Origin of the sequence: uncultured Sulfitobacter sp. (assembly GCF_947499945.1) — a bacterium.
In the GTDB taxonomy this organism is placed as follows: Bacteria; Pseudomonadota; Alphaproteobacteria; order Rhodobacterales; family Rhodobacteraceae; genus Sulfitobacter.
In genome coordinates, this window is the sequence record NZ_CANMQD010000003.1 from 56,741 (window position 1) to 114,411 (window position 57,671).

Annotated in this window: 46 protein-coding genes, 2 tRNA genes and 1 pseudogene (1 of these 49 cut by a window edge); 18 read left to right on the forward strand and 31 right to left on the reverse strand. The window is 54.6% G+C overall.

Features of this window, described 5'->3' with window-relative positions; genetic code table 11:
* Nucleotides 1-282: the 5' portion of a P-II family nitrogen regulator gene (locus Q0775_RS13850; RefSeq protein ID WP_259995692.1), read on the reverse strand. Its footprint begins 57 nt before the window's first position; only the first 282 of its 339 coding nucleotides appear in the window; it begins with the start codon at nucleotides 280-282; the stop codon falls past the left edge of the window.
* Between the two features lie 297 nt (nucleotides 283-579).
* Entirely contained in the window at nucleotides 580-1,101 is a 522-nt protein-coding gene (locus Q0775_RS13855) for a Hint domain-containing protein (protein ID WP_298861980.1), read from the reverse strand.
* A 153-nt stretch (nucleotides 1,102-1,254) separates the two neighbouring features.
* Here Q0775_RS13855 and Q0775_RS13860 point away from each other — a divergent pair.
* Nucleotides 1,255-1,338, forward strand: a tRNA-Leu gene (locus Q0775_RS13860).
* A gap of 272 nt (nucleotides 1,339-1,610) precedes the next feature.
* Here Q0775_RS13860 and Q0775_RS13865 read toward each other — a convergent pair.
* From Q0775_RS13865 to Q0775_RS13925, 13 genes are all read right to left on the reverse strand, one after another.
* Nucleotides 1,611-3,326: a BCCT family transporter gene (locus tag Q0775_RS13865; RefSeq protein WP_298861983.1), complete on the reverse strand. Its 1,716-nt coding sequence runs from the start codon at nucleotides 3,324-3,326 to the stop codon at nucleotides 1,611-1,613.
* A gap of 345 nt (nucleotides 3,327-3,671) precedes the next feature.
* A complete protein-coding gene (locus Q0775_RS13870; protein WP_298861986.1) occupies nucleotides 3,672-4,634 on the reverse strand; it encodes an oligopeptide/dipeptide ABC transporter ATP-binding protein in 963 nt (320 codons plus the stop codon).
* Nucleotides 4,634-5,608, reverse strand: a complete 975-nt coding sequence (locus Q0775_RS13875; protein ID WP_298861989.1) for an ABC transporter ATP-binding protein — start codon at nucleotides 5,606-5,608, stop codon at nucleotides 4,634-4,636. Before Q0775_RS13875 ends, Q0775_RS13870 begins: the two co-directional genes overlap by 1 nt.
* On the reverse strand, nucleotides 5,608-6,552 hold the full coding sequence (locus Q0775_RS13880) for an ABC transporter permease (protein WP_298861992.1): 945 nt from the start codon (nucleotides 6,550-6,552) through the stop codon (nucleotides 5,608-5,610). The genes Q0775_RS13875 and Q0775_RS13880 overlap by 1 nt, the downstream gene beginning before the upstream one ends.
* Nucleotides 6,552-7,532 (reverse strand): ABC transporter permease, encoded by a 981-nt coding sequence (locus tag Q0775_RS13885; protein WP_298861994.1) that lies wholly within the window; start codon nucleotides 7,530-7,532, stop codon nucleotides 6,552-6,554. Before Q0775_RS13885 ends, Q0775_RS13880 begins: the two co-directional genes overlap by 1 nt.
* Before the next feature lie 64 nt (nucleotides 7,533-7,596).
* The gene (locus tag Q0775_RS13890) at nucleotides 7,597-9,162 is read right to left on the reverse strand and encodes an ABC transporter substrate-binding protein (RefSeq protein ID WP_298861996.1); all 1,566 of its coding nucleotides are present in this window, start codon (nucleotides 9,160-9,162) and stop codon (nucleotides 7,597-7,599) included.
* A gap of 91 nt (nucleotides 9,163-9,253) precedes the next feature.
* On the reverse strand, nucleotides 9,254-10,834 hold the full coding sequence (locus Q0775_RS13895) for an ABC transporter substrate-binding protein (protein WP_298861998.1): 1,581 nt from the start codon (nucleotides 10,832-10,834) through the stop codon (nucleotides 9,254-9,256).
* Nucleotides 10,835-10,943: 109 nt separating this feature from the next.
* Nucleotides 10,944-12,314, reverse strand: coding sequence for an FAD-dependent oxidoreductase (locus Q0775_RS13900; RefSeq protein WP_298862000.1), 1,371 nt, complete (start codon nucleotides 12,312-12,314; stop codon nucleotides 10,944-10,946).
* The gene (locus Q0775_RS13905; protein ID WP_298862003.1) at nucleotides 12,298-13,158 is read right to left on the reverse strand and encodes an isocitrate lyase/phosphoenolpyruvate mutase family protein; all 861 of its coding nucleotides are present in this window, start codon (nucleotides 13,156-13,158) and stop codon (nucleotides 12,298-12,300) included. Before Q0775_RS13905 ends, Q0775_RS13900 begins: the two co-directional genes overlap by 17 nt.
* The gene (locus tag Q0775_RS13910; protein ID WP_298862006.1) at nucleotides 13,155-13,757 is read right to left on the reverse strand and encodes an isochorismatase family cysteine hydrolase; all 603 of its coding nucleotides are present in this window, start codon (nucleotides 13,755-13,757) and stop codon (nucleotides 13,155-13,157) included. The genes Q0775_RS13905 and Q0775_RS13910 overlap by 4 nt, the downstream gene beginning before the upstream one ends.
* Entirely contained in the window at nucleotides 13,754-15,826 is a 2,073-nt protein-coding gene (locus Q0775_RS13915; RefSeq protein ID WP_298862009.1) for a hydantoinase/oxoprolinase family protein, read from the reverse strand. Before Q0775_RS13915 ends, Q0775_RS13910 begins: the two co-directional genes overlap by 4 nt.
* Complete coding sequence (locus tag Q0775_RS13920) at nucleotides 15,823-17,520, reverse strand: hydantoinase B/oxoprolinase family protein (RefSeq protein WP_298862012.1); 1,698 nt, start codon at nucleotides 17,518-17,520, stop codon at nucleotides 15,823-15,825. The genes Q0775_RS13915 and Q0775_RS13920 overlap by 4 nt, the downstream gene beginning before the upstream one ends.
* Nucleotides 17,517-18,083: a tautomerase family protein gene (locus tag Q0775_RS13925; protein ID WP_298862015.1), complete on the reverse strand. Its 567-nt coding sequence runs from the start codon at nucleotides 18,081-18,083 to the stop codon at nucleotides 17,517-17,519. The genes Q0775_RS13920 and Q0775_RS13925 overlap by 4 nt, the downstream gene beginning before the upstream one ends.
* A 143-nt stretch (nucleotides 18,084-18,226) precedes the next feature.
* On the opposite strand from Q0775_RS13925, the gene Q0775_RS13930 reads away from it, so the two are divergent.
* Genes Q0775_RS13930 through Q0775_RS13955 form a run of 6 tightly spaced genes read left to right on the forward strand, consistent with a single transcriptional unit; the run spans nucleotide 18,227 to nucleotide 23,921 of the window.
* The gene (locus Q0775_RS13930) at nucleotides 18,227-19,042 is read left to right on the forward strand and encodes a GntR family transcriptional regulator (RefSeq protein ID WP_298862018.1); all 816 of its coding nucleotides are present in this window, start codon (nucleotides 18,227-18,229) and stop codon (nucleotides 19,040-19,042) included.
* Entirely contained in the window at nucleotides 19,039-20,421 is a 1,383-nt protein-coding gene (leuC, locus tag Q0775_RS13935) for a 3-isopropylmalate dehydratase large subunit (protein ID WP_298862021.1), read from the forward strand. The genes Q0775_RS13930 and leuC overlap by 4 nt, the downstream gene beginning before the upstream one ends.
* Entirely contained in the window at nucleotides 20,418-21,005 is a 588-nt protein-coding gene (leuD, locus tag Q0775_RS13940; RefSeq protein WP_298862024.1) for a 3-isopropylmalate dehydratase small subunit, read from the forward strand. The genes leuC and leuD overlap by 4 nt, the downstream gene beginning before the upstream one ends.
* 49 nt (nucleotides 21,006-21,054) lie before the next feature.
* Nucleotides 21,055-22,053, forward strand: coding sequence for a TRAP transporter substrate-binding protein DctP (gene dctP / locus Q0775_RS13945; RefSeq protein WP_298862026.1), 999 nt, complete (start codon nucleotides 21,055-21,057; stop codon nucleotides 22,051-22,053).
* 54 nt (nucleotides 22,054-22,107) lie between these two features.
* Nucleotides 22,108-22,614, forward strand: a complete 507-nt coding sequence (locus Q0775_RS13950; RefSeq protein ID WP_298862030.1) for a TRAP transporter small permease — start codon at nucleotides 22,108-22,110, stop codon at nucleotides 22,612-22,614.
* A complete protein-coding gene (locus Q0775_RS13955; RefSeq protein WP_298862034.1) occupies nucleotides 22,614-23,921 on the forward strand; it encodes a TRAP transporter large permease in 1,308 nt (435 codons plus the stop codon). Before Q0775_RS13950 ends, Q0775_RS13955 begins: the two co-directional genes overlap by 1 nt.
* An 11-nt stretch (nucleotides 23,922-23,932) precedes the next feature.
* On the opposite strand, the gene Q0775_RS13960 is transcribed toward Q0775_RS13955, so the two are convergent.
* The 7 genes from Q0775_RS13960 to Q0775_RS13990 all read right to left on the reverse strand — a co-directional run bounded on the left by Q0775_RS13960 (nucleotide 23,933) and on the right by Q0775_RS13990 (nucleotide 30,437).
* Nucleotides 23,933-24,862 (reverse strand): AEC family transporter, encoded by a 930-nt coding sequence (locus tag Q0775_RS13960; protein ID WP_298862037.1) that lies wholly within the window; start codon nucleotides 24,860-24,862, stop codon nucleotides 23,933-23,935.
* A 43-nt stretch (nucleotides 24,863-24,905) separates the two neighbouring features.
* A complete protein-coding gene (locus Q0775_RS13965) occupies nucleotides 24,906-25,709 on the reverse strand; it encodes an MBL fold metallo-hydrolase (protein WP_298862039.1) in 804 nt (267 codons plus the stop codon).
* Nucleotides 25,706-26,512, reverse strand: coding sequence for a TatD family hydrolase (locus Q0775_RS13970; protein WP_298862042.1), 807 nt, complete (start codon nucleotides 26,510-26,512; stop codon nucleotides 25,706-25,708). Before Q0775_RS13970 ends, Q0775_RS13965 begins: the two co-directional genes overlap by 4 nt.
* Nucleotides 26,513-26,539: 27 nt before the next feature.
* Nucleotides 26,540-27,655, reverse strand: a complete 1,116-nt coding sequence (locus Q0775_RS13975; protein WP_298862045.1) for a DNA polymerase III subunit delta' — start codon at nucleotides 27,653-27,655, stop codon at nucleotides 26,540-26,542.
* Nucleotides 27,656-27,740: 85 nt separating this feature from the next.
* Complete coding sequence (tmk, locus tag Q0775_RS13980) at nucleotides 27,741-28,388, reverse strand: dTMP kinase (protein WP_298862048.1); 648 nt, start codon at nucleotides 28,386-28,388, stop codon at nucleotides 27,741-27,743.
* Nucleotides 28,385-29,536: a D-alanyl-D-alanine carboxypeptidase family protein gene (locus tag Q0775_RS13985; RefSeq protein ID WP_298862848.1), complete on the reverse strand. Its 1,152-nt coding sequence runs from the start codon at nucleotides 29,534-29,536 to the stop codon at nucleotides 28,385-28,387. Before Q0775_RS13985 ends, tmk begins: the two co-directional genes overlap by 4 nt.
* A gap of 28 nt (nucleotides 29,537-29,564) precedes the next feature.
* Nucleotides 29,565-30,437 (reverse strand): SPOR domain-containing protein, encoded by an 873-nt coding sequence (locus tag Q0775_RS13990; protein WP_298862050.1) that lies wholly within the window; start codon nucleotides 30,435-30,437, stop codon nucleotides 29,565-29,567.
* A 201-nt stretch (nucleotides 30,438-30,638) separates the two neighbouring features.
* Between Q0775_RS13990 and Q0775_RS13995 the strand changes: the two genes are divergently transcribed.
* The 3 genes from Q0775_RS13995 to Q0775_RS14000 all read left to right on the forward strand — a co-directional run bounded on the left by Q0775_RS13995 (nucleotide 30,639) and on the right by Q0775_RS14000 (nucleotide 31,372).
* Nucleotides 30,639-30,728, forward strand: a tRNA-Ser gene (locus Q0775_RS13995).
* A gap of 223 nt (nucleotides 30,729-30,951) precedes the next feature.
* Nucleotides 30,952-31,026, forward strand: coding sequence for a hypothetical protein (locus tag Q0775_RS19995; protein WP_366863707.1), 75 nt, complete (start codon nucleotides 30,952-30,954; stop codon nucleotides 31,024-31,026).
* A complete protein-coding gene (locus Q0775_RS14000; protein WP_298862053.1) occupies nucleotides 30,998-31,372 on the forward strand; it encodes a hypothetical protein in 375 nt (124 codons plus the stop codon). Before Q0775_RS19995 ends, Q0775_RS14000 begins: the two co-directional genes overlap by 29 nt.
* Nucleotides 31,373-31,778: 406 nt before the next feature.
* On the opposite strand, the gene Q0775_RS14005 is transcribed toward Q0775_RS14000, so the two are convergent.
* Nucleotides 31,779-32,894, reverse strand: a complete 1,116-nt coding sequence (locus Q0775_RS14005) for a TIGR03032 family protein (protein WP_298862056.1) — start codon at nucleotides 32,892-32,894, stop codon at nucleotides 31,779-31,781.
* Nucleotides 32,895-33,113: 219 nt separating this feature from the next.
* On the opposite strand from Q0775_RS14005, the gene Q0775_RS14010 reads away from it, so the two are divergent.
* Nucleotides 33,114-42,149 (forward strand): calcium-binding protein, encoded by a 9,036-nt coding sequence (locus Q0775_RS14010; RefSeq protein WP_298862059.1) that lies wholly within the window; start codon nucleotides 33,114-33,116, stop codon nucleotides 42,147-42,149.
* A gap of 513 nt (nucleotides 42,150-42,662) precedes the next feature.
* On the opposite strand, the gene Q0775_RS14015 is transcribed toward Q0775_RS14010, so the two are convergent.
* A complete protein-coding gene (locus Q0775_RS14015) occupies nucleotides 42,663-42,809 on the reverse strand; it encodes a hypothetical protein (RefSeq protein WP_298862062.1) in 147 nt (48 codons plus the stop codon).
* 210 nt (nucleotides 42,810-43,019) lie between these two features.
* Here Q0775_RS14015 and Q0775_RS14020 point away from each other — a divergent pair, with 210 nt between their 5' ends.
* Nucleotides 43,020-43,172 (forward strand): hypothetical protein, encoded by a 153-nt coding sequence (locus Q0775_RS14020; RefSeq protein ID WP_298862065.1) that lies wholly within the window; start codon nucleotides 43,020-43,022, stop codon nucleotides 43,170-43,172.
* 150 nt (nucleotides 43,173-43,322) lie between these two features.
* On the opposite strand, the gene Q0775_RS14025 is transcribed toward Q0775_RS14020, so the two are convergent.
* Entirely contained in the window at nucleotides 43,323-43,607 is a 285-nt protein-coding gene (locus Q0775_RS14025; RefSeq protein WP_298862068.1) for a DUF6280 family protein, read from the reverse strand.
* A 1,012-nt stretch (nucleotides 43,608-44,619) separates the two neighbouring features.
* Here Q0775_RS14025 and Q0775_RS14030 point away from each other — a divergent pair.
* The 4 genes from Q0775_RS14030 (at nucleotide 44,620) to Q0775_RS14045 (ending at nucleotide 46,983) form a co-directional block, all read left to right on the forward strand.
* Nucleotides 44,620-44,826, forward strand: coding sequence for a hypothetical protein (locus Q0775_RS14030; protein WP_298862071.1), 207 nt, complete (start codon nucleotides 44,620-44,622; stop codon nucleotides 44,824-44,826).
* A gap of 422 nt (nucleotides 44,827-45,248) precedes the next feature.
* Entirely contained in the window at nucleotides 45,249-45,482 is a 234-nt protein-coding gene (locus Q0775_RS14035) for a hypothetical protein (protein WP_298862074.1), read from the forward strand.
* Nucleotides 45,467-45,922, forward strand: a complete 456-nt coding sequence (locus tag Q0775_RS14040; RefSeq protein WP_298862077.1) for a type IIL restriction-modification enzyme MmeI — start codon at nucleotides 45,467-45,469, stop codon at nucleotides 45,920-45,922. The genes Q0775_RS14035 and Q0775_RS14040 overlap by 16 nt, the downstream gene beginning before the upstream one ends.
* An 833-nt stretch (nucleotides 45,923-46,755) precedes the next feature.
* Nucleotides 46,756-46,983 (forward strand): hypothetical protein, encoded by a 228-nt coding sequence (locus Q0775_RS14045; protein ID WP_298862080.1) that lies wholly within the window; start codon nucleotides 46,756-46,758, stop codon nucleotides 46,981-46,983.
* Nucleotides 46,984-47,860: 877 nt separating this feature from the next.
* On the opposite strand, the gene Q0775_RS14050 is transcribed toward Q0775_RS14045, so the two are convergent.
* The 6 genes from Q0775_RS14050 to Q0775_RS14075 form a co-directional block, all read right to left on the reverse strand.
* Nucleotides 47,861-50,638: a hypothetical protein gene (locus Q0775_RS14050; RefSeq protein ID WP_298862083.1), complete on the reverse strand. Its 2,778-nt coding sequence runs from the start codon at nucleotides 50,636-50,638 to the stop codon at nucleotides 47,861-47,863.
* A 433-nt stretch (nucleotides 50,639-51,071) separates the two neighbouring features.
* A complete protein-coding gene (locus tag Q0775_RS14055) occupies nucleotides 51,072-52,148 on the reverse strand; it encodes a HAMP domain-containing sensor histidine kinase (protein WP_298862086.1) in 1,077 nt (358 codons plus the stop codon).
* 35 nt (nucleotides 52,149-52,183) lie between these two features.
* The gene (locus Q0775_RS14060) at nucleotides 52,184-52,972 is read right to left on the reverse strand and encodes an alpha/beta hydrolase (protein WP_298862089.1); all 789 of its coding nucleotides are present in this window, start codon (nucleotides 52,970-52,972) and stop codon (nucleotides 52,184-52,186) included.
* A gap of 352 nt (nucleotides 52,973-53,324) precedes the next feature.
* Entirely contained in the window at nucleotides 53,325-54,479 is a 1,155-nt protein-coding gene (locus Q0775_RS14065) for a C45 family peptidase (protein WP_298862092.1), read from the reverse strand.
* Between the two features lies 1 nt (nucleotide 54,480).
* A complete protein-coding gene (locus tag Q0775_RS14070; protein WP_298862094.1) occupies nucleotides 54,481-55,563 on the reverse strand; it encodes a PHB depolymerase family esterase in 1,083 nt (360 codons plus the stop codon).
* 29 nt (nucleotides 55,564-55,592) lie between these two features.
* A complete protein-coding gene (locus Q0775_RS14075) occupies nucleotides 55,593-56,009 on the reverse strand; it encodes a CopG family transcriptional regulator (protein ID WP_298862097.1) in 417 nt (138 codons plus the stop codon).
* A 458-nt stretch (nucleotides 56,010-56,467) separates the two neighbouring features.
* Between Q0775_RS14075 and Q0775_RS14080 the strand changes: the two genes are divergently transcribed.
* Together Q0775_RS14080 and Q0775_RS14085 are read left to right on the forward strand one after the other, a co-directional pair.
* Nucleotides 56,468-56,620, forward strand: a complete 153-nt coding sequence (locus tag Q0775_RS14080) for a hypothetical protein (protein ID WP_298862100.1) — start codon at nucleotides 56,468-56,470, stop codon at nucleotides 56,618-56,620.
* Between the two features lie 162 nt (nucleotides 56,621-56,782).
* Nucleotides 56,783-57,484 (forward strand): annotated as a pseudogene (locus Q0775_RS14085) (hypothetical protein); the annotation flags it as partial.
* Between the last annotated feature and the right edge of the window lie 187 nt (nucleotides 57,485-57,671).

The following is a 57,671-nucleotide window of genomic DNA, read 5'->3' on the forward strand; positions in this document are numbered from 1 at the left end:
TGAGACAAAGATTTTGCCATCTCCGATTTTCTCTGTTTTCGCGGCATTCACGATCGCTTCGATTGCCGCGTCTACCTGATCATCGTCCAGAACGATCTCGACTTTGACTTTGGGAAGAAAGTCGACGACGTATTCTGCGCCACGGTAAAGCTCGGTATGGCCTTTTTGACGGCCAAAGCCTTTGACCTCAATCACAGAGAGGCCTTGAACGCCGACGTCCTGAAGGGCTTCCTTCACCTCGTCGAGCTTGAATGGTTTGATGATCGCTTCGATCTTTTTCACCGGTGTGCCTCCCAACAGCTTTTTCTCACGATGTGATTTCACTCCACGTGACGGGAATCCATATGCTGGATAAAAAGGGGAGGCCGGCCGGCGTCGATTTCAGCGGATATGCACTAATTTTGATCGCTGTGGTGAATTTTTGGGCGAAATTGAATCTTTGAATTCCAGCGACCAGAAGCAAGACCTGAGTTAGATCGGGCCTCACGCTTCAGAGAGTTCGTCGGAGGTAAGCCGAGACACAAGCAGCTAAAGCCCCGAATTTCTCCGAGGCTTTGTTGTTAGACAAAAAGCTGTGACTTAAGCTGCGTGCAGAACCTGTCCGCGTGCGCGTGCGCCATCCGCCGTGCTGATCTCAAGGCCTTCTGCATAGAGGATGTGAGGGCCGTCACAGAAAATCTGGATCAATGTTTGTTCTTGCATACCAAGGTCGCGGATGAACTCTCCATCCACGAGGGTGCGTGCAGCAACAAGGGCGCGGTCTGCGCTGAACAATGCTTGAGCCCGCCAGTCGCGGATCAGGCACATCTGGTCCCCCGCAAGGATTGCGTCACGCTCGGGGCGTGTGTGTCCCAGCGAGCCAGCAGCAACAGCAATGGTGTGAACCATACGTGTCGTCCGCTGAATATGCTCAACGCGGGCAATGCCGCTGTCGCGTGTAATGATTTTGTCGCCGATATTAACGAACTCGACGGGCATTTCACCTTCAAGTGTCAGTATCGTGGTACCTTGCAGCAGCCCGGTGTCGCGGGATGCGTAAGGCGCGTAGCGTTGCGCTTGTGGATTCTCACCACCTATGCGCCCGACCGTTTTCGGTTTCATGGCGTTTCTCTCTTCTTGTCTAACCTACCTCAGGTTCTCGCAACAATATGACAAGAAAATGTTGATGTCGCGTGTTTTTTTAGGCTCGCCATGATGAAAATGGTTTGTTAGGGACGTGTCAGACTGCTTTCGTCTTTTCGAAAGGCAGTGTGTGCGGGTGTGGCGGAATTGGTAGACGCACCAGATTTAGGTTCTGGCGCCTATGGCGTGGGGGTTCGAGTCCCTTCACCCGCACCATAATAATCCAATAAAAACAAAGACTACGTTGCGCCTAGCGGTTGTTTGCGGTGCTTTAGTGCGTTTGAGTGAGCCTCTTGAGGGGCATGCTGGTTACCGTGTTTGCGCAAATCGTGGCCGTAGAAACAGCCGCTGGAACAGAGATGCTGCACCCCTCTCAACATTTTTTCAAATCCATAGATTCTTTTGGGGGCGAACTTCGTTGCGTTTAGCCGATTGCCAACAAAAAAGGGCGCCGAACCTGCGGCGCCCCTTTATATTTTAACGTAGGATTATTCCGCAGGAAGGCCTGATGGAATACCGTTGCCTGTTGCACCTTCGATGTTGTCGAAGGTCGTGGGCACGCCCGCCTTCTCGCGGCGGGTGTCGTTGTAAATCGCCTTGAGTAAGGCTACCGCCATAAGCGCCATCACAACAGAGAAGGGCAGCGCGCCGATCACCATCGCGGTCTGGATCGCAGATGTGCCGCCCGAGATCAGCAGACCAGCAACGACCAGTGCAAGCGCTGCACCCCAGAACAGGATGTGTGGACGTGCCTTTGGCCCTTCGTCACCCGCAGCATTGATTGTGTTCACAATCAGCACAGCAGAGTCAGCGGAGGTCACAAGGAAGGTCAGCAGCAACACAACAATCAACAAAGCAAAGCCGTAAGACAGGACCTCTGAGATCGGTGAGAGCATAAACTCGGTCATGGCAAAGATCTTGTCGCCGTTTGCAGCGTCATAGATAACGCCGTTTGCGCCGCCGTTCAGCTCCAAATCGATTGCCGTGCCTCCAGCCCAAGCGAACCAGACAAAGCACATCAAAGCAGGCACAATCAGCGCACCCAGCACGAATTCGCGGATCGTCCTACCACGCGAAATACGCGCAAGGAACAAGCCGACGAAGGGCGCGAATGCAATCCACCAAGCCCAATAGAACACAGGCCACCAACCCTGCCACTGTGCCAGAAGGAACGCTTCGGAACCCTCTACACCGTCTGATTTGAAGACGTTAACGCTCATACCTGGAAGGGCGATGATATAGTCCCACAAGCCGATAAACATCGCATTGAAACCGAACCATGTGGCACCAAAGATGATGAAAAAGCCGAGCAGGATGATCGACAGAACCATGTTGATGTTGGACAGCCATTTGATCCCTTTGCCAACGCCAGACAGCGCGGAAAGTGTCGAGAGGCCCATGATCACCAGCAATGCGATGACGATCCCGGCTGTGGACGCACCACCTTCCGCGTTCATCAGGCCGCCAATGCCGATACGGGTCAGACCCGCAACGAATTGGTCAACACCAAAGCCGAGGGTTTGCGCAACACCGAGGATCGTAGCCACAACGGCAACAACATCAATCACGTGACCAAGTGTCCCTGCAAGCGCCTTGCCAAACAGAGGGGTCAGGCCAGAGCGGATGGTCAGGGGAAGTCCTCGGCGGTAGCTGAAGAATGCCAGTGACAAGCCACAAATTGCGTAACAGGCCCATGCGCTGAAACCCCAATGCAAGAAGGACCATTGATAGGCGTTGCGGATGTTATCCTCGGTCTTGCCTGTGGCCAGCCCCATGATGGTCTGCGGGTTCGAGCCAAAGTGCGAGACAGGCTCGGCCACGGCCCAAGTCAGCATACCGACACCGATACCAGCGCCAAACATCATCGAGAACCATGAGAAATTGTTGAACTCGGGTTTTTCGCCTTCAAGCCCCAGGTTTAGACGTCCTGCAGCGGGCCAGAGCGCGAGAATGATACATACAACCACAAAGAATGCGACGACCCAGATGTACCAGGATGCGAAGACATCCAGAATGACCGCATTCATACTGTTTAGCACGATTCCGGATTGAACCGGCCAGAAAATCGCCCAAACGACGATGATTGAAATGATTATTTTAGCAGGCACGGCAACTGACGTAGCAAAGCCGTTGTAGAATCCTCCCGTGGTCGTATTGATGTCAAGTTCGGTCAGCGGGGGGCTGATCTTATTTTCGTCTGACATGTCCATCCTCCTTTGGTTGGTTGGTGAGTAGTCTGCCTTCAATCAGTGTCTAAAGGGAACCGTTTTATCCGCACATCAACACTGTCGCTAGGCAATTTCTTCTAAGTGTCTAAACTTCAAAGTCTTTTAGCTTATCGCGGTTTCCCCTTGGTGACCGCACGGGCGATAGAGAGACATAGCCGGATAGGTATGAGCCCTTTTACAGTTGCAGGTTTATCGACCCTATTTGACGCGTTTACTGTTGATTGCGCCGCTTTTGGTAGGGTATTCACTGGCCGCTAAGATGTGGCCTTCGCACTGTTGGCTAACCAGTAATTTTGATTCTTCACCCGTGATACCCGCCTGCTATTCTGCCAGATGACAGGCCACGCGGGTCTGACCCAAGTCCCTCATCACGGGCCGCTCTGCTTTGCAAATATCTGCCGCAATGGGGCAGCGCGGATGAAAGGCACAGCCTGCGGGCGGATTGATTGGATCGGGGATTTCGCCTTCGGGAAGGACCGCCTCGCGCCCGAAGCCGTCCATGCGCGGTGCCGCTTCGAGCAACATTTTGGTATAGGGGTGTTTGGTATTGGCAAACAGGTCTTCGGGGCTGGCTTCTTCGACCAAACGGCCGAGGTAGAGCACACCAATGCGGTCGGCCATATGCTGCACCACGGTCAAATCGTGACTGATGAGCACGTACGTCAGGCCGAAATTATCCTTGAGATCACTCATCAAATTGAGGACCTGCGCCTGTACGGATACATCAAGCGCTGATGTCGGCTCATCGCAGACGATCAGCTTTGGCTCTGACGACAGCGCACGCGCGATACAAATCCGCTGACGCTGGCCACCGGAAAACTCATGCGGAAACTTACCCGCGTCCAGCGCGGACAGGCCAACCTGTTCAAGCAGCTTTTCTGCCAATCCAGTCGCGTCACCGCCCCGTGCGACTACAGGCTCGACGATAATGTCGCGCACACGCCAGCGCGGGTTGAGCGAGGCAAAGGGGTCTTGGAAGATCATCTGGATGTCTGAGCGGATCAAATCGATTTTGGCTGCGTCCTTTTCGGAGGCGAGGTTGATGCCGTTGATCTCGACAGTGCCGGAAGTGGGCTTGAGCAATCCGACCAGCATTCGCCCGATCGTTGATTTGCCGGACCCGCTTTCGCCAACCAGCGCATAGGTGCTGCGCTCTGCAACTTCAAAATCAACTTCCGAGACCGCAGTCAGAAGGGATTTGCCACGCCGTTCCAGCACGCGGTTTAACCACGGCTTGGATACGTCAAAGACGCGGGTAAGGTTTTTTACGGAAATCAGCGACATCAGGAGACTTTCTCCGCAGTAATTGGAAACCAGCACGCGGCGGCGCCATCAACGATCTGCGGGCTGGGAGCTGCGCGGCATTTATCTTGAGCAAAGGTGCAGCGGGGGTGAAACGGGCAACCCTCAGGTACTTTGTTCAGCCGCGGCATGGCCCCTTCAATCTGATGCAACCGCGCCTTGCCTGCAGAGGCGAGGGGGGTCGAAGCCATCAGGCCAAATGTGTAAGGGTGGCGCGGGGCGGTGAGGACATCGCGCACAGAGCCCAACTCGGCCAGCCGACCTGCATACATAACGGCCACACGGTCCGCTGCTTCGGCAATCACGCCCATGTCATGGGTGATCAGCATAACTGCTGTGCCACGCTCACGGCAAAGACGTTTGAGCAATGCGATGATCTGCGCCTGAACAGAAACATCAAGCGCGGTTGTCGGCTCGTCTGCGATAATAAGCGAAGGCTCGGCGCACAGCGCAAGTGCGATCACAACCCGCTGGCGCATGCCGCCGCTGAATTCATGAGGATAGCTGTCAATGCGCTCAGCAGCACCGGGAATACCCACTTCTTCAAGCGCTTCAATTGACCGCTTACGCGCCTGCGCGCGGGTGATGTCGAGGTGCGTGAGCATCGTTTCGGTGATCTGATCGCCGATGCTCAAAAGCGGGTTGAGGGACGTGAGGGGGTCTTGAAATACCATTCCGATCTGCTTGCCGCGCAGGCGGCGCATTTCTTCACCCTTGAGTGCGTCGATACGTTTCCCGTTGAGCCAGATTTCACCAGCCGCGATGTGTGCAGGTGCCGTGAGCAGGCCAATTACGGCATTCCCCGCCATTGATTTACCCGCACCGCTCTCGCCCACAACGCCCAAAATTTCACCCGCGCGTATGTCATAACTGACGCCGTCCACAGGTTTCACAATGCCCGCACGCGTAGGGATTTCGACGGACAATCCCCTGATCGACAAAACAACATCGGACATCAGCGTAACCTCGGGTTCAGGGCATCGCGCAGCCAGTCGCCTAGCAAATTAACGCTGAGCGCGAGGGTGAGGAGCGTGACGGCAGGGAAGAGCAGGATCCACCATTCACCAGAGAAGAGGAACCCTTGCCCAATGCGGATCAGTGTGCCGAGCGACGGTTGCGTGGCGGGGGCGCCCACGCCCAGAAAGCTCAAAGTGGCCTCAGCGATGATCGCCAGCGCCAACGAGATCGTCGCGATGACAAGCACAGGAGAGAGCACGTTGGGCAGGATATGACGCAGCATGATCGAAAAAGGAGTGCGGCCAATCAGACGGGCCGCCTCGACATACTCCTTGCGCTTTTCCACCATCGTAGCCCCGCGCACCACACGCGCAAACTGCACCCAATCGCTCAGACCGATGGCGAGGATCAGGACCCAGATCGCCATCTGGTCGCGGTACTCAACAGGGGTAATCCCCTTTGCTACGCCGAAAATCAGCATCGCGATCAGGATGGAAGGGAATGTCAACTGGACGTCCGCTGTGCGCATGATGATGGTTTCGGTCCAACCGCCGACATAGCCAGAGACCAGACCCAAAGTAATGCCAATGACCATGGCAAGCAGCACAGCCGCCACACCGACAAAAAGCGAAACGCGCATGCCGTAAAGGATGGTCGAGAACAGATCGCGCCCTTGGTCATCTGTGCCAAGCAGGAAGCTCTCGCCAGTAAATGCGTTTGGCGTCATGGGCGCGGTAAACCCGTTCATAAGGTTCAGGGATGCTGGATCAAACGGGTTTGTCGGCGCGAGGAGAGGCGCAAAAACCGCTGAGAGCACCAGCGTCATAAAGACAATGGTTGATACAATCGCCACAGGCGACTTCTTGAACATGTAAAACACGTCACTGTCGAGAAATACGCGCAGGCGCGATTGCTCAACCACTTTTGGCGTTGCGTCAGTCATCAGTGTCCTCCCGCGCGGTCAGCCCGCAGCCGTGGATCAATAAAGAAGTAAAGGATGTCCACGATCAGGTTGATCGCCACAAACATCACGGAAATCAGCATCAAATAGGCCGCCATCACTGGGATATCGACGAACTGGACTGCGTTGATGAACAGCAGCCCGACACCGGGCCATTGGAATACAGTCTCGGTAATGATCGCAAAGGCGATGATCGAGCCGAGTTGCAGGCCGATGACGGTAATCACAGGCACCATCGTATTCTTGAGCGCGTGGCGAAAGTTGATTGCCCGTTCGCGCAGACCGCGGGCGCGGGCGAAGCGGATGTAATCCTGCCGCAACACCTCCAGCATCTCTGAGCGTACCAGCCGCATGATCAGCGTCATTTGGTAGAGGCCAAGAGTGATAGATGGCAGAATAAGCGCTTTAAGCCCCGAGGAAGTGAGCAACCCTGTTGACCAATTGCCGATTTGCACGGTCTCCCCCCTCCCGAAACTGGGCAGCCACCCCAGCTCTACCGAGAAGACATAGATCAGTAAAATACCGATCAGGAATGTGGGCAGGGACACCCCGATCAGGGAGGCTGACATGATTAAATTGGCAAAGAAACCATCGCGCCTGATCGCGGTGAAAACGCCAAGGGCGATACCGAGTGTAATGGCGAGGATGCCTGAAACCGCCGCCAGCTCAAGCGTTGCAGGTGCACGCTCCAACAGGATTTCGGCGACGGGTCTTCCCTGACGATAGCTCACGCCAAAGTTGCCTTGGGCCGCCTCTTGGAGAAATTTATAATACTGGATGGGAAAGGATTGATCGAGGCCCAACTGCTCGCGCAGCCGCTCGATATCCATGGCGGTGCGCTCTTGACCCAGCATATTGTCGATTGGATCACCGACAAAACGGAACATCGAAAAGGCGGTGAGCCCGACAATCAGCAGAACAAGCGCTGATTGCAAAACGCGCCGGATAATAAAGGCAAGCATGATGTCGATTTCCCCAATGACCGAGGGGCCTGTGCGGCCCCTCGGTTCGTCTTGTTTAGCAGTCTTAGTTAACTGTAACCCAACGCAAGATAAAGAAGTTATCGGGACGTTGTACCAGATCGATATTGGCGCGCGTGCCCCAGACCAATGGCTGCACATAAAGCGGCACATAGGCCGTCTCGTCTTGCAAGGTTTGGGCCACCTCATCCAGCATCGCTTGACGCTTGGTATCGTCAATCTCGGACTGGATCATCGGGAGCAGCGCGTCCACACGAGCGTTGGAGTAGCCGCCAAAGTTCCAGCTGCCCAAACGTTTTTCCTCGTTCGGCGTGGCGGCGAGGAAACGGATTGGATGCTCCGCATCGAACGTGCCGGGGGACCAGCCAAGCAGATACATGTCGAAGTTATCTGCACGCAGTTCAGGCCAGTAGTTTTGTACTGGCATCGCGTCGAGGGTCGCGCGCATGCCCACTTGCGCCAGCATCGCAGTGATTGCCTGACAGACGGCCTCATCATTCAAGTAGCGGTCGTTGGAGCATTTGAAACCGAACGAAAAACCCTCGGGATATCCAGCCTCGGTGAGCAGACCACGCGCCGCTTCGGGATCGTAAGTCGCGTCATTGGAGAGCCCGTCCGTATAGCCGCGCATAGCAGGGCTGACCAACTGGTTCACAGCTTCGGCATTGCCGCGCATGGTGGTCTGCAAAATTGCAGGAACATTGACCGCATGGGCCACAGCGCGCCGCACACGCGGGTCGGCAAAGGGGTTCGTATCCGTAGTCTCGGCAGAGTATTTCAGCGCGTCAGCCTCATGAGGAAAGCCGAGCATGATCACGCGTGCCTCGATCCCTTGAATGACATTTACGTCGGGGTTCGCTTTGAGGCGAGCGACATCCTGAACCGGAACGGGGTTGATGAAATCAACGTCTCCTGACAGCAAGGCTGCCAAAGCAGTTGCGGAATTCTGGATCGGGGTCAGCTCGGCGCGGGTTATGTTGTGGGTGGCGTCACCCCACCAATTCGCATGCGGCTCGAGCACTGTGCGCAGGCCCGGCTGGCGCTCTGTAATGGCGAATGCGCCTGTGCCGTTGGTGTTCAGCGTGGCATAGTTGCCTGCTTCTTTGTCGGGGCGGGTGGCATTGTTCGCTTCAGCCCAACCGCTGTCCATAATCATCCAGTTTGCGATGCTGTCAGGAAAAATCGGGTTGGGGGAGGTGGTCATGATATCGACGGTGAAATCATCGACGACAATCACGTCAGAGACGGGGGAAAACCAGCTGCTGGTGTCGGCTTGCTCGCTTGAAGCACGCTCATACGAGAACAGCACATCTTGCGCGGTAAATGCGGCACCATCCTGAAACGTGACCCCCTCACGCAGCTTGAAACGCCAGCCATCGCCAGCACCAATCGGCTCCCAACTCACAGCCAAGGAAGGCTCGATCGTCATGTCCTGACCGCGGCGCACAAGCCCTTCATAAACGTTATTCAGAAACCCTAATACAGGGGCGGAGTTCACTGCGTGGGGGTCCATCGTCTGCGGGTCAGTGGTCTCGGCCCATTTGAATTCGGCGGCATGTACCGCAGGGGCCAAAGCGGCGAGGAGGGCGGCAGTGCTCAGAGTACGTAGCATACGAGTGTCCTAAATTCGGGCCAGTGCGAATGCTGCGCTGGTCATGTGTAAGATGCTGCGCGCCAGAGGCTCCGGCGCGCAGCAGGTGTCATTACTTCATTGTGAAGTGTTTGATCTTTGGCTGGTCGTTAGGGTCAACTTCAGTGCCGACTTTTTCGGCCATGCCCCAGTTCAGCACTTGGTGGTGGATGGGGATATAAAGCGCCTCATCCTGCACCACACGCCAGATTTTGGCGATGTCGGCATTGCGTGCTTCCAGATCGGTATTGGAGGCCAGCGACTTGATCATCCCGTTCACATCGGCGTTGTTAAAGCCTGTGTTGTTCCACGTTCCGATTTCTGCTTCGCGGCCATGCACGAGGAAGTTGAAGATGTACTCGGAATCGTAAGTCGGAACGCCCCAGCCCAGCATGTAAAAGTCGGTGGTGCCGCCAGAGATGAGCGGGAAGTGCTGTGCTTTCGGCTTGGCGTCGAGGTTCACAGTGATACCGATCTGACCCAACATGCCAACAGCCGCCTGACAGATGCCTTCATCGTTGATGTAGCGGTCATTCGGGCAGTCAAGGCGAAGGGAGAAGCCATCCGCATAGCCTGCCTCAGCCATCAGCGCCTTTGCACCTTCGATATCCGTGGAGGATTCCGCGTCCATCTCTGCAGTCCAGCCGTTAACGAAGGGCGGCGCAATCATGCCGGCAGGCAGGCTTTGCCCGCGCATAACAACCTGCTGGATTGCGTCCCGGTTGATTGCCATGGACATCGCCTTGCGCACGCGCACATCGGCGAGGGGGTTCTTGCCGTCGACATTGTCCGCTTCGATATCATCGGCACCCTGGTTCATACCAAAGAAGATGACGCGGTTCTGTGGCGCTTGCTTGACCATAAGGCCGTCCGCTGCGTTCACACGCTCCAGATCCTGAACGGGCATGTCTTGGAGGAAGTCGATCTCACCCGACAGCATTGCGGCCACACGGGTCGCGGCGTTCTGGATCGGCGTATAGACGATCTCGGTCACTTCGAGCGGGAATTGCCCGATGCCCCAGTATTTGTCATAGGCCGTCATCACTGTTTTGACGTCAGGCTCACGGCTGGTCAGGACGTATGCGCCCGTGCCGTTTGTGTTGAGCGTGGCGAATGTGATCTCGCCGCCTTCAAAATCCTGAACGGCGACAGTGTTGTTCGCCTCGGTCCATTCACGGTCCATCATGAACAGGTTGGTCAGGTTGGCCGGCAGAATCGGGTTTGGCCCGTCTGTGACGATCTCGACAGTAAAGTCATCCACAGCGCGCACTTCCGTGATGGAGCCGATCAGCTCTTTCATGTCGGAGTTTGCTTGTTTTGCGCGTTCGATGCTGAAGACAACGTCATCAGCGGTAAAGGCCGCGCCGTCATGAAAGGTCACACCTTCGCGCAAATTAAAGACCCATACATTCGGATCGTCGGCCTTTGGTGCCCAATCGGTTGCCAACGCAGGCTCGAACCCGCCAGACACATCGCGCAGAACCAGCGGCTCGTAAATCTGGTGGCGGACCGTATGGGTTGGCCCTTCGTTTTGGGCATGTGGATCAAGGGTGAGGGCATCGCCCGAGCGCGCCCAACGCAGTGTTTCCGCGCTCAGCGGTGCCGCCGTTGTAATCAGCAATGCGCCGATAATCGTTGCTGTTGTACGTTTCATGTAGATTCCCCGTTGTTGTGATTATGTCGTCCAAGGTTGAGTTATTTGCCGTCAATGGCAAGGGGCAGGCGCAAATTTGATTGAACCGATCAAAGCCATTTCCGCAGCGTTATCCGCGTCCCGCGATCCAGCCCAGAACACTTGCCGCCAGCAGGCCATTGCCTGATAGATATCCGCTGTCTGATGTCCCCGAAACGCCCACGGCCGCGCCGCCTGTGGCATAGAGGTTGTCAAAAACGCCTCCAGCCGCCTTGCGCACCAAAGCGGTTTCAGGATCAATATCGAGGCCCCCTTGGGTGTGAAACAGAGCACCTGTGACTTTCACCGCGCAAAACGGTGGCTCAAGCTGCTGACCCGTCCATGTACGGCCAAAGCGGTCAGTTCCATTAGCAGGTATATCCTTGACGGTGCCAACGAGCCGTCCTTTTGGAATGCCGCATTTTACTTCCAGCGCCTCAAGCGTGTCGGCCCAGACAAGCGCACCTTGGCTCTCTGCATTTTTGAAATCTGCAAACTGCCGGGCAATATCGGCAATGCGGGTGTCAAAGACCGACCATGCGTGGCCTTCAGGCTGCCCCAGGACTGCGCGTGCGGCCTCTGAATATCCCTGCGCTTCGTTCCAAAAGCGGTCGCCTTCACTGTTTACCTGAAATCCACCTTCGGTAATGACAGCCCATGTGATCAGAATGCCGTGGGGGTGGGCGACATTGCCGTGACCTTGATAGGCCCCCAGATGCCGCGTCGCGGCACCCAGCTTTGCGCCCCATTCAACCGCATCACCGTTGTTGCCGTCATGGCCAAACCAAAGCCCGCTGTCGATTTCGGGCATGTACCGCGTCACCATCGTCCGGTTCCCGCCAAATCCGTTGCAGGCCAGAATAATCCGTGCAGCACCAATCGTTTCATGTGCACCGTCCGGGCGTTGAACCTGCACGCCATGCAGTTTCGCACCCTTGGCAAACAGGACAGTCGCGCGGCGCTCACATATCATCGGAATTTCCAAATGTTCGATGCGGCTGCGCAGCGCGTCGATCAGTTCGGCACCTGATCTGCTGGGCAAGCCGTGCATCCGCCGCCGCGAATGACCAGGATAGTCGAAATCGGTCACCACGGAAAACGGCAGGCCGTGCGTTTGTGCCAGCCAATCGATGACAATGGCGGAATGCTGCGCCAGTGTGTCGACCAGACCTTGCTCGTTCTCGTCATGCGCTTTGCGTTGAATGTCAGCGGCAAAGAGTGTGGGATCATCGGCGATCCCTGCACCCGATTGAAACGTGGTGCCAGCGGCAGGGATTAGACCCGCGCTGAGCGCAGTGGAGCCTGAGGGCAGGGGATCAGCTTCGATCACCAGCACATCCTTGCCTGCCTCATGCGCACTAAGTGCGGCAATCATCCCTGCGGCACCCGCGCCGATGATTAGCGTGCCAACGTCTATGTCATACGCCTCCAGCGGGGACGCGATATCAGGTGTTGCCGTCATAACGCTTTCCCGTCGCGAGCATATCTGACGTGCCAATCGCCTCGTTCAACCCGTCGAAATCATACATGCGCTCTTTGAAAGGTGTGTTTGATCCCGCGTCCTTCAAGCTGCGGTAATAGTCATTGGCCGTGCGTGCCAAGGCGCGCACGATGCCGCCCGGAAAGATCACGATGTCAAAACCCATCGCTTGCAAATCTTGGGCAGAGGAGATTGGCGTGGCACCGCCCTCGACCATATTGGCGAGCAGGGGGACCTGTCCTTGAAACGTTTCGGGAATGCGCCCCAACTCATCGCGGTCGCGGGGCGCTTCGATGAAGAGCACATCGGCACCTGCCTCGACATAGGCGCTGGCACGGTCCATGGCGGCGTTGAACCCCTCGACAGCAATAGCATCTGTGCGCGCGATGATCAGCGTGTCATGGCGGCGTGCATCGGCCATCGCGGCAATTTTGCCCGTCATCTCAGCCGCGGTAATTAGCGATTTGTCCGATAGGTGGCCGCAGCGCTTTGGATAGGTCTGGTCCTCGACTTGCAGGGCCGCAGCGCCAGCGCGTTCATAAGATACCATCGTGCGGCGTGCATTGAGCGCGTTTCCAAACCCCGTGTCGGCGTCCATGATCACAGGCAGGTCTGTGCGGTCGGCGATCAGCGCCATTGTATCGGCCATTTCGCTTGCCGTACTGAGGCCAATGTCGGGGCGGCCCAGCCGTGTGTAGGCGACAGCAGCACCAGAGAGATACAGCGCCTCGAACCCCGCATCCGTGGCGAGAGCAGCCGTAAGACCGTCATAAATACCAGGGGCGATCAGGATTTCAGCGGCTGTGAGGCGCGTTCGTAAACTCATGCTGTGGCTCCAAATTCGGCAGTAGCCTCGGCGCAGGTCATGACCTGCGTGACGGAGCCGAGCGAGGTGATGGTCGCCTCATGAACGTCGGTTTTGAACGCGGCACATCCATCCGACAACATGACCGTGTGAATGTCGCGCAGGTGTGCGTCGCGCAGGGTACTGGCCACGCCGCCGTTCGTGACGATCCCACCGACGATCAACGTGTCAATATCCATGGCCCGCAGGATGTATTCCAGCCGCGTTTGGTAGAAGGCGGAGTAGGCGACTTTCTCGATGGTGAAATCCGCAGGCTTGAGCGTATCGACCAGATCATGACCAAACCCGCCTGGGGTAAAGTCACCTTTAGTCAGGAAAGGGCGGAGCCTTTTCAGGTGCTCGGCGATCAATGGTTCGCCACCGCGCCCCGGCACCAGCGTGAACTGTGCCGAGATGTAGCTGCCGCCAGCTGCGACAAGCGCATCACGCAGTGGCGCGATGCGCTCGGGTAGGGCGGCGATGGCAGGTGCCGATTGTCCCGCACGGCCATAGGCCCCTTGCGCGTGCAAAAAGTCGTTTTGCAGATCAATCGTCAGGAGGGCAGTACGCTGGGCGTTCATGGGTTTTCCCTTTCGATCACGGTATTGCCGAAGGTGTCCACGCGGCCAGCAAGGTCAGGCTCAATGAGGACGGTGGTGTCGGGCTGCTCGAGAATGGCAGGGCCGGAGATGACGGCACCCACAGGCAACTCAAGGCGCGCGTAAATCTTGGTCTCGTGCCATGCGCCGCCGAAATACACTTGCCGCGTGTCGCGCAAGGCCGCCTCCACAGAGCCGCCTTTGGGGGCCAGTGTCGACAGATCAAAGCGCGGCCGCTTGCCTGTGACGGCAGAGCGTAAGTTGATCACGCGGCGCACGCCACCTGCCAGCAGACGGCCATAGGTGGCGCGGTAGGCGGTATCGAATGCCTCTCCAATCGCGCCTTCGGTGGGTGCTACCACGGTGCCATCCACAACGAGCACAGTGAGCGGTACACTCACAGTGTGGGTCTGTCCGAGGTAGGCCATATCGAGGGTAAAGGATGTCTCGCGGGCTTCAAATGTTGTGCGCGAGGCGTCAAGCATGGCAAGCCCCCGATCCACATGGCGCTGCATATGGGCGGCAAGGGCGTTGGTGTCTATCCCGTCCAGCATTGTGTTGAGCGTTTGCACAAAGTCCTGCCGCATGTCGGCAATCACACAGCCCATCGCGGATGTTACACCCGGATAGCGGGGTACAATAGCCCGTGCGAGGCCGACCTCGTCCAGCATCGCACCTGCATGGAGCGAACCACCCCCGCCAAACGGCATGAAAGCGAACCGCTTGGGATCAAACCCGCGCTCGACCGAGACAAGGCGCAGCGCGCCTGCCATGCGGCTGTTTGCAACGCGCAAGATCGCTTCGGCAGCGGTGAGGGCATCAAGACCGAGCGGCTTTCCCACATGCTCCTCAATCGCAGTCATGGCTGCATCGACGTCCAGACGGGTGAGTTTTCCGCCGATGGGATTATCAGGATCGATGCGCCCCAGAACGACATTCGCATCGGTGACGGTGGGCCTTGTGTTGCCTTGGCCATAGGCGACAGGTCCGGGCGTCGATCCCGCGCTCTCTGGTCCGATGTTGAGCAATCCGCCCTTATCGACCCACGCGATGGAGCCGCCGCCAGCGCCAATCGTCGTAATCTCGATCATGGGGGAGCGGACGACCATGCCAAAATCAATCGAGGTCTGCTGGCTCAGCATGCTTTGCCCCTGCGCAATCAGGGAGACATCAAAAGACGTGCCGCCCATGTCGCCAGTAATCACATCAGGAAAACCTGCGGCCTGGGCGATGTAGCCTGCGGCGACAACACCTGCTGCGGGGCCAGAGAGGGCGGTGCGCACGGGCAGTTTTGTAGCTGTCTCCACATCCATCACGCCGCCATTGGACTGTACGATCATGAACTCGCCAGCAAAGCCGTCGCCCTTCAGGGCAGTCTCAAGGCGCGCAAGATATCCCGACACTTCAGGCTGGAGATAGGCATTGAGCGCTGTGGTCGAGAACCGCTCGAACTCCCGAATTTCGGGCAGGATTTCGGAGGAGCAAGAGACATGGGCATTGGGCCAGACGTCGCGCACGGCAGCGACTGCCAATGCCTCGTTCTCGGGATTGGCGTAGGCATTGGCAAAGAGGACGGCCACGGCAAGGCAGTCGTCATCCATGAGTTGTTGTGCTGCTGTGCGCACCGCATCGAGATCGACGGGCATGCGGATCGTGCCGTCTGCAAGCGTGCGCTCAGGCACTTCCAAGCGCTGGGCGCGATCCACGATAGGCGTGAAATCACCCCGCAAGCCCCATGTGCGGGGACGGTCGCGGCGGCGCATTTCCAGCACGTCACGCAGACCTTCGGTGGTGATGATGCCGATCTTGGCTCCTTTGCGCTCTAGAAGCGCATTGGTGCCAGCGGTCGTGCCATGCACCACAACGGAAACGCCGCCAAGATCATCCACACGCGAACCAATCCCGCTGAGAAAGCCCGCGGACTGGTCGGGGCGCGAGGTGGGGACTTTGGCGACTTCGGCAAGGCCCGTTGCCTCATCAAGGACAAAGATATCTGTGAAAGTGCCGCCAACATCTACGCCGATCATTTTGTTCATTGGCATCTTGCTCATTGGGGGACCTCCTGCCATGCGGTGCCGTATGTTTCGTTCGCCTTCTGTGCGCTGACCAGTCCTGCGGCCACGTCTCGTGCCACTGCGGCAGGCGCGCGCGCGGAGGCGGGGCCATAGCCGCCGCCGCCGGGCGTTTCCAACCGCACGGATTGCCCTTGCTCCAACCGGATGCCAACCATCTTGGAGGCCATCGGCGGGTTGTGCCAGCCATCCGACTGCTCATAGCTGAACACATTCAGCGCGGCATCTCCGCCACCCGCCACACCAGTGGGGGCATAACGCCCACGCTCCCCGAACAGAAACGCCTTTGCGCCGTTCCCCTCAAGCACTTCGATCTCGTAGACTGCACCAAGTCCGCCACGGTGCGTGCCAGCGCCTGCGCTGTCAGGGCGCAGGGCCCATTGTTTGAACATCACCGGATAGGCCGCCTCAAGAATTTCCATGGGCGGGATCGTGGCCGTGGAGATCGGCGCATTGCCGTGGTTCAGGCCGTCCCCCTCAATCGATCCGCCATGCCCACCGCCATAAAAGCTGAACATGACCCAAGGTTTGCCATTGTCGCGTGTGCCTGAAATCGAGAGCGCGTTGATCGTGCCGTAGGCATTGGCGACCACACGCTCGGGCGCTGCTCCCGCAGCGGCGGCAAAGATCACGTCAATCATGCGCAGGATTGTCTCGGTGTACCCGCCAACGGGCGCGGGGAAGGGGGCTGAGAGGAGTGACCCTTCGGGTATCTTGACGGTAATGGGCCGCATCACACCTGAATTTGCAGGCAGGGCGGGGAAGATATGTTTGATGGCCACATAGGCCGTGGCCACAGCCGTTGGCAGGGCGATGTTCACAGGTCCTGCACAGCGCGGGGCGGTCCCTTCAAAATCAAGTGTCATCGTATCGCCTAAAATCTCCAACGCGACAGTGATCGGTAAGGGGACATCGGTGATGCCATCGTTGTCGAGGTAGTCTGTCGCCGTCCAGCGCCCGTCAGGGAGCGTTGTCAGTTCCGCACGCATCAAAGTCTCGGCGCTGTTTTGCAATGCATCCAGAGCAGCGCGAACAGTGTCTGCACCATAATCAGCCAGCAATTCATCCATACGGCGTACACCAAGGTCGAGCGCTCCAAGCTGGCCGTTGAGATCACCTTGGGCTGATTGCGGCAGGCGCGTGTTGCGCATAAGGATGTCGATGATGTCGGTCTGAATCACTCCAGCCTTAGCCAGACGCACCGGCGGGAGCACGAACGCCTCTTGGAACGCATCTGTGGCGGCGGGATTGTAGTTGCCCGGGACTGCGCCGCCCACGTCATGCCAATGACCGACAGAAGCGAGATAGCAAAACAGTTTTTCCTGATGATAGTAGGGGCGCACAAGGCGCATATCGCTCAGATGTGTGCCGCCCAGATGGGCATCATTGAAGATATAGATATCGCCGTCCTCAAGATCGCCATTCTCGGCGGCCTTGTCGATTACGGCCTTTACTGCGAAGCTCATCACACCGACAAAGATGGGCAAGCCTGATTTACCTTGTACCAGCGTATCGCCAGAGACAGCATGGTAAAGGCCGTGGCTTGCATCATGTGCTTCTGCGATGATGGGATTGAAGGCTGCGCGAAACAGGGTTGCGTCCATCTCGTCTGCTATCTGCTCCATCCGGCCCGCCAGAACGGCCAGCGTTATGGGATCAATCTTAGCGCTCATGTTATTCCCTTATGCTCGGATATATCGTTCCAGACGTCCTGCCGCGTGAGCAGCCCTTCGGTCACTTCAAATCGGTCGATAAATCGGATGCCCTCGAAAGCGGTGCCGTCAGGCCACTCGCCACTCAGGGTACCGCGGCAATAGACGATCGCCTGCGCGCCCTCGGACTGCATCGCGTCAAACCCGTCGTAAGTCTTGGTCACAAAGCGGTAGCGGGGGGCAGCCCAGTCAATGAGCGCTTCAAGGCTTTGCATTTGCTTGCTGCCCGGGAATGTCATGGTGAAGCCAAGGCCAAGCATGGATTGCGCTGTTTCCAGATCGCGGTCCTGCATCGCGGTAAGGAAGCGGCGGACTAAGTCAGACGGATCAGGCAGGGCCGGGGTTGGTGTCCGGTGTTGGCGTCCGCGCATATACGCGCTGCGCGGCATCTCATGGATCATCAGGGTCACAGCCTCGGGGGGTGCTGGTACAACGATACGGATCGCGTCAGTCAGAGCCTCACCCATGCGGGTTTTGTCTGCGTCGTTGTATCCCTCAAGGATATGGAGTTCGATTATTGGCATGCCACTCTCCGCAAAAGCTGTATTTTCTATAATACAGATATCTATATAGAGATAGGACAAATATTTTCGCGCCTGCAATACAGTTTTCTTGCATTTAGCCAAAACGCCGTTAGTCTCAAGGCGAAATGGGAGCTTGATCTGCAATGTCTGCCAATCCTACAGGTCCATCAGTGAGCAGCCTTCCGGAGGGAGGAAAGGCGCGACGCGTCTATCTACAGCTGCTTGATGGTATCACGCGCGGCACCTATCCTGACGGGGCAGTCCTTCCTGCCGAGCAAAAGTTCGCGGTCGAACTTGATGTATCGCGGGTCACGCTGCGTCGTGCGCTGGATGCGCTTGAGAGTGAGGGGCTGATTGACCGACGCGCGGGCGCGGGGACGCGGGTGCGCAAACCTGCACAGCGCCCCTCGATGGCGGCGGATTTTACAAATTTGATGCCACAAGTTGTCCAGATGGGCCACGAGACGACAGTGCGGTTATTATCGTTCAGCTATGGTATGCCGCCCGCCGCTGTGGCTGAGGCGATGCAAATGTCCCAGACTTCCAATGTGCAAACAGCCGTGCGCCTGCGCCTGATAGAAGGGCAGCCGTTTTCGCACCTCACGACTTATGTTCCCGAACACATTGCGCAGAATTACTCTGAATCAGAACTGGCCACGTCGCCTCTGTTTCGTTTGCTTGAACGCTCTGGCGTTGAGGTGGAGACGGCAGACCAAAGCGTAAGTGCAACGCTCGCCTCGCCCGATGTGGCGGGACATCTGGGGCTGAGCGTTGGTGCGCCGCTCTTGATGCTGAACCGTGTGGTGCGGGATGCACAAGGGCGGGGTGTCGAATACCTCGCCGCCCTCTACCGGCCCGATATGTTCAAGCTGGAAATGACGCTGAGCCGTGTGGGCGCTGGCGATGCGCGCCATTGGGAGCCTGTGGTGAACCCCACACGCGCGGAGGCGGCTGAATGAGTGCGGAGCGCACCCTTTTGGACAAGTTGTGGGCGGCGCATGAGATCCTGTGCCGTGAGGATGGAACCTCTTTGCTATGGGTGGACAGGCATCTTGTGCACGAAGGGTCGCATCATGCCTTTGCCAAACTTGCGGATCGCAAGATGACAGTTGCTGAGCCTGCGCTAACCTTTGGTGTTGTGGATCATTATGCGCCCACCCGCGCAGGGGAAGTGGCACCCGATATCCGCCGCATGATCAAGACGCTGGGCAAAAATGCCCGCGCCGCAGGTATTAAGCTGTTTGATCTGCATGATCCCGCGCAAGGAATTGTCCATGTGATTGGGCCAGAGCAGGGGCTGACTTTGCCCGGCATGTTGGTGAATTGCGGCGACAGCCACACCTCGACCCATGGGGCATTTGGTGCGCTGGCCTTTGGCGTGGGCGCGACCGAAGTGGCCCATATTCTGGCAACTCAGACGATCTGGCAGAAGCGGCCCAAGACGATGCGGATCACGTTTGACGGTGTGCTGGGAGCGGGTGTTACAGCAAAGGATATGGCGCTGCACTGGATTGCAGCACTTGGCGCGGACGGGGCGCAGGGATACGCGGTTGAATATGCTGGCGACGCGGTGCGGGCGCTATCTATGGAAGGGCGTATGACCCTATGCAACCTCAGCATCGAAGGCGGTGCGCGTATGGGCATGATCGCACCCGATGATGTGACATTTGCCTATCTTGAGGGCCGCCCTGCGGCTCCCCGTGGTAAGGTTTGGCAAGCAGCGCTGGCCGATTGGCATGCACTACATTCGGATATCGGTGCGTCATTTGACCGTAAGGAATACTTTGATGCAGACACCATTGCGCCCACAGTTACATGGGGTACGTCACCTGAAGAGGCATTGCCCATCACGGGCCATGTGCCGCGTGATAACGCTGCCAAAAACATCCATGCGACGCTTGAGTATATGGGGCTGGAGGCGGGGATGCCGTTGAGCCAGATTGCCGTCGATCAGGTCTTTATCGGCTCATGCACAAACGGGCGGATCGAGGATTTGCGCATGGCAGCCAAAGTGCTGGAGGGGCGTCGCACCGTTGTGCCGGGCCTTGTCTCACCGGGCTCAATGCAGGTGAAAAAGCAGGCCGAAGAAGAGGGGCTGGCCCAGATATTTGTGCAGGCGGGTCTGGAATGGGCAGGTGCGGGATGCTCCATGTGCGTGGGCATGAACGGTGATCTGGTCGAGGCGGGCAAGCGGTGTGCGTCCTCCACGAACCGCAATTTCAAAGGGCGGCAAGGGCGCGGTGCGCGGACCCATTTGATGAGCCCTGCGATGGTCGCGGCAGCAGCCGTCACAGGGCGTCTGACCGACGTACGCCCTTTGTTGGAGGGGCGGATATGAACGGCTGGAAAATCCTGTGTGGCACGGCAATCGCCTTGCCCCAAAGTAATATCGACACCGATCAGCTTATCCCTGCGCGATTCATGTCACAGCCGCGTAGCGAAGGTTACGGCGACTTCCTTCTCTATGATGTGCGCAAGGCGCAGCAGGGTCATCCACTTGATCGATCTGCGCCAAAAGTGCTGGTCGCGGGGCGCAATTTTGGCAGCGGTAGCAGCCGTGAGGCGGCGGTCTATGCATTGGTCGATTACGGCATTAGCGCCGTTTTTGCGCCGAGTTTTGGCGATATTTTTGCGGGAAATGCTGTGAATAACGGTTTGCTCGCTGCGCAGATTGACGAGGATGTTGCAGCGACGTTGATCGCCGACATGGGCGAAGGGGCCTGTAAAGCCGAGGTCGATCTTATCTCAGGTCGTGCAATAATTGCAGGGCATGACATAGCCTTTGACCTTGATCCGGTGCGCCGTCAGAAATTGATAAACGGCTGGGATGATATCGATCTAACCGCACAGTATTCCGACCAGATAAAGACGTATCGTGCAGCCCATGTTGCTACGCGCCCGTGGGCCACGCCCGAAATCTAAATCACCACCAATGGCGCAAAACGCGCCGCTCAATAGGGAGAAAGATAAAATGAAACATATACTTATCGGCGGTATTCTTGCCACAACAGCATTGGCAGGAACGGCCTATGCCCAAGAAACAATCACAGCCGTTCATGCCTTTCCTGAATCGCTGATCTACACCAAATCCTTTCTCGAGTTTGTCGATAAGGTGAACGCCGCCGGCGAGGGCGTCGTGCAAATCGAAGTGCGCGGCGGACCAGAGGCCATCGGCATGTTCCAGCAGCCTGACGCGGTCCGCTCTGGTGTGGTTGATATGGTTTACACACCGGGCAGCTTTTATGCGGGTGCCTTGCCGGAAAAAGACGCTCTTGTGACGTCGAACAAAGTCGCTTCTGAAGTGCGCGAGAATGGCGGGATAGAGTTGATCGACCAGATCCACCAAGAGAAGATGGGGGTTAAATACCTAGGCTGGTTCGACTCTGGTGTGTGTTACAACCTTTGGACGCGCGATGCTCCAACGCTGGACGACGGCGGCAATCTTGATGTTAGCGGTCTCAAACTGCGCGGCAATGCGGTCTATAACGCCTTCTTCTCTGACTATCTGGGCGCACAAGTAATCGACTTGCCCACAACCGAAGTTTACTCCGCGCTGGAGCGTGGCGTGGTGGATGCAACGGGTTGGACGCAGATCGGTTTGATCGATCTCAAGTGGAACGAGTTTCTGAACTACCGCATTGAGCCGTGTTTTTTCTCCACTGACCTTGGTACCATCGTAAACCTTGAGAAGTGGAACAGCCTGTCTGAAGAAGCCCGTACAATCGTACAGGACGTGGCGATTGCGCATGAAGCGGAATCTGCATCTAAACTCGGCGCTGTGCGCGATGAGGATTTCGCAGCACTCGAGGCGGCAGGCATGGAAGTTGTGACGCTGGAGGGTGCAGCAGCAGATGCCTATCTCGAAGCGGCAGTCTCCAACACATGGGACCGCATGAAGACGCTGATGGAAGAAAGCCCGCAGGGTGCTGGCAACTTCGACAAGCTCATCGAGCTCTTCTACACCAAGTAAAAACCAAGCGCGCCGCAAGATTTCTGCGGCGCGCATCTTTGTCAGGGGTGTAAAATGAACGTGATCGGCAGGCTCTATCTGGGAGTGTTATACGCGATGGCGGGTATTGCGTGTGCAATGCTGATCTGGCTCATGATCTCGGTTGTGACATCGGTCATAATGCGCAATTTGGGGCTACAGCCCTTTGCGTGGCTCTTTACTTCCTCCGAATATGCGATCCTGTACATGACCATGCTCGGTGCGCCGTGGCTGGTGCGCGAAAAGGGGCATGTGCATATCGAGTTGGTGACTGCTGTCCTTCCCGCGCCTGCACGCCGGTTTATGAGCCGCAGCGTGGCGGCGCTTTGTGTTGCAGTTTGCGGACTGCTCGCGTGGAAGGGGGGTGAGTTGATGCTTACCAACATAGCACGCAATGACCTTGACGTGCGCGCTTATTACTTCCCCAAGTGGATACTCACGGCGGCGTTCCCGATCAGCTTTGGGCTGATGGCGGTTGAGTTCAGCCGCTTTGTCTTTGGCGCTGAACTCATGCACTCTGGCGAAGCAGGAATTCACGAATAATGGAATGGTTCGAAGCGCTTGGCCTGCTGATAGGCTCGATCCTTGTGTTGATGGCCATCGGTATGCCCGTGGCGTTGGCGTTCCTTGCCGCCAACATCTTGGGCGCATGGTTGTTCATGGGCGGCGCGCGGGGCGTCACGCTGATGCTGAACAACGGATTTGGGAGCCTCACGAACTTCGCGCTTGTCCCGATCCCGCTTTTTTTGCTGATGGGCGAGATTTTCTTTCACACGGGCCTTGGCGCACGGATGTTCAATGCGATTGATAAGCTGTTGGGGCGTCTTTCGGGGCGGCTGAGCTATGTTACCGTGTTGGGCGGCACAGCATTCTCGACGCTGTCGGGATCGTCCATGGGGTCAACGGCGCTGCTCGGCTCGCTCATGGTGCCTGAAATGACGGACCGCGGGTACAAAAAGAAGATGTCGATCGGTCCTATCCTTGGCACAGGCGGTCTGGCGATCATCATTCCGCCCTCCGCGCTGGCAGTACTGCTGGCGACACTTGCGCGAGTGGATGTGGGCGCGTTGCTAATTGCGGGGATTATCCCAGGTCTCATTCTGGCATGTTTCTATATCGCAACGATCTTTATCCAGACCAAACTCGATCCTGACGCGGCCCCCGCTTATGACGTTGAAACATTGAGCATGGGGCATAAACTCGGCCTGCTGTTCAAAGATATCCTGCCGATGTTGTCGGTGATGGTACTGATTGTGATTGGCATGGTTGCTGGTTTGATCACCCCGTCCGAAGCCGCCGCTTTTGGTGCGTTGGGTGTGCTGATCCTCGCTGTGATCTTTCGCTGCCTGACATGGAAAGCGATGAAACGCTCGGTTGTGGGTGCGATGAGGGTAACACTGATGGCATACCTCATCGTCTTTGGGTCCGCCACATTCAGCCAGCTTCTGGCCTTCTCGGGTGCAAGCTCTGGACTGATCCGTTGGGCGACTTCTTTTGATCTGGCCCCGATTGCAATGCTGTTGGCGATGTTTGCGGTGCTGCTGCTGTTGGGTATGTTTATGGAGCAGATTTCCATGATGCTGCTCACAGTGCCGATCTTTTTCCCGCTGGCGCTGTCGTTGGGATTTGATCCGATCTGGTTCGCATTGATCATCCTGCTGGCCCTCGAAATCAGCTTTACTACGCCGCCCTTCGGTTTGTTGCTCTTTGTGATGAAAGGGGTGGCGCCCAAGGATACCACGATGCGCGAAATTTACGGTGCGGCGATCCCCTATATCGGATGTTCCATGCTGTTGGTTGCTCTGCTGATCCTCTTTCCGCAACTGGCACTCTGGTTGCCCAGCCTCTAGGGGGCATGGTCTTAGCCAAGTAAACTTAGCCAGACCCAGACCGTGAGGATGGAGGAAGCTGTCGCAATCAGAACCGAGGAAGCGGCCACGCGGCGTCCGCGTCCGTACATATTGGCAAAGATATAGGCGTTAAATCCCGGTGCCATGGCCGCAGTGAGCACGCCAGAGCGGAACAAGTCTTGCGGCACCGAGAGGGCAGACCCCATTGCCCAAACAATAGCAGGGTGCAGGACAAGGCCAATACAACAGACCATTACGATTGTTTTCATATCGCCTTCTGGCTTGTACTGGATCAGCACGCCGCCCAAGGCGAACAGTGCCGCAGGCAGGGCGGCCCGTACGATAAGCGACAGGGCATCATCGACCACTGAGGGGATGATGAACCCTGTAAAATTGACAATAAAGCCACCGATAATGCCGATCACCAATGGATTGTGGAACATCGCACGGCTGATCGAGCGGACCAGTGTCACACCGCTTTGCCCACGGTTGCGGACAAACTCCATCACAGTAATGCCAAGGCCATAGCAAAACGGTGAATGCACGGCGATTATCATATAGTTGCCGGTTAGCTGATCTACTCCGTAAGCCCGCTCCGAGATAGGCAGGCCCAACAGGACCGAGTTGGAGAACAGACAGCAAAAGCCGATAGCCACGCAATCCTCCCAATCTCGTTTGAAAAAGACACGTGCACCGATCATCCCAAGCGCAAAGCAGATTGTGGCCCCTGTGTAGAAGCTGAACAGCAGACGCGCGTCAAAGGCGGCACTCAGATCAAGGTTGGCAATCGCTTGGAACAGCAGGCAAGGCACTGCAAAGCTTTGGGCAAAGCGCAGGACACCGTCGACACCTGCCACTGGAAACAACCCGCGCCAAACGGCGACATAGCCAAAACCGATGACCAGAAAGACGGGCAGAATGACGTCAAGTAGCAGTTGCATTGGGCGCAGTCTCGGTTCGGGTTAAATGCGCCTCGGCAAGACGTCAGCGCAGATCGAAGTCAAGCTGCATGCCGTCAAAAGCGGGTTGGATGTGGTCGGGTGTTTCTGCAGCAATAGTGGCATAGTCGAGGTCGTTGTGCATGTTGGTTAGGACAGCCTCACGCGGCTGTACCCGTTCAATCCACTCAAGCGTTTGGGCAAGGTGGCTGTGCGTCGGGTGCGGCTCGCGGCGCAGGGCGTCCACGATCCAGCAGCGCAGGTTTTCAAGGTGTGGCCAGATGTGGTCAGGGATGCTCGCCACATCGGGCAGATATGCCACGTCGTTCACGCGGAAACCAAGTGCGTCCATTCCGCCATGTGGCACAAGGAAGGGGGTAAATTTGAGCGGACCACCGGGGCCGTCAATCGTGACATTCCCCTCCATCAGGTTCATGTCGAGGATGGGCGGATACATCGACCCTTTTGGCTGGATAAAGGCATAGCCAAACCGGTCCATAAGCGCATCGTGTGTTGGCTGGTCGGCCCAAACGGGCAGGCGCGCGCGCATGTTGATGACGATCATGCGAAGATCATCCATGCCGTGCACATGGTCTGCGTGCGCGTGGGTGTAGAGGACCGCATCAAGGCGGCCAACGCCTGCATCCAGAAGCTGGCTGCGCATGTCAGGGGAGGTGTCGATGAGCACGGTTGTCGTGCCAGCATCCGTAATCCGCTCCACCAAGACAGAGCAGCGGCGGCGGGCATTGCGCGGCTCGCTCTGGTCACACGCGCCCCATACACCGCCCAAGCGCGGCACGCCTCCTGAGGAGCCACAGCCGAGGATGGTGACGCGCATCGTGTCGGTCATGAGTTCGCCCCATAGGCGGCGACCTTGGTGAACAGGCGTTCAAAATTCGCTTCGGATTGTTCTGCAAAATCAACATATTCCATGCCAAACGTTTCTGCCGCCTTGCGTGCAGTATGTGCCGTGTAGGCAGGCTCGTTGCGGCGGCCGCGGTGGGGCGGTGGTGCAAGATAGGGGCTGTCTGTCTCGACCAAGATACGCTCGACCGGTGCTGCGGCGAAAATGTCGCGCAACTCTTGGCTTTTGGGAAAGGCGGTGATGCCCGACATGCTCAAATAGAAACCTAGATCAAGGGCTGCACGGCCAAGTTCGGCCGAGGAGGAAAAGCAGTGCATGACGCAGGTGTAGGCACCCTTTGCATGCTCGTCGCGCAGGATTGAGGCCATATCATCATCGGCGTCGCGGCTATGAATAATGAGGGGCAAGCCCGTCTCCCGCGAGGCGGCAATGTGGATGCGCAGGCTGTCTTGCTGCATTTGTGCGCTCTCGGCGGTGTAATGATAGTCCAGACCGGTTTCGCCAATACCCACCATCTTGGGGTGCTGGGCAATCTCGATCAACTGCTCCAGCGTGGCCATAGGTTCGGACACGACACTCATTGGATGTGTGCCTGCAGCATAAAAAACGGGCGCGTGGGCCTCGGCAATGGCACGCACGGCTGGCTCATTTTTGAGCTTGGTACAAATCGTCACCATCCGCGCCACGCCAGCCTCGGTTGCACGTGCAATCACGTCAGGCAGTTCCGCGATCAATTCGGGGAAATCGAGGTGGCAGTGACTGTCGGTGATGGTGGGAATATCGGTCATAACGCTCCGGAATTTTAGGCGCAGGGGTCAGCGCGGTGCTGCCTGTGCCATCTTGGTAAAGGTATCTAGGACCAGTGCAGCAGGGTCAAGGTTGACTGCGATGCCGTGACGCGCACGTGCCCCGATCTGGGCGGCAAGGTCTGCCCAAACCCGCGCTTGATGCGGGTGAGGGGAGAGGCGTTTCAGAATATCAGCCTCACCGTTAGCGGCCTGAGGCTCTGGCGATGAGCCAGTGGCACCCGTGCGTGCCAAACGGCTCAGGAGCAGATCAATCAGCGTAAAAAGCAAATCCCGCTTTGCCTCACCGCCGCGTGCGGCAGCCAGCTCGGCCAGTTTGAGGGCGCGGGGGCGGTCCATATTGGGCATGGTGCCGACCAAAGCGACAAGTTCGGAGTAGAGAGCCGCACCGCCCAACAAAGACAAGCGCATCGCGCCCCCAACCGAGCCACCAGAGAGCGCGGCAAGCGCGGCTGTATTGGCTGCTTGCACGTCTGCTTGTGCCATGGCCTCGGCCACCTCGCTGGCGTCAAGGCTACGCAGGGGCAGGGTGCGGCAACGCGAGCGGATGGTCGGCAGCAGGCCTGACGGCTGGTGGGAGATGAGGATGAGCAGGGCACGTGCAGGCGGCTCTTCCAACATCTTCAAAAGAGCATTGGCGGCAGTCACGTTCATCAGGTCGGCATCATCAATGATCACAACGCGGTAGCCACCATCAGGCGCTGACATCTGGAAAAACCCGTTTAATGCACGGATGTCATCGGCAACAATCTCCTGACGCATCTTTTTAGTGGTCGGATTGACAGTGCGGGTGACATTTCGAATACGGCCTTCTCCGCCGGCGGCGATGCGCAGGGCGATTGGATGATCCGCTGGAATCTCCAGCGTTGTAGGCACTTCGGGTGCGAACATCCCTCCCTCATCTGGTGCAGGGGTCGCCAGCAAGAACCGCGCGATCCGCCATGCCAGCGTTGCTTTTCCTACGCCGCGCGGCCCTGTCAGCATCCAGGCATGATGCAAACGACCCGTGTTAAACGCGTCCACAAACGCGGTCTGCGCAGCATCCTGTCCGATCAGGCGGATGGTGTCACGGGGATGCGGCGCACCATCAAGGCGCTCTGGTTGGGAAGGGGTGTCATCACTCATGCAAGCGGTTTAACGGGGATTGAGGGGGTTGGAAACGGGTATCGGAATTTTGAAATATTCAGGTTCGGTTTTTTCAAATAAATGGCTACTGCCGCGCGGACAGCGCTTGTTCGACTGTATTCCGAATGTCGGTACTTACTGCCTCAATGTTTTGCCCCCCGTCGATAACTTTGAAACGGTCTTTGAACTCCTGTGAAAGAGCAAGGAAACCTTTACGCATCGCGGCCTGTAATTCTGCTCCAAAGTCCTCGAAACGCTCTTCGGTGCCTTGGCGACCTTTGGCGCGTTTGAGGCCTTCAACGGGGTCCATATCAATCAGGATAGTCAGATCAGGCTCAACGCCGATCATCAGATCGTGCAGCTTGTCCACAGTAGCGCGCAAATCGCCACGGCTAAGACCCTGATACATCCGCGTGCTGTCAGCAAAACGGTCACAAATTACAATGCTCCCAGCAGCAAGGGCAGGGCGGATCAACCGCTCAAGATGGTCTCGCCGCGCAGCCGTAAAAAGCAGAATTTCAGTCTCGGCAGACCAACGGTCGGGGTTACCTTGAAGAACCAGCGCACGGATTTCTTCGGCACCTTCCGAGCCGCCCGGCTCTCGCGTCACGACAACATCGCGACCCAAACTGCGCAAATGCTCGGCTAACAAGGTAACTTGCGTTGATTTGCCTGACCCGTCGATGCCCTCAAAACTGATAAATAGGCCGTTGTGAGAAGTGCTGGCCGTCACGATGCCTCCGGCGCGGGGCCTGAATTGATCCGCTCCAGCAAATGCTGTGCTGCCGAAACCATACGGCTGACAAAACCATATGGCGCGATATCGCGGTCCGCGAGCAGGGCAATGCGCTTCTCGGGCAATCCTTCGGGGCTTATGATCAGCTCTCCAATTTCTTGCCCTTTTACGATTGGCGCTCTGATTGGTCCGTTATAAACAACTTCGCTTTTCAACGGTGCAATCGGGTTGACGGGCAGCAGAAGAGAGACATCCTCGGCCAATTCCATGCCAACAGTTAGCTCGGCCCCGATAGAGACATCCGCATCGGCGATCTTCGTACCCGCAGACCCAAGGTCGGTCTGGGCAAACTGGCGGAATGCCCAGTTGGTCACAGCCTCGGCTTCGCGTGCACGCGCCTGTGCCGTCTGTAATCCCGACAGAACAAAGATAATGCGCCGCTCACCTTGCTTGGCAGAACCAACAAGGCCATAGCCCGCTTCTTGGGTATGGCCCGTCTTAAGGCCATCCGCACCAATGCCCAAACCCAAAAGCGGATTTCGATTCAACCTATTGGCGGATTCTGCAGGATCAAAAAGGAACTCTTTTTCAGAGAACATCGGATAATATTGCGGGTAATCCTTGATCAATTTGCCTGCAATCAAACCGAGGTCGCGCATCGACATGCGATGGCCGGCCTTTGGCCACCCGTTGGAATTGGTGAAGGTCGAATTGGTCATACCCAACTGCTGCGCCCGCATCGTCATCTGACGGGCAAACTTCGACTCGGTGCCAGCCAAGGCTTCGGCAATCACAACGCAAGCATCATTACCTGATAGAACGATAATTCCACGAATGAGGTCCTCGACTTTGACCCGCTCCCCTTCTTTGAGGAACATCGTAGATCCGCCGTACTGCTGTGCTGCGGCCGAGACTGGCAGCTCTTGATCAAGGTCCAGAATACCGTTCTCGACTGCCTCAAACGCCATGTAAAGCGTCATTAACTTTGACATGGAAGCAGGGGGGAGCGGCTGATCGGCGTTCTTGGCCATCAAAACCGTACCACTGCTGAAATCCATCACGAAAGCTGCTGCTGCGCGGGTATCAAACGCATGTGCGCTGACCGAAGAGACCAAAAGCGCCAGAGCACCAAGAGCAAGTTTCATTCCGCGCATATCAGGCACCTTTCATGTATCAGCTGGAAACGGCATAGGCATCTGTGAAGCCTTCCGATTTGATGGTCGATAGAATTTTGGCTCTCTCGGTACTGGTGGCCGCAGGGCCCACAACTACGCGCCAGAAGGTTTTGCCGTTGATTTGGCTTTGCTTTACAGTCGGAGCAAGGCCCGCACCGCGCATTTGCTTGGCCGCACGGTTCGCATTTGCCTCAATGCTGAAAATCCCAATCTGGATGAACGGTTTTGACAAACGCGATGCCTGTGTTGGTGCCGCTGGCTTGGGTGCCGCTGCGGGTGTAGGTTTTGCCGCGTCAATCGCAGCGCCCGCCGCAGATGTCACAGGATCAAGCGTCGCCGTGGCAACAGCAGGAGCCGCTTCAACCGGCGCAGGAGCAGCTTGTGCCTCACCGTCGCCCGCTTGCTCCTGAATTTTGGTCAACGCCGTTACGTTCAATTTGGACGGTGCGCCCGCGAGAATGCCAAGGGCTGCTGCTGCATCTGATGAAATCTGTAGACTTGGGCCTGGAATGTCACGCTCACGACGGAAGAGTGCGCCAACAACGAATTTTCCGTTTACCTGATTGCGGATAATCACGCGTTCTGGATCATCAACATCTGGATGCGCCACCCAAACACCGCCCAAGCTTGGCCGTCCGTCCCAGAGACCGTCATCTGTAACAGAAAATATTTCTGGCGCCTCAACATCGCGCTCCACGGTGGGGCCCGAAGGCGCTGCCGCCTGACTTTGGGTCTGGTTTGCGGTGGGAAAAGCAAATTTGCCTTGGTCATCGCAGCCCGCCAAGAGGCCTGCAAACAACACGCCTCCCAAAATCGCACGCCCTGTTTTTGTTGGATTATTAACGTCTAGTCTTTTGATTTTAATGCCCATTTACCCTTGCCCTTGCCTGCGCACGTGCCTGTTGTTTTCGCACGCTTGACCACTCCTTTTTCGGAGCCTTTGGGACGTTGTAGCGCGGCCAGCCCCTTTGCCACAAGAGAAGCGTGCGAAGATCGGCAAATTTCCCCTCTTTGCAGAGTGATTTTGTTCAATTGCAGAATCGTTTGTGGCGTTTTAGGAAGCACTTACAGCGGAGGTTTGGCAGAGTGGTCGATTGCACCGGTCTTGAAAACCGACGGGCGTGAGAGCGTCCCCAGGGTTCGAATCCCTGAGCCTCCGCCAGTTCCCTTTTTGATCGGTCTGATCTGGTCGCTTTGAGCGGCCTTTTTTGTTTTATATATGGCTTTGAGTGCAGATCACGTTTGCCTTGAGTTCCTTTCGCTGATGCCGATATTCGTTCCTTGAGTGGAATGGAATGCGATATTTTTGAATGGCCTAATCTGGCAAGCTAACAAAGAAACTGGTCGAGAACCTTGGCGCTGGGCGGCATGGCGATGGCGGTGGTTTGTATCTGGTAGTTGATCCGTCCGGTGCAAGATGCTGGATTGTGCGTGTTGTGGTCAAAGGTCAGAAAAAATAAGAAAGGCGCGCCGCTTAGAACCGACTTTGGTTTGGGGGGCGCTGATGTTGTCACGCTGCACCTAGTGAGTGAACGGGCGCTGGAATATCGCCGGATTGCCAAGCAAGGGCTAAACCCGCGTTTCAATGCGCGCCAAGAGGTGCCGACCTTTGAAGAGGTGGCGCAACAGGTCCATATTGACCGGATGCCCACATGGAAAAACGCCAGGCATGGGCGACAGTGGATCAACACCTTGCGCGATTATGCTTTCCCCAAGATCGGGCGGATGCAAATTGATGCAATCGACCAGCCTGAGGTGATGATGTGCCTTGCGCCAAGGGGCAGAGGTGTGGAGGGGAGTTGGTAAGGGGGATGCACGGTTGATGCACCCAAAGTTGCAAACGAGCTGGACGATAGGGCCAGAGGAGATGTTGCTCCCATTACACTTCGATAAGCTGTTTTGACCTTTTATCTTCGACACTAATAATTCGGCCTCGCGAGAAAATGCTGTTCATAGCTCGCTCGGGAGCAAGGAAAGGATGGCCTCAGACCGATTTGTGAAGTGAAGCCAATCGTCTTTGTGCGTGATGGTGGTGAAGTACGGTGTCTTAGAAGGTTTGCTCGAATCTCGGGCACCAGTTGATAGAGGGGGCGGGTGGACTGAAGTCCAGGAGTTTAAGTTGCCCCTATCATGCTTGGATGTTCCAACTTGATGATTGGCTACGCGCGGCAGTTGCCGGTTACGAATTCGGCGATCGCTCAACTGTCGTAAGTTACAACTCCACACGAACTGCTGTTTTGATCTGCTCACCATGGAATCCAATGGCTTCTGGTTGCTGTGTTTCTTGCAGAACGGCAACGTCATAGAGCTCGTCGATAGTGTGCTCAAACCGCACCCATTCAACTGTACGGCCTGTGTCGATGTCGATCACCAAAAGCCCGCTGCGAGGTGCTGTGTCTTTTTGCTGTAGCAGCTCTTGCAGCTCTAGCCCCTCGAAGGTTTGGTTTTTGCGCGGACGGGACAGGCCCACAATCGCGAAGCGGCCGACAAATGCCAAGCCGCGTGCATAACCGGGGCAAAAGGCGACAGGAGTGATGTCGCCGGTGGCCGGATCGATATTGCACAACTCGCCGCGACCAGAATTCAACACCCATAGCTTGCCATCATATAACCGAGGGGAATGCGGCATGGACAGTCCCGTTGCCACGGCTTCACCAGACGAAACATCCAATACGACACCGCCATCGCGGCGGCGCTCGCGCCAACCATCAGCAATGTCAGATCGGCTTATGGCGCTGACGTAGGCTGCGCGACTACCGTCCATTGCAAGGCCGTTCAGATGGCAACGGTCTTCCCCTATAATCTTGCTGATAAATGGAGGATGCCACAAAGACCGAAAGCTGGCAGTGTCACTGATCGTCGCGAGGCAATTGTACGCTGTGCAGACGAAGATCGGGCCTCGGCTCACGGCGTCTGTCTCGTCGCTGAATTGATTAATATCGCCAACACCAATATCATGAATATCGATTTGGCCAGTTACGCGGCCCTCGCGCGGGGCAAATCGGCGGTCTACGCCGTCGGGCGTGGTGGTCCCTGCGGGCAGGTCATTCTCAAACCGCCAGAAGGTATGCTGACCGCTGGTCCAAAGCGTCTGACCATCCGTCCACAATCCCTGACATTGTTCGATTAACCGCTCATGGGCGCGCAATGACCCATCCGGCTTGCGACCAATAAAAAACAAACGCCCTGCCTGATAGGTTGTTAGTGCGACGCTACAGTTGTTGTCGGCCAACCATGAAGTGAACCCCTGAGAGGCGAGCAGCAGCGCGGATTTGTTGCCATTTTGAAGCTCGGCTTTCAAAGGGACAGCCTTGTTAGACATTGTCATGACCGATTTATCCTCAAAGCTAATTCCGCTTTATTTACTGCGCTAATATCAGCGCATATGCAATGACACTCGCTTAGGTGGAATGGACGCCAGTTTTTCAATCAGCATTTGACAAGGTGCTATTTGGCACTCCTTAATAGAATTAACTTTTGGGTGGGGGATACCGAGGGGGTTTTATTATATTTCCAGACATAAATTTTTAGCACTGGATATATCATAATGACCGCTCCAACTCTCTCCGGCTTTGCGCCAACCATTAGTTATTCCGAAAACACGGTCAACGCGACCCCGCAACTGCTAGACGCGAATGTAACGTTCGCGGACGCCGAGGGTGATTTTGACGGTGGTACGTTGTCCCTAACAGGTTTGTTGGCAGAGGATACAGTTTCGGTCCGTAATGAAGGAGCTGGCGCAGGCCAGATTGGCCTGACAGGGGGGGCTGTTACGTTTGGCGGCATGGCAATCGGTACGCTTGCGGGTGGAGTGGGTGCGACGCTAACGATAACTTTCATTGCCAATGCCACCTCAGCGTCAATCGATGCGCTGATCCAGAACCTTACGTACGCCAACAGCAGCGATACACCAACTTTAAGCCGTAATTTGGCGCTTAATGTGATCGACGCTGCAGGCAATGATTTGTTTGCACCGGGCACGCCAACCTTTGCGCCGCTGACCGGTTTGGCCAATCCGTTTGATGGCATTGATGTTAATCTCCGTGGTACTCCAAGCTTTGTCGATCTGGACGGCGATGGTGATCTTGATATGGTTGTTGGGAATTATCTTGGCACGTTGCGGCTTTTTGACAATAACGATGCGGACACGGGATTTACCGAAGTGACCGGAGCGCCCACCCCAACAGGCGGCAATCCGTTCAATGCCGTTGATGTGGGCGGCAACAGCGCACCGACCTTTGCCGATCTGGATGGTGACGGCGATGTCGATATGGTCGTTGGGGCCTTCGACTCAACGTTGCGGGTGTTTGATAATAATGATGCCGATACCGCCTTTACCGAACTTACAGGCGCGGCTAACATCTTTGACGGCTTCACTGTTACCAACACCGATAGCGCGCCATCCCTTGTTGATCTGGACGACGATGGCGATCTTGATCTGGTTGTGGGGAATGCGGCTGGACGGCTGGCAAGTTGGCGCAACGGCGGCATTGGCACATCCGGTACATTCACCCAACTGACAGGCGCGGCCAATCCGTTTGAGCTGTTCGATGCCCTCGATGGAGATGGCTCCAAACCCACCTTTGTTGATCTGGACGGTGATGGAGATCTGGATGCTGTCGTGGGGACTAGCGCTGGCCCGCTGCGGGTTTTGGATAATAATGATGCGGATACCGGATTTACCGAACTAACAGGGGCGGCCAATCCGTTCGACGGCGTTGATGAAGGTTTCAGAAGCGCGCCAAGCTTTGTAGATATAGATGACGATGGCGATCTTGATCTCGTTCTTGGCGTATCCAATGGTGATCTCAACACGTTTGAGAACACAAAGCCTATTGGCCAAGGATTCATGCTGACGGTAACGCCAGAGGATGACGCGCCGACACTCGCTGGCTTGGCACCCAGCATCACATTTGGTGAAAACGCAGTGAATGCTGCGCCGCAATTGCTGGATATTGATGTGACGTTCAACGATCCGGGTGGCAATTTTGATGGCGGCGCCCTTTCGCTGTCGGGTTTGTTAGCCGAAGATACCGTTTCGGTCCGCAATGAAGGCACGGGCGCGGGTCAGATCGGGCTGAACGGCGCAAATGTGACCTATGGCGGCGTGACCATTGGCACGCTCGCGGGCGGTGTTGGTGCGGCGCTGGCGGTGACGTTCAATGCCGCCGCGACATCTGCTTCGGTTGATGCGCTGATCCAGAACCTTACCTATGCCAACAGCAGCGACAACCCAACAGCCTCCCGTGAGCTGTTGCTCAATGTGATCGACGCTGCTGGCGAGGATTTGGGTGCTGCCGCTGGCAGCCCAACAACATATACCGAGCAGACAGGCACAGACAATCCGTTTGGTGGCACTGCATTTTACCTCAACAACCATACCGCGCCGACGTTGGTCGATCTTGATGGTGATGGCGACGTTGACTTGGTTGTGGGGACTGTGACTGGCAGGTTTACCGCCTTTGATAATAACGACGCAGACAACGGTTTTACCCGATTGGACGGCAGTTTTAATCCGTTTGCGGGCGAGGACATAGGAGATTTCAGTGCTCCGGTCTTCGGTGATCTGGATGGCGATGGTGATCTGGACTTGATCACAGGGGAAGAGACGGGCGCAGTCTTCGTCTATGACAATAATGATGCTGATAACGGCTTTACTCGGCTAGGCACGTTAGACAACCCGTTTGCCGGCATTATAAATGGTCGCTACAGTGCGCCGGCTTTGGTTGATTTGGATGGCGATGGCGATCTGGACATGGTCATGGGCGTGCAATTCGGCACGTTCCGTGTGTTCGACAACAACGACGCGGATGATGGCTTTACCGAGCTGACAGGGGCCGCCAACCCGTTTAGCAGCTTTGATGTGGGTTCCCACGCGACCCCTACGTTTGTCGATGTCGACCATGATGGCGATTTGGATATGGTTAGCGGGTCCTCTGCTGGCACGTTGCGTGTGTTCGACAACAATGATGCGGATGCCGGATTTACCGAGCTTTTAGGGGCTGCCAATTTGTTTGACGGCATTAATGTCGGCACCCACAGCAACCCGACCTTTGGTGATTTTGATGGCGATGGTGATCTTGATCTGGTGATCGGAGAGGATGACACTGGCCTCTTCGACTCAGGTCCGCTCTACACTTTTGAGAACACCACACCGCGCGGTCAGCTCGTCACCGTATCAGTAACAGCCGAAAGTGATGCCCCAAGCCTTACTGGCGTGGCAACAGCAGTCACTTTTGATGAGAACGCGGTTAATTTGGCCCCGCAATTGCTGGATACGGATGTTACATTCCTTGATCCGAACGGTGATTTCGACGGCGGCACGCTGACGATGACTGGCGTGCTGGCTGAAGATACGATTTCCGTGAATGACCAAGGCACAGGCGCGGGCCAGATTGGGCTGTCCGGCCCTACGGTCACGATTGGTGGCGTGAGCACAGGCACGGAAGTGACCTTTGGTGGCACTATTATCGGCACGGTCGCAGGGGGCCGCGGTGCGAACCTGACGATCACATTTAATGCGGCTGCAACAACGACCTCAGTTGATGCGCTGATCCAGAACCTGACATACGGCAACAGCAGCGACGTCCCGACCGCAACGCGCGATCTGTTGTTGAATGTTAGGGATGCTTCGGGTGAAACTGTGGGCGCTGCTCCTGGCACACCGCTTAGTTTTTCAGCACTAGCAGGGGCCGCTAATCCGCTGAACCTCTTCAATGTTGGCTTCAACAGCACTCCAACCACTGTCGATCTGGATGGTGATGGTGATCTGGATCTGATCGTGGGCGCGGGTGATGGCACCTTAAGCGTCTTTGACAACAACGATGCTGATAATGGCTTTACCGAGATCGCAGGTGGTGCGAATCCGTTTAACGACATCGATGTAGGTAGTTACAGCACGCCAACCTTTGTTGATCTGGATGGCGACGGTGATCTGGATCTGGTCACAGGCGAAACCGGTGGCGCATTGAGAGTCTTTGACAACAAGGATGCCGACTTTAACTACCAAGAACTGACAGGTGCGGCCAATCCGCTTGATGGTATTAATTTGGGTGACGGCGTCGCCGCCAATTTTGTTGATATGGACGACGATGGCGATCTGGATCTGGTTTGGGGTAACGCGCTCGGCGGGTTGCAAGTTTTGGCAAAAAATGATGTCGGCGCTGGTTACGTCAATCTGATAGGTCCACTTAACCCGCTGAATGATATTAATGTTGGGGAGCACAGCATTTCGACCTTCGCCGATCTGGATGGCGATGGCGATCTGGATCTGATTGTTGGTAATTCATTGGGCACGATTAACGTCTTTGACAACAATGATGCTGACACAGGCTTTACCGAGCTTATGGGTACTGCGAATCCGTTTAACGGCGTTGATGTAGGTAGTGACAGCGCGCCTACCTTTATTGATGTGGATGGCGATGGCGATCTGGATCTGGTTACTGGCGAAACTGGTGGCGGTTTGATTTCTTTCGAAAACACCGCGCCCATTGGCGCACCAATTACCGTAACAGTTACTGGTCAGCTCGAAGTGCCGATCTTTACTGGCTTCGATGCCTCTATCGGTTTTGATGAAAACACGGTTAATGCGACCCCACAATTGCTGGATAGCGATGTCGCGTTTTCCTATCCGATCGATGATTTTGACGGTGGTGCGCTGTCCCTGACAGGGCTGTTGGCCGAAGACATCGGGTCGGTGCGCAATGAGGGCACAGGCGCAGGCCAAATCGGGTTAGTTGGCACCGCGGTCACCTTTGGTGGTGTAACCATTGGCACGCTTGCAGGCGGCGCAGGTGCGGCCCTGACGGTCAACTTCAACGCGGCGACCACCTCGGATTCAATCGATGCGTTGATCCAAAACCTCACCTATGCCAACAGCAGCCAAACCCCAACGTTAAACCGCGATCTGGTGCTGAGTGTAACAGACGCAAGCGGCAATAACCTCAAATCGCCGCTGACGCCCAGCTTTGTAGAGCTTACGGGTGCGGCCAATCCGTTCAACAGTGTTAATGTGGGTACATACAGCGCACCGACGTTTGTTGATCTGGATGGCGATGGCGATTTGGATTTGGTTGTTGGATCGGATACCGGATTGTTGGTGTTTGACAACAATGACGCCGATCTGGGCTTTACCCCTTTGACGGGGGCACAGAACCCGCTGGATGATATCGTAGTCGACGCCCGATACACGCCAGCCTTTGCCGATCTGGATTTGGATGGTGATCTCGATCTGGTTGTAGGCTCATTTTCCAATACACTACAGACGTTTTATAAGAACGACGCGGATACAGGCTTTACCGACGCTGGCGGGGATGATCCGTTTGCGTTTGTTAGCGTCACTAACTTTGGTGCCCCTTCCTTTGTTGATCTAGATGGCGATGGCGATCTGGATCTGGTGGTCGGCGAGGATCAAACCTTTAGCGGGACGGGCGATGGCAACATACAGGTCTGGCTTGACGGGGACACTGGTAGTACCGGGATTATCGGATATTTTGAACGGTTCGTAGAACAAACGGGTGCTGCCAACCCGTTTGATGGTTTGGATTTGGGTGGCCAAAGTGCGCCAACCTTCGTCGATCTGGATGGCGATGGCGATCTGGACATGGTTCTGGGCACCGAAGATGGCACCATACGGATATTCGACAACAATGATGCGGATGCAGGTTTCACCGCGCTAACAGGGGCCGCCAATCCGTTTGATGGTATTGATGTCGGGTTTAAAGGCACACCAACCTTTGCCGATCTGGATGGGGATGGCGATCTGGACATGGTTGTAGGCGCCTACAGCGGCACCTTGCGGGTCTTTGACAATACCACAGTCCGTGGTGAAGTCATTTCAGTGAACGTAATTGCGCAAAATGATCCGACTTTGATCACAGGTGTACCCTCTGATATCTCGGCGGTTGAGGGCGAGACTGCCAATCTGGACCTGTCCGCTATTACTTTGAGTGACGGTGATAACGCAAACTTTAGTCTGACTATATCTGTATCTCCTGATGGGGGCACCCTAAGTGCTGCTTCCAGCGGCAGCGTTGTGGTTACAAATGACTTCTCAGACACGCTTATTTTGACGGGCTCTGCAGCCGATATCGATACTTATTTAAATAACGCCGCTGCAATTCAATACACTGGACAGGACAGCGGGGCTGGCGGCATTCCGCCCCAAATTGATATTAGTGCCAATGATGACAATGGACCTGTTAGCCTTGGCAACATCCAGATCGACCTTACCAAGGTTCTGACTGGCGACAGCGGCAATAATATTCTGACCGGCACGTCTGATGCTGACATCCTGAACGGCGTAGATGGCGATGACACGCTGGCTGGTGGTGGTGGTGCTGATACACTGGACGGTGGGACAGGCTCTGACACGGCGAGCTATGCTACCTCAGGCAGTTATGTGAACATTTCGCTGGCCAGTGGGTATACTGGCGGTGGTGCAGATAACCATGCCTCAGGCGATACCTATACCAGCATCGAAAACCTGATCGGCTCCGATTATGATGATCTGCTGAACGGCGATGATAACGCAAACTATCTTTCCGGCGGTGCAGGAGACGATTATTTGCGCGGTCGCGGTAGTGCGGACCTCACACCGGGCAACGGTGACACGTTGGATGGCGGCGCAGGCTCTGACTGGGCGGACTACGCAGACAACGCCACCAACATCAATGTCTCGCTTGCCACTGGATTTGCCAGTGGCGGCACGGGCAGTGATGCGCGCGGTGATGTCTTTATCGACATTGAGAACATTCGTGGCACCAACGGCGGCGACCGCATAACAGGTGATGCTGGAAATAATATTTTTGAAGGGCGCGGCGGAAATGACAGCCTGTTTGGCGGGGCAGGCTCTGACACAGCGGATTATGCGTCATCGGGCGGTTTTGTTAATGTCTCGTTGAAATCTGGTTTTGTGGGTGGCGGCGGAGGCAGTCACGCCATTGGTGATACGTTCGACAGTATCGAAAATCTACATGGTTCGGCCGGAGATGACCTGCTGTCCGGCGATGCAGGCGACAATATCCTGCGCGGACGTGCAGGTGGCGATGTCCTGAATGGCAATGGCGGCAGTGATACGGCGGATTACACCGACAGCGCGGGCTCGGTTAATGTTTCCCTGCTCACCGGCTTTGCCAACGGAGGCGCGAATAATCACGCAGCTGGCGACACTTTCACCTCGATCGAGAACTTTATCGGGTCAGACTTTGGCGACCGCCTGAACGGCTCCAATGCGGACAACGTGCTGGAAGGGCTTGCGGGCGCTGACATTCTGAACGGCAATGGCGGCATCGATACAGCCAGTTATGCTGCGTCGGATGAAGGCGTAAGACTGTCCTTGGCCACTAACTTTACCGAAGGCGGCCATGCAGCGGGCGATACGTTTGTGTCCATCGAAAATGTGATCGGATCAGCGTTCGACGACTTCTTGATAGGCGATGATGAAGACAACCATTTTTCCGGCGGAATGGGCGATGATAGTGTGTCCGGAGACGATGGTACCGATACGCTGGATGGCGGCGCTGGCAACGATACGGCTCTCTATTTATTCTCGTCCGGTGCAGTGAACATCAACCTCAGCACTGGCTTTGCCGATGGCGGAGATGCGACGGGTGACACGCTCATTTCAATCGAGAACCTGGTGGGATGGTCCTTTAATGATACGCTCATCGGGGATGCTGGCGCTAATTTACTCTCCGGTGGTTTAGGTGCTGATTTTCTGCGCGGCGGTGCCGGTAGTGATACGCTAGACGGCGGAGACGGCGCTGATTGGGCTGATTACGCCGATGGCAGCAGTAACATCAACATCTCACTGGCGACCGGTTTTGCCAATGGTGGCTTGGGCAACGATGCGTTGGGTGATGTGTTCATCGATATCGAAAACGTGCGCGGCACCAACTTAGGTGACCGGATCACGGGAGATGCTGAGGACAACACGTTTGAGGGACTTTTGGGTGCGGACTCGCTGTTTGGTGGAACTGGCTCTGACACGGCTGACTATTCGTCCTCGGGTAGTTTCGTGAATATCTCGCTGGCCAGCGGGTTCACAGGCAACGGTGTAGGAAACCACGCAGCAGGTGATACGTTCAACAGCATCGAGAACCTGACCGGTTCAGCGCATAACGATTTGCTGAGTGGGGATGCCAACAACAATCTTCTACAAGGTGGCGCGGGAGATGATTATCTGCGCGGACGCGGCAGCAATGACACTTTGCCGGGAACAGGCGATACGCTGGACGGCGGTAGCGGATCAGATTGGGCGGATTATGCCGACAACAGTACGAACATCAACGTCTCTCTTGCAAGCGGCTTTGCAAATGGCGGTGTGGGGACCGATGCACTAGGCGACGTATTTATCAGTATTGAGAACGTGCGCGGCACTATTTTTGGTGACCGGATCACCGGCAATACAGAAGACAATGTATTTGAGGGCCGTTTGGGAGCGGACTCCCTGTTTGGTGGAACAGGCTCTGACACGGCTGACTACGCCTCGTCAGCAGCTTTTGTGAATGTTTCGTTGGCCACTGGGTTCGCAGGCGGTGGCGCAAGTAACCATGCCGTAGGGGATACGTTCGACAGCATCGAGAACTTGCATGGTTCGGCGCATAGCGACTTGTTAAACGGAGATGGCGGGGACAACATCCTGCGTGGACGAGCTGGCGGTGATGCGCTGAACGGGAATGGTGGAAATGATACAGCTGATTACACTGATTCAGCGGGATCGATTAACGTCAGCCTACTGACCGGTTTTGCAGGTGGTGGTTCGGGCAGCCATGCTGTGGGAGATACGTATGGCAGTATCGAGAACCTGACTGGCTCGACCTTCGATGATATCCTCAACGGCTCCAACGGGAACAACGTGTTAGAAGGGCTTGCAGGCGGTGACGTTTTGCGCGGCAACGGCGGAATTGACACTGCGAGTTATGCGGCGTCAACCGCAGGTGTGACATTGTCCTTGGCCACCGACTTCACCCAAGGTGGTCACGCGGCAGGCGATACGTTTATCTCGATTGAGAATGTTCTCGGGTCCGTGTTCGACGACTTCCTCAGCGGTGATACAGCCGACAACCATTTGGAGGGTGGCACGGGTGATGATATCCTGCGGGGCCGTCTGGGCAACGATACACTGGATGGTGGTGACGGTAGCGATACAGCTGAATATGGCGATGCTGCTGCCGCAGTAAACATTAGCCTCAACTCAGGGTATACCGCTGGTTCCCATGCGTCTGGTGACACCTTCATCTCGATCGAGAACCTCACGGGCTCAAGCCATAACGACATCCTGAGTGGTGAGGGCAATAACAACACGCTGAATGGTGGTTTAGGTAACGACAGCCTGCGTGGCTTTGATGGCTCCGATGTTTTTGTATTCGACGCGAGCTTTGGTCAAGACACGATCGGGGATTTTGCAGATACGTCCGACATGATGGATTTTCGGGGCAATAGCCAAGTCAACAGCTTCGCTGACCTTGCAGTCACAAATGTCGGTGCTGATGCGCTGATTGTGGATGCTTTTGGCAATAGCGTCCTCGTTCAAGGTGCTGCTAACGATATCTCAGCTGACGATTTCTTATTTGAATTGTAGGGAATTCTCAGGATCAACTTGCTTGTGCCGGGCAAGGTGCTCCCGCTAGATTGCAATGGCTTAGCTGCATGAATAATGATCTTGTCGGGGGCACAGGTTTATGAATTCAGCATGATAGCTTGCGAGGGTGAAGAAACATATTCTCGCTATTCGCGTACCAAGAACTGGCCCGAGTGCACAAAAGCATCGAAGCATCGTGGGCCTTTGACAAGCTGGATTGATCCACTCGTGCCTCGGAAGTTGAGCCCACAGATAAGTAGGGCTGACAACCTGTATATTGTGGTGTGGCCATCCTAGCTTGCCTGACGTTTTAGTGCTGTTTGGGGTGCATTTGAGGCAAGCCTGCTGAGGCTCATGGACTTAAATTGGATACACGGGATTTCAGTCGGTGTGTCGCCGCCAGAAGTCCCTCAATATGAAGGTCCCGCGAAACCTACTCATCCATAGCATTGGCATCAAATCCGAGCGCGAGAGAGAATCAAATGCTCGTGAGCACCCCTCTCACAAATGCATTTATGTGCCGCGGGGCAGTTGGGCGGCCCAAAACGTCGTCTGTGGCGTAAGGTCCACATCGGGATCGACGGGCAAAGGCTGGAGGTACGCACTATCGAAGTGACGAGCGGTGGCATTGGGGATGCTCCCTTCGTGTCCAACTTCCAAGTCAAATTCCACCATACTAAGAGATTGGCCGCTTTATTGTAGATGGGAACTACGACCCACGCAAATGCCACAATGCAGTCGCAACCCTAAATGCCCATGCCGTCATTCCCTCGTAAGAACGTTAAGCATTGGAGAGCAAACCGCCTGGTGCCATGCGTTTATGGAATGGCCTGAATTCCAATTCTATAATCAACCAAAAGCAAAGCCATCATGACTATATTCAAGCATGACCGTTGCGCCACTGTGGAGGAGTTCAAGGAATGGGGGATAAACATTGGCCTTGAGAATACGGGCGTCACGATGAATTCATATCTGCCGTTTCCGAAACAACACAAGGAAGACCTAATCAAGAAGATATTCTAGCTCTCGGGGCAAAGAGGATCGTATTCATGCCTGTAGCGGCCGATGTGCATATACTTCCTAGTCCAAATTATACGCTGTCGCCAATACTTGCGATAGGCATCCGAAATGTCAAATTTCAATACTGCGGCAGAACTTTGTTTATAAATCTGATCATACGAGGCCCATGCCGGACTGTACCTTAGTAAATGCTGCTGATGTTCTGATACGTCTTCGAACAAAGGTTTCAAGCCCCTCAACACACCTTTGGCCTGGCTCAATCCCTGCGCATCTCAATACAATTTTCCCATCGCGAGAATTTGCCCAGTGGACAATATCATCTGCACCATTACCACGAAGTTTTGCATCCAAAATTGCATCGCTAATGGCTGTAAAAACGACTGAGAGAAACAACTGCTGGTGCGGCATGGTGGCGCTGGGTGTTTGAATGTCGGGCATTGGTCTCTCCTTGATGAAGTGCTGTTGAGCTTAAGTTACGCAAAAATATCTCTCTCACTTATCCGCTGATCACTTCCCTTTGAATAAGCAGTTTGAAAAATCTGTCCATAAGATCGTCTTGCTGCTCCGACGGAGTCGTGATCGATGCTAACCTTTGGGTTGGGATTGGTAGGCATTTCCGCAAGAGCGGTTTTTTAGCGATAAAGTCACACGGTGTGGTACCTCTTTTGGGTAAGGGCAATTGTGTGAGTACTCGCCGTCGGACTACTTCTCACAAGAGTGTGCTTGCGCAGCTGGCGTTCTGAAAAAGTTTAATGACAAGCCGAAAGACTGCAAACAAGCAAGAAGTCTATCCAAAAAACATCAACAGAGCCTTATAGGGGCTCATCAATTTCAATTGAATACACGAAGAGAGGATCACGATGGAGAGGCAGAAGGATGCAATTCCGATGAATCACCTGCAAATCAACATTAAGGTGCAGAAGATAACGAAGACCCTGCTACCGTACATTGATGTTGGATTTGACAGGAAACTGCTGAAGTACGCATTTGCATCGAAAACACTGGTTACGCCAAAGCTGACGGCCAATATGTAAGATCCGATAATAGGCCTCGGATAGCTGATCGCCATTAGGTCAATTGTTAGTACGTTGGGAGATATGCGGGTTTTTGATGTCATCACATTTTTCCCAAAGATTGTATCAGTTCAGCTTTATAGGGACTTTTCGCAAAAGAGTGCCTGAATTAAGAAAAAAACCACGCTCATACAGCGGTGGAAAAGTGAAATTTCTTCGATTGTGAAGCAATAGTCAAACTTTCATAGAATTGGATAACAGGATTGAATAACTACAAAGTTTAGATTTAAATCTCCAATATACCGAATTATTATTTTTGTATTTTTTATCTGCGCAAACAATTAAGAGGCTCGGTATCCCAGACCCGAAACACTTTTAACGATGCCCTGCGCAAAAACGATGATCTTGCCCGTCAGCATGGCGAGGATTCAGCATAGGTGCCGGATCGCTATGCGCGCGAGGTGCTTATGGCCATGCAAGCAGATACTTGGGCGGAGGAATTTCTGACTCAGCTGTGCCCGCATGTCCTGTCAGACGCTGGTGTGAAGGGCGTTGCACTGCTCAAGTTCGGAGAACGGTGCGATGGGTTCAAGGTCACCGTGCGCACGTTGCTTGAGGGCATTGGTGCGCGACATATAAAATGACTTGAAGTTGTTTCAGAAAAAAAATAACGAGCATGAGGCATTCAGATTTTGAAAAAGGCAACTGTGGGACTGAAACGGTCCCAAGATACATACACAACCTTTCATCGAAATAATTGATTTTTAAGGTGGTGCTTTTGAAGATAGATGATTTCATTAAGAGCTGGGCAGGCTAGGGCGGTAGCGAGATGATAATCGCGCAGTCATTTGTTACTGAGCTGACTGAGCTGCTGGGCGTGCCACGCCCTAATGTATCTGACAAAGATGGCGACTTTCTCGACTACCGTTTCGAGCGCCCGTACCGTATACGCATACGGGTCGCAAAAATAACGGGCGCATCGACCTCTGTAAGAAGAAACTTTCATCTTTGAGGCCAAGCAGTTTATCTCACCAGATGCCAAGGACAGCGCCCACTTTAAAGTTTCTTGGCCAATGATGCGCCTAAGCAGGCAGGGCATGGCAAGCGCGGCACGGCCAAGTTTGACGACACGATGATGAAGACGCGCAATCAGGCGGATAACTACGCATGTGCGGTGGCACGTGAGGACGGCTGGCCACCCTTTCTAATGGTTGTGGATGTCAGCCATGTGACCGAGCTTTATGCAGACTTCTCGGGGCAGGGCAGGGCAATGATAGCGAGACTGTGGCCCGCTTCCTGATGCGTTGCCTGTTTTCGATGTTTGCCGAAGATGTGGACCTGATCCCGCCAGAGAGCTTTGCCGAGTTGCTGCGCATGCTGCGCGGCCAGACCGAGAACGCGATGCACGCGGTGGCGGGTCTGTGGGATGCGATGGACAAGGGCGAGTATGCCCATGACCTGCTGACGAAGGTAAAGCGCTTTAACGGTGGCCTGTTCAAAGACCCCAGCGCATTTCTCATCAACGTCCTACAACTTGGCCTGCTGATCGAGGCGGCAGATTGGAAACAGGTCGAGCCTGGGATTTTCAGCACCTTGCTGGAACGTGCGTTGGATAAACGCCAGCGCCACAAACTGGGCGTGCACTACACGCCGCGTGCCTATGTGAAGCGGCTGGTAACCCCTAAAATCATAAAGATATTTTCTCTCCATCAGCTCGATTTCTCCACCGAGAGATTTTGAAAATTTCTGGCGTTAATATTATCCGGAACAGATAATTTTGTGCTTGAGGATGAGTGGGTAAGCCTTTCTGAAATTGACTTAGTAGTTGTGTTCATAGCTTCTCAAGAAGATACTGTCAGTATCAGACAGCCTCTTTTGCGAATTTTTCGATCCTTAATTGGGGTTTCGCCGTCTCATCTTTATAGAGCTAAAGATTTAAAAAATAGCGATCCATTTGAGAGTGTAGCATTTATTGATGTAAGCAGAATGATGAAAAAATTATAGAAACTAGCGGAATTATTGATAATAAAAAATCACTTTCACGCGTTTCTGCGCTTCATATTACTGATTAAGTATTTGAGAAAAAAGGTGGTTTAAGGAATACATTTTTCACTATAAGGATTTGATAAAGGGCGTAAATTAATATAAATTAGGCCTCAGAAAATTTTCGTATCACTTATGGCGTTGATACCGGATTGAAGGAATTTTTTCAAAATTGAAGAATGGGCCAGTTCAGTAGAGGATATTTTTGATCAAGCACCATCGAATGGATCCTTTGAGGTTGCCAGTGGTAAAAATGTCCCCGAAAGGGGAGGCGAATTTTTCGTATCCCCAAACGAAACTGTGAGGTACCCCTAGATTTATAGACGCTTTAGTTGGTAATTTTGAACCAAGTAAAGACGGATATGGACAAAGGAACTGGGTTTGCAGATGAGTTTGCAGAGGACGCGGTGGCGCAAGTAGTAGCGCGTAGAAAAGCGTTCTGATGAAGAGGCACGCGGCCACATCCGTTGGCCGCGCCGCAACTACCAAAACCCCAGGGGCGCACAGGCGAGCAAAGCAAGACCGGCGAAATGGACCTGGGTGTCATTGCCAATATCGAAAAAAACCCATGCCTCAAATCCCTGCCCAAACAAATCACGGCCGTGCGTGAGGCGCTGTCCGAGATTGGTGAAACCACGCCAGAAAAAATCGCCCGCCGCTTTGTCAGAGGCCTAGCCCGCAGCGTAGAGCCGCTGATGCAAAGCCTTGCCGCTCTGGGCCAAGCGGAGATGGGAGATGACGGGAGATGTGCGGCGTAAAATAGAGCGAGAAGTGGTATTTATTGTGGTACAGCTTTTTAGGTGACTATCTTTATAACATAAATACAATGTGATGTAGAAAAAGATAGGAGAATGACCCACCGCCAATTTTTCCTGTAATTCTATTCTATTTAGTATTCTTAAATTCCGAAAATGGGGTAATGCCTTCTATTTTGCACGCCATTTTTACTTGGTATCGTCAACTATTTATGTTTGTGCTTACCGCGTATGAATTTGGCGAAGCTTTGCTGTCCCTATGCTCGGGGCTATGCGTTTGCACCTCCCTCATACTCAATCAATCAGGTTAAATTAGCTCGGCATCGATCAGCACGATTATATTGCCAGTTAAACAGGCCATGCTCTATCCTGAGCCAAGGGGTACATTGCCGCAAAGCTGCACATTGGCCGCGCCTTTTTCGGGAGTGGTCAAACAGCGTCAAAGCCAGCCGCCAAGCATTGCTCTGGAGCGTCGAGTGCCTCTGCCAGCCAGAACAGCATCGGGGTGCATTGGGAATGGTTGTCGGAATACTGCGCGTGTCGAGGTTTATCAGACCTCCGGTAGGGATCTTATGTCTTTGTCGAATTTTCTGTTGTCGAATGATAGAGATTTAGAACGGGGTGAAATAGAGTGGCCATTGGAGGAGATTCTCGACATTGCGGAGCAGTCTTCCAGAGGCGGTCATCAATAGATAGTACAGCAATTTAACCTGCCCGAGCCCATGGGACGAGGCAAGGTCGACTTTACCATCAGGAATTAGAACACCATTTTTGAAACCTTTGAAGTAAGCGCTACCGATCTCTAGTAGAAACCTGTTCCTTATAGGTATCGCTGCGAGTGCTCATTTGCAGATGACCCATTAGGTTGATGCATTTTTGATTAGAAACCCATTAAATCCGGCTCTTCTATGTATTCTTCAGGAAGCACAACTTCGAAATCTGGTACTGGCGGCAGCATTATCGCATCTAACAGTGAATCTGTTGCTGCGAATACAAAGTCTGAGCTGTCGAACAGATTAATGTCTTCTTCTGTAAAGCGGTCCAAGCGTAGATTTTCATTTTCGAATTGAATGAATATACGTTCGCCTTTTCCGTCAGCGTAAAACGAAAGCTGGTCAAACGACGTGACGCCCCATGCAGACAAATCCAGAATATCTTCGCCCATTTCGAAGTCATCAACACGGTCTCTTTGCCCGTCATCGCCGAGAACGAAACGGTCCGATCCCTCGCCTCCAATCAGTCGTTCCTTCCCGTCTGAATCCATCAGGATGTCATCGCCGTCGAGGCCGAGGACTCGCATCCCGTCATTTGCTTGGATGGTGTCGGCAAAATCGGTCCCAAACAAACGCTCTATCGACTGAATGGTGTCTCCGGCTGCGATCCCTGTACCGTTGCTGCCGTCTTCTGCATCAATGCTCAGCCCTACTTCGCTCTCCTGATAGCTCAGGATATCTTCGCCAGAACCACCATCATAGTGGTCCGCGCCGCCGCCCGCATAGAATGTATCGCGCCCAGTCCCGCCGTCGACTGTGTCATCACCTGCGCCGTCGAACACGCGGTCACGACCGCCGCCAGCGACGATATATTGACCGCTCGCATCGACAGGGTTGCCATTTTCATCAGTGATGGTGGTGTCGAATAGGTCGTCGTCATCCGTTCCGTGCAAGGTAATAAAATCACCTACTGGATTAAACGGATCAATGGGATCAACCGGGTCCACAGGATCGATTGGATCCACCGGATCGATTGGATCGACAGGGTCCACTGGATCAATAGGATCGGTGGTTTCAGCTGTTGGAACAAAATCTGTTCCAAGCGCGGCCGCAATGTCGACAATGCCGTCAACGGTGCCATCTGCCGCGTCAAGTGCATCCAGATTTTTGACCCCACCCAAGACTAGATAGGTCGTTTCCTCCGTGGGCAAAAAACGGCTATCACCACCAGGCTGCAAGACAAGCTGATCCGTCGAAATGTAAAAGTCACCAATGCCGTCACCATTGATATCCCCAGCATTCTCAATTCCGAACCTTAATTGGCCGTCATCCTGAGACGATAACTCACTGGGTGGGAGCCTGAATTGATATTCGACGGTGTTAGCAGCACTTGTGCTGTCACCGCTCAGAAACAGTTTGAAATATTTATCTGTCGCACCGCCTCTCGGATAATACCTCACGAAAATTTCTGACAATCCGTCGCCGGACACATCACCTATGGACCCACCGTCGTTATAGCTACCGCCTCTCACAGAGTTGGGCCTATATCCGTCCTCATGGGTGAGAATGATACCCTGATCTTCGGTAGGAGAGCTTATGTCGAGGATGTCTGAAAATCCATTGTCAGAACCATAAATCACCGTCGCATCATATGTTACGCCGAAAATGGAGTCGTTTGTTACTTGGAAATCCGGATAGTAGGAATGGTAACTTGAATACGCGGAATGTGTCCCCGAAACGACTAAATAATCGTCGATACCGTCTCCGTTAAAGTCGGAAACCGTCTTGGCGTCAGTAAAGTCGAGAAAAGTCTCCCATTCATATTCATAGACATATAATGAATCAGGATTTCCAGAATTTACGCCGCCAAAATCATCTGGAAACGGGGTGTCGTTTACAATTTTGAACCCATCTTGGCCGTCAAAAGCCAAACTGTCGAAATCAGGCACCCCATCCTCTGTACCAAAAGCAACCTGAAGCAAATTGTTTTGCATATGGGTGATTTCGGAGCCGTCAGAAGGTAACGGATCCAAGGTTTGCTTGTTTTCATGAAGCCACGGATCGTTCCTATCAGATCTGATGTAGTCTGTGATGCCATCACCGTTTAGATCACCCGCTTCCCAGATGTTGACTCCTTCGACTTTCACTTCCGTGCGGCCAAGCTCGCCAATAATGTCTGTTATTGGCTGGCCCAATTTAACAATTCCGTCGCCTTCGCCCGAAAAGACAAAGTCGGAAGCTGTAAAATTCGCAACATTCTCCATTGAAAACCCGTCCAAGCGCAGGCTTTCGCCTTTGAACTCGACGAAAATACGCCCGTCTTGCCCATCGGTCGTGAACGCGAGCTCATCAATTGACGTAACACCCCAGGCGGATAGATCCATCAGGTCATCGCCGTGCGTAAAATCTGTTATCCGGTCCTGTTTGCCATCTTGGCCCAACTCAAAACGGTCTGCTCCATGACCGCCGATGAGGACCTCTTTGCCGTCTCCATCCGATATTACGTCATCCCCGTCGCCGCCAGAAACCCGCATGTTATCACCGGCAAAGATCGTGTCGCTACCCCTGGTTCCGATCAGTCGCTCAATCGAATGCAGGCTATCACCTTGCGCAATCCCTGTGCTGTTGGATCCATCAGTGGCATCGATCACGATACCGCCGGTCCATGCCTCACCTGTAGCGGCTGCATGAAGCGCTGAGTTGTTGGAATAGTCGATGATGTCCTGACCTGCGCCGCCGTCATAGGTGTCTGCGCCAGCCCCCGCGATAAACGTGTCGTTTCCCGCGCCACCACTGATCAGATCATCGCCAAAGCCGTCAGAAATATGATCTTTGCCATCCAGACCCGTAATCGTATCGTTTGCATCGTTTACGGGACTGCCGAATACATCAAGGTCTTGGCGAAAAATTATATCGTTGCTATCGGTTCCAGTGATTTCGGCCAAGGCGACGTTCCTAACAGTTTGAATAAAGGTTAATATTTATCGATATACACCTCTTGCGTGTGATCTAAATAAGGCAGTCTAGGGGCCAATATATGGAGCCATCATCTTGGGATAGATGGTATCGTTGGATAACAGGGTACGAAATTCCACTGATCCACGTCAGCAAAGCTGGCCCTACACTTGCTAAATACGTAGTTAAAACAGGTGATCGATGGCAGGCATCTAGCGGTATGAAAGCAGTGCGGGTTATGCGGCGCTGGTCGCTGCACCAAAAAGATCACATTCGATTTTTTCAGCGCCAAGGAGCTGCGTTTCGCAGCGCGTGCGTGAACGGCAACTTCCCCTGCATTATTTGATCACAAGACACCCGATGTACAGGGAGCGCAGTATTGCACGAGACTGTTAAAGCGAAACTTGGCGAAGATAAGTCAGGCTAATCCTGCGAAATATGGAGCGTAAATTTTGTCTGGGTTTCGTCTGAGATCACATCGAGTCTTCCACCATGTGCTTTGGCAATCTCCGAAGCGATATGAAGTCCCAGTCCCAATCCTTCTCGGTCCTCATGATTGGTGCTGCGGACGAAGGGATCGAACAACCGCTCCATTGCTGAAGGCGAAATAGGCGAGCCAGCGTTTTTTACACTAAGGTGAAAATCAGTATCACCCGATGTCTCGGCATCTACAAAAATAGGTTTATCCGGATCACCGTATGTAATCGCATTGCCTAACAAGTTGGACAGCAGCTGCCCGATGCGGGACGCGTCGCACACAACTGTATCAAGACCAGAGATACTGAGCTGAATGTCTCGATCAGGATGGGCGGAGAGCAATTCCGCTACAACCTGCCTTATTTCTCGCTCCAAAATCGATCCAGCGGACGTTTTAAGATCAATACCGCCCCCCAATCGGTTGCGTGCAAAGTCCAGAACATTGTCGATCAAAAGCGACATCCGCTGTACACTGCCTTTGGTCAACATGATGATGTGCTCGTTGTGCTCGTTGTGTTCGCTAAGCTGACTTCTTGAAAGAATGTTCATTGCAGAAGCGATTGACGCTAGAGGATTTCGTAAATCATGCCCCAATATAGCGATAAATTGTTCTCGAAGCTCGCCTTCTTTCTGGGTTGAAGACAGCTGGGTCTCTGCTTCCACCCGGGCTTTTGCGAGGTCCCGTTCAAAAGCGCGCCGCGCATCTGCCAACAAGAAGGCAAAGGTCGTAACACTGCTCTCTCCAGAGCCGGTGACCTCCGCACTCAGCAGCACCGGTATTTTTGCACCCTCGCTGCTCACAAGATCAAGACTTGCTCCATCAACGCAACTCTTCAGGGACAGCAGCGGAACGATACTGGTCTCAAAGACGATCCTGCTCGCTTTGGTGAAGAGCTGGGTAAGGGGCCTCCCGACCAAGTCGGTGGAGTTTAAATGCAGCCAGCCTGCCAACCGCTCGTTTGCGGAAAGGACTTCTCCAAGATGATCAACTGTAAGCAATCCACACGGGATGGCTGGCGCCATCAAAACCTCGTTTGACAGTACGTCGTTGCCGCGCATCAGAGGAAGTTACGAATGGCAGCGACGACCTCAGCGGGAGCGGTCAAATTGGGACAGTGCCCCGAAGCATTCAGCATAACAAGTTGGCTTCCTTGGATTTTATCTCGTACGTATGCGCCTACATGCTCGGATGCAATTATGTCATCCCGACACTGTAGGATGAGCGTTCTTGCCGAAACTTTTGGCAGATCGTCGCGGTTATCGGACGTGAAGGTGGCACGGGCAAACCCGTTTGCAATCGCGGGATCAAGCTTGCAAATACTATCAGCCAGTTCCTGACCGTGTTCAGGCCGATCGGGGTTTCCGACTATGACCGGGGCCATTGAAGCCGACCACGCAAGCGGGTTGTCCGCCAGTGAAGCAAGAAGATCCTCAATATCGTCTGCGCTGAAGCCGCCTTCATAGCCGGTATCATCGATATAGCGAGGTGAGGGACCAACCATGACCAAAGTCGAAAACATGTCGGGTCGTTCGATGCTTGCTAAAGCGCCAATCATTGCGCTAACCGAGTGCCCAACCAAAATACCATTCTGAATGTCCAGTTCTTCACCAATCTCTACGACGTCCGAGGCATAGCCACTTAGTGTTGCGTACTTGGCAGGATCATAGGCTTTGGAGTCAGAGCCGCCAGCACCAACATGGTCAAAGGCGACAACTCTGAAAGCGTCTTCAAATCTTGGGGCTACATGTCGCCACATGGATTGATCGCACCCAAAACCGTGAGCAAACAGTATTGGACGCGAACCTGAGCCTGAAATTTTCACATTATTCCGTGCGATTGCGCTCATACTTCATCCGAATATCTAAGAAAAAACATCGTCGTTATATACAATCCCACAGTATTTCCAAGCGCTGCTATTTTGACCGAAATGCTTGACGTGCGCGGGGTGGTGAAACATTTTTCTGAACTGAGAGCGGCATAGTGCATTCTCGGTTTGAAAGGTATCTTTGCTGTATGGTTTGCGCTTGCCGTTGTAGAGCGTTAGCCACGACGTTCTGCAACGCCATTAATGTCCGCTCCTTCTAACCTGTTAAAAATGGGTCATCTTTGAAATGCTCAGCTGACTTGATCAGACAACTCTATTGGTCGTTAGCCGCCCAACTTTCGCTGGACGGCTACGGAAACCAGATTTTATTTTATCAGGCAGCTTTGTGTACGTCCGCCAGTGCCGATGAAAAGTATGTGCCGATCTCCCTGCCTTGTCCGGCAGCATAGTCTCGCGCTACCGCATTCCAATCGACTGATGCGGCTTGTGACCAGTCAACGGCGCCATAATCAGTACCGACTGCAGCGTAGGGCGCTTTAGGCATGGTGCCTTGTTCATAATCGACGGTGCGCTGCCCTTCGGAGAAATCATGCAGCGCTTGGTCCCAACGGTCACCCTTTAAGGTTAAGCCGAGCGTCAGCGCCCGAGGATCATATTCGGCTGTAAACAATGTGCCAAACCCTTGCGCATATCTATCTTGCAAAAGGGGTGGCTTGAGAAACTGGCGGTTCAGTTCGCGTGGTTTGATCCGCAGTTGTTCCAGATGCGCGTGGCGCTCAAACGTCCGCGTAAAGGCGGGCCGGTCCGCTACGGTTTTGCCACTCTGATGATTGGTCGCAACCGCTGACGGCATTATCGTCAGGCCCCCGCCCGGGGCCATTTCCACGCTTGCCGTCCGGCCCGAAGCATCCGCAAGGACCAGATTATAAGCCATGTGGGATGGCACCCGTTTTAACGCCGACAATGCCTCATCGACGGTATCGCAGGTTTCTAGCACGTAGCGCACGATCGTTGTAATCCCGAACCCTTCTCCATGTTCGGACCGGCCACCGTAGGCCAGTGCAACGCTGAGCCCTGCATCGTTGATACCATCAGACAAGCCCCATAGAAATTCAACCATACCCATCACGGCCCGTCCGGACCACTCTGTGCGCAAAAGAAGCCCCTCGTTCAGCTCCGGCGACAGATCATAGTTGCGCACAAGCCGGACGTCTTTCTTGGTAGCGACAGCGGCAAGAGAACAGCCGCCAAGATAGGTAGGCGGGCACCATGTCGAAAGAAACCTTGCCGCGCGGTCTGATCCGCCTGCCAAGGTGACCAAGCGGTCATAGGTCCGGACAAGTTCGGGCATGTAGCGCTTCAGAGCATCACTACATTCTTTGCGGGACGGTCCCTGATCCCCACCGCGTGCAATAAACCATGCCTCATATGCGGGCCAGGACCTGTTCCAGCGCGCAGCCCACTTTGGGCCGGGGATCGTTTCGGCTACGGCGTCAAACGTCAATGTCATCTGTGTCATCTGTGTCATCTTAAAGATCCTTGTCTGCGGTGTTAAAGAAGAAGCGGATCATTTCAGCGCTGGCATCGGGCCCTTTAGCATCAGTGTAGGAGCCGGTTGACTTCCCACCGGACCACGCATGGCCTTGCCCCTCGATCTCCCAGCGTTCGACAATGGGTGTGCCTTGCAGATCGCTGAAGATGGTGCGTGAAAATTGGCGTCCTGCAGTGTCGCCGTCGCACGTTGTTTCAATGCTTTGACGCGCATTCATGTCCACCGCCCGCCGTACAATCGCGTCTCCGTTGGACGGATGCACGGTGGTATCCGCTGTACCATGAAAGACGATTGTCCGGGTTGTAATTGCAGATACAGGCGGGGTTCCTAAATCAAGCGCGGTGCCTGACATGGCGGCAAATGCGGATGCCACGTTCTTTGCCGCGCCAGCGGGCAATCCGGAATGTGCTCCGACTGCTGCAAAGACGTCATCATAGGTTTCGCCCAAGATCGCTGCCATTGCCGCACCGGCGGACAGGCCAGCAACGAATGTCTGATCCCGTGTTATGCCGTGCTCTTTAGCGACCGACGAGGCGATCCCTGCCAGGATTAAGGGCTCACCTTTGCCGCGTCGCTGATCGCTTTGGCTGAACCAGTTCCAGCATGATTGCGCATTATCGCCGCGCGATTGCGCAGGATAGACGACGGCGAACCGATGTTGCTCGGCCAATGCATTCATACCTGTCCCCATCGCAAAATCTTCGGGTGTCTGGGTGCAACCGTGCAGCATCATGACGATACCTGTTACCCCTTCAGTGGCCGAGGCGGGGACATAAGTCCGATACGTGCGGCTGCCTGCCTGACAGGTAAATGTATCGCGTTTGAATTGCGCACCTTCTGACACCGTCCCATCAAACTCACGGGTATTGCTGCCGAAACCTGCAAATTGATCCAACATGCTGTCGAGCGATGGTAGATCAGGCATTTTCTGCTGTATCGCTTGAGTAGAGTGCGGAACGAGGCCGTGCCGGGCGAGTGTGCGTTGGACAAGATCGTTGGCGGCCGACAGCCGTGCGCCATCGTTCGCCGAGCGCATTGCGCCCACGTTGAAAAGTTTCATCTGTTTTTCCTACTTAGATTGAACGCATTTTATTTGATGCGGTCGGCAAGTGCCTTTTTAAGGTCCGCGCTGGCTTGCAAAGCACCTAGCACGGTAATTGATGCGATTGTTTGGAGCGCTAGTTTCGGCGTAATTCCTGAATCAAATCGGGCAAGTCCAACAACCTTGATGTGTAAGACTTTGCCCGCGTCCCGCACCGCTTCAAGATCGGCGACCGAATAATCCCGCAGCCCAAGCTCCATCGTATGCCGCTCTAGCGATTTGCTTACGACGTCTTCATGATTCTCAAGCTGGTTGCGGATCGCTGTTCGGATCAGATCGCTTCGGTTGGAGTAGAAGCCTTCCTGCACCAGCAGATCGATGCGGCCAAGATCGACGAAGCCAAGATTGATCGTAATTTTCTCATTTTCGGGTTGCTTGTCGCGCAGTTGCCGTATGTTACTCATTGTTTTCTCCATCCATGTGGATGGTATATGGCTGTAGCTAGTGATCTTGCAAGCTCGAAAGACGATTTTTGTCAGGAAGGGTTTAAAAAGGGACGAAGGTGACCTCTTTTATCAGCTTATCTGTCGACAGACATTTTCACCAATCGCAGCATCGGAAATTGGGCTTATTGTTGCCGTTCATACCAATTCAAAAGGTCACGTCCTGCTGAACTTTTGCTTCCTCATGCCAGTAAGCCAAGTTTGGCACTTGCATTGAATGACTGATTTCCGCCCCAAGGTATGGTTTGCCTGCACAAAGGGAGCAGATATGGAAACATGCTCGAATACGTACACAGTTCAAAGGTATTATCTCGACCAATGCGTCGAACTACGGGATTGAAACGTCCCTGAGATGTAAGCACACCTTCTAATTGATATGATTATATTTTTAGGTGGCGCTTGTAGAAATAGATGACTTCATGGAGCGCTGGACTGGTTCGGGAAGTAGCGAGATGGCAACTGCGCAGTCCTTTGCGATTGATCTGACTGCATTGCTTGGCGTTGAGCCACCCAAAGTGTCCGACAAAGAAGGCGACTTCCTTGATTACCGTTTTGAGCGGCCCGTCACGTAGACCCACACAGGCCGCAAGAAGAACCGCCGCATCGACCTCTACGAGAAGGGTCGCCGTTAAGTGTCACTGAGAATTTGCCCATATGAAAACATTGTCCTGACAGTTTTGGTCAGGGGAACATGGAGTGATCGATATGGGTTTTTTAGTGTTATCCGACGCTCAATGCCCGACAGGCGTTTGCGAAGCAATCTGCCGAGAGGGGCATTGCGCGACAAAACGCCAATTCGTGAGATCGCCCGACGCACCTTGCTGTCTCGCAACACCATTAAAGAGTATCTCAGCGAAGATCCCTGTCGAACCGAAGTTCAAAACGCCACCGCGTCCCGTCGACCCGCAGCGTTTGTTTGCATCTGTGAGAGGGGAGCAAGTTAGATCCTTACGCAGATCGGTTGTCAGCATGGCTTTTGGCGCAGAGGCGTAATTCTCGTAAAGAGCGGCGCAACGCTAAACTGCTTATCGTGACATTACTCTTGGCAATGCATTGTCAGCCGATGGCTGTATGAAGACCTGGTAAAGTCGGATGCGACGGGTCCTATGAGCGGATTGTAACCTTTTCCCGTGCGTGGCGGGCTGATCGACATCGCGCAGAGCAAACAAAAGGGCGCGGGACATACGTGCCTTTGGTGTTTCAACTTTACTGTCACGCATGCAAGCATGTGTTGCCGTGCAACGGGTGAAGCGTTCCAGTTCGATTGGCGCGAAGACTGGGCCACGATTGCTAGCGAATGCGTCAAACTGCAAGTTGCACACACCAAGCTCTCGCACAGCCGTGCCTTTATTGTCCGTGTTTATCCTCTTCAAACGCACGAGATGTTGTTCGATGTCCACTGGCATACTTTCCGTGTGTTTGGCAGTGTTCTAGGGTGAGGCATCTATGACAGTGGGAATTGTCCGCCATCGGTCCGAGGACAATGGACGCGAAGACTGCGGTCGACCGCTTTGGCTTCGGAAACAGCCCCAATGGCAAACGTAGATCGGTACGACGATCTAAGAAGAGCGGGGGGCAAGCGCGATGCGTCATGATCCAGCAGGAGCTTCCGTTGTCATCATG

Bases quoted from the DNA above. Each gene is read 5' to 3' on its own strand.
- Q0775_RS13855 (WP_298861980.1), bottom strand. From the start codon at position 1,101: ATGAAACCGAAAACGGTCGGGCGCATAGGTGGTGAGAATCCACAAGCG.
- Q0775_RS13865 (WP_298861983.1), bottom strand. From the start codon at position 3,326: ATGTCAGACGAAAATAAGATCAGCCCCCCGCTGACCGAACTTGACATC.
- Q0775_RS13870 (WP_298861986.1), bottom strand. From the start codon at position 4,634: ATGTCGCTGATTTCCGTAAAAAACCTTACCCGCGTCTTTGACGTATCC.
- Q0775_RS13875 (WP_298861989.1), bottom strand. From the start codon at position 5,608: ATGTCCGATGTTGTTTTGTCGATCAGGGGATTGTCCGTCGAAATCCCT.
- Q0775_RS13880 (WP_298861992.1), bottom strand. From the start codon at position 6,552: ATGACTGACGCAACGCCAAAAGTGGTTGAGCAATCGCGCCTGCGCGTA.
- Q0775_RS13885 (WP_298861994.1), bottom strand. From the start codon at position 7,532: ATGCTTGCCTTTATTATCCGGCGCGTTTTGCAATCAGCGCTTGTTCTG.
- Q0775_RS13890 (WP_298861996.1), bottom strand. From the start codon at position 9,162: ATGCTACGTACTCTGAGCACTGCCGCCCTCCTCGCCGCTTTGGCCCCT.
- Q0775_RS13895 (WP_298861998.1), bottom strand. From the start codon at position 10,834: ATGAAACGTACAACAGCAACGATTATCGGCGCATTGCTGATTACAACG.
- Q0775_RS13900 (WP_298862000.1), bottom strand. From the start codon at position 12,314: ATGACGGCAACACCTGATATCGCGTCCCCGCTGGAGGCGTATGACATA.
- Q0775_RS13905 (WP_298862003.1), bottom strand. From the start codon at position 13,158: ATGAGTTTACGAACGCGCCTCACAGCCGCTGAAATCCTGATCGCCCCT.
- Q0775_RS13910 (WP_298862006.1), bottom strand. From the start codon at position 13,757: ATGAACGCCCAGCGTACTGCCCTCCTGACGATTGATCTGCAAAACGAC.
- Q0775_RS13915 (WP_298862009.1), bottom strand. From the start codon at position 15,826: ATGAGCAAGATGCCAATGAACAAAATGATCGGCGTAGATGTTGGCGGC.
- Q0775_RS13920 (WP_298862012.1), bottom strand. From the start codon at position 17,520: ATGAGCGCTAAGATTGATCCCATAACGCTGGCCGTTCTGGCGGGCCGG.
- Q0775_RS13925 (WP_298862015.1), bottom strand. From the start codon at position 18,083: ATGCCAATAATCGAACTCCATATCCTTGAGGGATACAACGACGCAGAC.
- Q0775_RS13930 (WP_298862018.1), top strand. From the start codon at position 18,227: ATGTCTGCCAATCCTACAGGTCCATCAGTGAGCAGCCTTCCGGAGGGA.
- leuC (WP_298862021.1), top strand. From the start codon at position 19,039: ATGAGTGCGGAGCGCACCCTTTTGGACAAGTTGTGGGCGGCGCATGAG.
- leuD (WP_298862024.1), top strand. From the start codon at position 20,418: ATGAACGGCTGGAAAATCCTGTGTGGCACGGCAATCGCCTTGCCCCAA.
- dctP (WP_298862026.1), top strand. From the start codon at position 21,055: ATGAAACATATACTTATCGGCGGTATTCTTGCCACAACAGCATTGGCA.
- Q0775_RS13950 (WP_298862030.1), top strand. From the start codon at position 22,108: ATGAACGTGATCGGCAGGCTCTATCTGGGAGTGTTATACGCGATGGCG.
- Q0775_RS13955 (WP_298862034.1), top strand. From the start codon at position 22,614: ATGGAATGGTTCGAAGCGCTTGGCCTGCTGATAGGCTCGATCCTTGTG.
- Q0775_RS13960 (WP_298862037.1), bottom strand. From the start codon at position 24,862: ATGCAACTGCTACTTGACGTCATTCTGCCCGTCTTTCTGGTCATCGGT.
- Q0775_RS13965 (WP_298862039.1), bottom strand. From the start codon at position 25,709: ATGACCGACACGATGCGCGTCACCATCCTCGGCTGTGGCTCCTCAGGA.
- Q0775_RS13970 (WP_298862042.1), bottom strand. From the start codon at position 26,512: ATGACCGATATTCCCACCATCACCGACAGTCACTGCCACCTCGATTTC.
- Q0775_RS13975 (WP_298862045.1), bottom strand. From the start codon at position 27,655: ATGAGTGATGACACCCCTTCCCAACCAGAGCGCCTTGATGGTGCGCCG.
- Q0775_RS13985 (WP_298862848.1), bottom strand. From the start codon at position 29,536: ATGAAACTTGCTCTTGGTGCTCTGGCGCTTTTGGTCTCTTCGGTCAGC.
- Q0775_RS13990 (WP_298862050.1), bottom strand. From the start codon at position 30,437: ATGGGCATTAAAATCAAAAGACTAGACGTTAATAATCCAACAAAAACA.
- Q0775_RS14005 (WP_298862056.1), bottom strand. From the start codon at position 32,894: ATGACAATGTCTAACAAGGCTGTCCCTTTGAAAGCCGAGCTTCAAAAT.
- Q0775_RS14010 (WP_298862059.1), top strand. From the start codon at position 33,114: ATGACCGCTCCAACTCTCTCCGGCTTTGCGCCAACCATTAGTTATTCC.
- Q0775_RS14020 (WP_298862065.1), top strand. From the start codon at position 43,020: ATGACTATATTCAAGCATGACCGTTGCGCCACTGTGGAGGAGTTCAAG.
- Q0775_RS14025 (WP_298862068.1), bottom strand. From the start codon at position 43,607: ATGCCCGACATTCAAACACCCAGCGCCACCATGCCGCACCAGCAGTTG.
- Q0775_RS14045 (WP_298862080.1), top strand. From the start codon at position 46,756: ATGGACCTGGGTGTCATTGCCAATATCGAAAAAAACCCATGCCTCAAA.
- Q0775_RS14055 (WP_298862086.1), bottom strand. From the start codon at position 52,148: ATGGCGCCAGCCATCCCGTGTGGATTGCTTACAGTTGATCATCTTGGA.
- Q0775_RS14060 (WP_298862089.1), bottom strand. From the start codon at position 52,972: ATGAGCGCAATCGCACGGAATAATGTGAAAATTTCAGGCTCAGGTTCG.
- Q0775_RS14065 (WP_298862092.1), bottom strand. From the start codon at position 54,479: ATGACACAGATGACACAGATGACATTGACGTTTGACGCCGTAGCCGAA.
- Q0775_RS14070 (WP_298862094.1), bottom strand. From the start codon at position 55,563: ATGAAACTTTTCAACGTGGGCGCAATGCGCTCGGCGAACGATGGCGCA.
- Q0775_RS14075 (WP_298862097.1), bottom strand. From the start codon at position 56,009: ATGAGTAACATACGGCAACTGCGCGACAAGCAACCCGAAAATGAGAAA.
- Q0775_RS14080 (WP_298862100.1), top strand. From the start codon at position 56,468: ATGGAGCGCTGGACTGGTTCGGGAAGTAGCGAGATGGCAACTGCGCAG.